Genomic DNA, 48,932 nt, shown 5'->3' on the forward strand with positions numbered 1-48,932 from the left:
CCGACCACCCGCAGGAGAGGACATGCCGCTGACACCCGCGGACGTGCGTAACAAGCAGTTCAATACCACGCGCCTCCGCCCCGGATACGACGAGGAAGAGGTGGACTCTTTCCTCGACGAGGTCGAGGCGGAACTCGATCGACTCATCACGGAGAACGACGAGCTACGCCGTCGCCTCGCTGAAGTTACTGGCGACCAGTCCTACCTGTCGGGTCCGCTCACCCAACAACAAGGTGCAGCGGCTTACCAGCAGGGTCAGCGTCAAGGGGGACAACACAGCCAGGTAGGCAGCAACGGCGCCGGCCCCGGCGTCGAGCACGCCTCGACCAACGGTCAGCCTGGGCACGTCCCCGAGCCGATCCAGCAGGTGCCGCAGCCGCGGGGGGGACCGGACCAGCAGGGACCAGGACCGCAGCACAACCCGCAGCACGGCGGCGCGCCGATGCAGCAGGCGCCGGTCGAGGCGCCTTACCCGGTCGCCGAGGCCGTGCAGCCCGCCCCGGAGGAGGTGCCGGCGGTCGCGAGCAACGACAGCTACTCGGCCGTGGCCGGCACGCACGCTGCTGCTCCCGGCACGAACAGCCTGGCCAGCGGCCTGATGGCGGCCGCCGGCGGCGGCCAGGTGCCGGACTCGGCAGCGCGACTGCTCGCCCTGGCGCAGCAGGTGCACGACGAGCACGTGGCGACCGCACAGCAGAAGACGGACGAGGTGCTGCGCAAGGCGCGGGCGGAGGCCGACAAGATCGTGTCCGACGCACGTCGCCGGGCCGAGGACCTCGACCGCGACTCGCAGGAGAAGCACCGGGCTGCGATGGGCTCGCTCATCACCGAGCGGGAGAAGCTCGAGCAGCGCATCGAGGTGCTTCGTACCTTCGAGCGGGAGTACCGCAGCCGGCTGAAGTCGTACCTGACCGGGGAGCTGGAGAAGCTGGAGAAGACCGCTTCGCACGCTCCGCCGCGGATGGGCGAGTAACCGGAAAGATCGGACGAGCCGACGTCGAGGGGTCTCGTGGTGCGCGTCAGTGCTGCGCAGGACCCTGGACGCGGGATCTCGTCGTGCACTGAGCCAACGGTGGCAGCGGCAGGAGTCGGGGCATGATCGCGATCAGCGGCGTACTCGTGATCGTCGCGATCGGCCTGCTCGTCACCGGGGTGCTGTTGACGTCGGACATCTATCTGTGGTTCATCGTCGCCTCCATCGTGGTGAGCCTGGCCTCGGCCGTCTGTCTGGTGGTCGGTGTGTTCATCGGCCGAGGCCACGGTCCCACCCGGGGGCGTGCGGCGAAGGGCTCGAGCAAGGCGGCGAGCAGCAAGGAGAAACGCAAGGGCAGCGGTAAGTCGGCGGCGAAGCGGCCGGCGGGTGCGAAGAAGGCGGAGGCGCCGGCCGCGGCGGACGAGTCCGGCGAGGTGGTCGTCGTGCCCGGCCGGTTGCGGTACCATCTGGCGTCCTGTCGCCAGGTGGCCGGCCGCGAGACCGAGGCGAGGACCGTAGGGGAGGCCCGCGGCGAGGGCTACGCGGCCTGCACCGCCTGCCGCCCGGACTCGGTGCTCGCCGCCCGCGCCGAAGCCGCCGAGTCGGCATCCGACGACGCGGAAGCGGACGCCGACACCGAACCGGCCGAGGACGACTCGGCCGCCGAACCCGCCGCGGAGGACGACGACGGGGAACCGGTAGCGGTCGCGACCACGCGCGTGCTGGTCGTCGAGGGCCAGCGCCGTTACCACCTGGCCACCTGCCAGGTGATCGAAGACGCCAAGGAAGACGCCGCCGAGACGACCGAGCACACGGTCACCGAAGCCCGCGAAGACGGCCTAACCCCCTGCACCGTCTGCGGCGCACCCACCGAGGACTGACCCACCCGTCTGTCAGAGCTTGCGTAGCCAGGTGGTCAGGCCGAGCGTCTCGTCACGGTTGTGGTGGCCGTCGGGGGCGGAGCCGTCGTGTTCGGTGCTGGTTTCGGCCAGCACCTCCTGCGCTACGGCCGTCGCGGCGTTGCGCAGGGCTTGCTGGAGGTCGGCGTCGTCCGCCTGCCAGACGAGGGCGATCCGGTCCGAGACCTCGAAGCCCGCAGCCTTCCGCGCCTCCTGGATCGCCCGTACCGACTCGCGCACGAGCCCGGCGCGGCGTAGCTGCGGGGTGATCTCCAGGTCGAGCGCGACCGTGCAGCCGTGCTCGCTGGCGACGGCCCAGCCGGCCCGCGGTGCCTCGGTGACGATCAGGTCGTCGACGTCGAGCTGAACCTGCTCGCCGTCGACCGGTACGGTCGCCGCGCCGGAGCGGGACGCCGCCACCAAGCCGGCCGGGTCCGCGGCGCTGATCGCGTAAGCGACCCGCGGGGTCTGCTTGCCGAACCGTCGGCCGAGCGTACGGAAGTTCGGCTTGACGAGGTAATCCACCAGCTCCGCCTGCTGGTCGCCGAGGCTCTGCACCTCGGCGACGTTGAGCTCCGCGGCGACCTCCGCCCGCAGCGGCTCCGGCAGGTCGGCCCATCCCGGCCCGCTGACCAGCGCCCGGCCGAGCGGCTGCCTGGTACGTACCCCGGAGCTGGACCGGGTCGACCGGCCGAGCTCGACCAGCCGCCGGACCAGCGCCATCTGCGCGGACAGCTGCTCGTCGACGAGCTCCTGCCGCGGTGCCGGCCAGCTCGCCAGGTGGACGGAGTCCGCCGCGTCGGTACGGTCTCCGCGCAGCGCCTCCCACACCTGGTCGGTGATGAACGGCACGAACGGCGCGAGCAGCCGGGTGACCGTCTCCACGCACTCGTACAGCGTCGCGAACGCCGAGGCGCACTCCGGGCTGCTGAAGCCCTGCCAGAACCGCCGACGGGAACGGCGCACGTACCAGTTGGAGAGGTCGTCGACGAACTCGGTCAGCCGCCGGCCCGCCCGCACCGAGTCGAACTCGGCCAGCGCGGCCGTCACCTCGTCGACGGTGCGGTACAGCTCGCTGAGCGCCCACCGGTCGAGTAGCGGCCGGTCGGCCGGCGCCGACGCGTCCGCCGCGAGCTCGGGCGTCCAGGCCCGGCCGTCCGGTCCGTCCGCGGCGGCGTTCGCGTACAGCACGAGGAACGAGGCGGTGTTCCAGTACGTGAGCAGCACCCGCCGCACCACGTCGTCGATCAGCTCGTGCCCGACCCGCCGGGTCGACCAGGGGTTGCCGACGCACAGCATTAGCCAGCGCAGCCCGTCCGCGCCGTGCTGCTCCATCAGCGTCATCGGGTCGAGGACGTTGCCGAGGTGCTTGCTCATCTTCCGGCCCTCGGCGTCCACGATGTGCCCGAGGCAGAGCACGGTCTGGTACGACGACTTGTCGAACACCAGCGTGCCGACCGCCATCAGGCTGTAGAACCAGCCGCGGGTCTGGTCGATGGCCTCGCAGATGTAGTTCGCCGGGTACGTGCGGTCGAGGTCGGTGTCGCTGCCCGGCAGGTGCGGGTAGCCCCACTGGGCGAACGCCATCGAGCCGGAGTCGTACCACGCGTCGATCACCTGCGGCACCCGCGTGGCCGTCTCGCCGCACTGCGGGCAGGCGAACGTGACCTCGTCGATGTACGGCCGGTGCGGGTCCAGGTCGGTGAGGTCGCGGCCGACCAGCTCGCCCAGCTCGGCCCTGGACGCGACGCAGGTGAGGTGCTCGCCCCGGCAGGTCCAGATCGGCAGCGGGGTGCCCCAGTACCTGTCCCGCGACAGCGCCCAGTCGACGTTGTTGCGCAGCCACTCGCCGTACCTGCCGTGCTTGATGCTGTCCGGGTGCCAGTCGGTCAGCTCGTTCTCGGCGAGCAGTCGGTCCTTGACGGCCGTGGTGCGGATGTACCAGGCGGGCAGCGCGTAGTAGATCAGCGCCGTGTGGCAGCGCCAGCAGTGCGGGTACGAGTGGTCGTACGGCTCCTCCTTGAACAGCGCGCCGGCCTCGCGCAGCGCCTGCAGCAAGGTGGCGTCGGCCTCCTTGAAGTACATGCCACCGACGAGCGGCACGTGGGGCAGGAACCTGGCGGTCAGGTCGATCGGGTTGACCACGGGGATCCCGTACGCCCGGCAGAGCGCGAAGTCGTCGGCGCCGAACGACGGCGAGCAGTGCACCAGGCCGGTGGTGCCCTCCTCGGCGGTGACGAAGTCACCGACCGCGACGAAGTGCGCGTTCGGCACCTCGAACAGGTCGAGCGGCCTGCGGTACGCGCTGCGCTCCAGCTCCGCGCCGGTGTACGTCTCCACGACCTCCCAGTCCTCGCCGAGCAGGCTGGGCACGAGCGACTCTGCGACCAGCACCGGGCGCTGGCCGGTGTCCGCCTTGGGACGGGCAACCGCGTAGCTCAGCTCCGGGTCCACCGCGACCAGGGCGTTGCTCACCAGCGTCCACGGCGTGGTGGTCCAGATCAGCAGGTCGACGGCGTCCGCGCCGTGCCTGTCGGCGACCGGGCCGGACAGCAGCGGGAACCGCACGGTGATCCCGGGGTCGGTGACCTGCTGGTAGACGCCTGGCTGGCCGAGCTCGTGGTCCGACAGCCCGGTGCCGCAGCGCGGGCAGTACGGCGTGATGCGGAAGTCCTTCTCCAGCAGCCCCCGGTCGAAGATCTGCTTCAGCGACCACCAGACGCTCTCCACGTACGAGACGTCCATCGTGCGGTACGGGTCGGACAGGTCCGTCCAGTACGCCATCCTGGTGGTCAGCTGCTCCCACGAGTCCACGTGCCGCAGCACGGACTCCCGGCACTTCGCGTTGAACTCGGCGATGCCGTACCGCTCGATGTCCGGCTTGCCGGAGAAGCCGAGCTCCCGCTCCACGGCGATCTCGACCGGTAGCCCGTGGCAGTCCCAGCCGGCCTTCCTCGGGACGTGGTAGCCCTGCATGGTCTTGAACCGCGGGTACAGGTCCTTGAACGCGCGCGCTTCCACGTGGTGGACGCCGGGCAGGCCGTTGGCGGTCGGCGGGCCCTCGTTGAACACCCACCGCGTCCCGTCCGCGGTCTGCTCGAGCGACCGCTCGAAGATCCGCCGCTTCTCCCACCGCTCGAGCACCTCGTGCTCGATTGCGGGCAGGTCGACCTGTGTCGGCAGCGGGCGGAAGTGCTGCGTTCCCATCGAGGTGGCCTCCGGGACGTCGTACGTGGGCGGATCAGTACGAAGGGACGACGTGCCCGGTTCGGCCCGGGTGCCGCGGTACCACCCTTCTTGATCCACGACCGGGGCCGGGATCCACCTCAATTCTGGCGCCGGTTCTACTCTGGACCTACCGAAATGTCCGATAGTTTCGTTTCTTCCGGCTGCTCCGGAGTGATGGTCGGCGGTGTGCTCGCCCTCGGGCTCCCACCGTCCCCGAGTCGCTCTGGGCTGCCTGCACCGGACCTTGTCCCCATCGATGCAGGTGACAGGGTAGCGCGCGGAGCAGGCGGCCGGACACCCGGTTTCCGGTCCACCGGGCCGTTGGGCGTGCAGATCCCGTCGATCGGCCGTTCGGCGCGGTACATTGTCGCAACCTTGTCGGCCACTTACCATGCGGCCAGCGCAGGGCGCCTGTGTGTGTGGTACGAGCCAGGGTGGAGGGGACCTGCATGGCGCGGAAGAACACGAAGGCCGCGACGTCAACCAAGTCAGGCGGCCGGACGGCGGCGAGCGCGCGCTCATCGGCCGCCTCGACCGGCGTCTCCGCCAAACCAGCTGCCGCGAAACAGGCAGCCGCGAAGAAGGCCGCTCCACCTGCGAAGAAGGCGGCGGCGAAGAAGGCTGCGCCGCCTGCGAAGAAGGCTGCGGCGAAGAAGCAGGCACCGGCCAAGAAGGCGGCGGCGAAGAAGGCCGCTCCACCTGCGAAGAAGGCGGCGGCGAAGAAGGCGGCGCCGCCTGCGAAGAAGGCTGCGGCGAAGAAGCAGGCACCGGCCAAGAAGATCGCTGCCAAGCAGGCGCCGGCCAAGAGGACTGCTGCCAAGGAGGCGCCGGCGAAGAAGGCGGCTCCGGCCAAGGCGACGGCGAAGAAGGCTGCGCCGCCTGCGAAGAAGGCGGCGGCCAAGAAGGCGCAAGCGAAGAAGGCGCAAGCGAAGAAGGCGGCGGCCAAGAAGGCGCAAGCGAAGAAGAAGGCGCCAGCGAAGAAGCAGGCGCCAGCCAAGAAGACCGCGGCGAAGAAGGCCGCACCCGCCAAGAAGGCGATGGCCGCGGCCAAGGCGGCGCCGGCCGAGCCGGCCGCTGAGAAGGCGGCGCCCGCGAAGAAGGCGCCGGCCAAGAAGGCGGGCCCGGCGCCGGATCGGGTGTCGGGGTTCTCCGCCGCGGAGTTGGCTGAGATCCGGCGGCGGTTGGCGGCGGAGAGCGAGGCGCTGACCGGTGAGGTCAGCAAGGCCGAGTCCGAGCTTGCCGACCGGTTGCGGGATGGTGGCGACAGCGTCGGGGAGGACCAGGCGGACCAGGGCAGCAAGGCGTCCGAGCGGGAGCACGAGATCTCGCTGGCGAACAATGCGCGCGACCTGATCGCGCAGAACGAGCGGGCCATCCAGCGCATCGACGTCGGGGAGTACGGGGTCTGCGAGAGCTGCGGCGGCCCGATCGGCAAGGAGCGGCTGCGGGTGTTCCCGCGCGCCACGTTGTGTGTCGCCTGCAAGCAGCGCGAGGAGCGCCGGTAGCCTGGAGGCCGAGCGTGGGCGGCGACTGTTGCCGGCGACGTCTTGCACGCGCAGACACGACCTGGCCGCGAGCCGCCGCCGCGGCGGAACCTGGGAGCGGGCCACATCGGGCCGCAGCGTGGAGGTCGAGCTGACTGCTGAGGAGACGCCGGGACGTGGAGCCGGCCACAGCAGGCCGCAGCGTGGAGGTCGAGCTGACTGCTGAGGAGACGCCGGGACGTGGAGCCGGCCGGAGCGTGGAGGTCGAGCTGACTGCTGAGGAAGCGCCGGGGGCGCAACGTCCGCGGCGTACCGCCGTACTTGCGATCGTGGCGGTCGTCGCGTACGGGATCGACCTGCTGACCAAGGTGATCGTGGTCGCCGAGCTGGAAGGCGCCCCGAGCATCGAGCTGCTCGGCGGGCTGCTGACGCTGCGCGTGATCAGGAACCCGGGCGCCGCGTTCGGCATCGCCGGTGGCTTCACCATCGTGCTTTCGCTGATCATGGCCGCGGTCATCGTCGTGATCGTGCGCGCCGCGCGGCGGCTGCGCAGCCTCGGCTGGGCGGTGGCGCTCGGGCTGATCCTCGGCGGTGCGCTCGGCAACCTCACCGACCGGCTGCTACGCGCGCCCGGCCCGCTCGCCGGCCACGTGGTCGACTGGATCGAGGTGCCGTACTGGCCGGTCTTCAACCTCGCCGACTCCGCCATCGTGTGCGGTGGCCTGCTGGCCGTCGTCCTCGCGTTCCGCGGCATCGGCCTGGACGGGCACCGGGCGACGAAGCGCACCGACGAGCAACTCGCTGCCGACTCCGGCGAGGGCGGCCGTGAGTGACCGCCGTACCCTTCCGGTGCCCGACGGGCTGACCGGGGAGCGCGTCGACACCGCGCTGGCGCGGATGTTCGGGCTGTCGCGCACCGCGGCGGCCGAGCTGGTCACCGAGGGTCGGGTGTTCGTGGACGGCGCGGACGTCAGCAAGTCGACGAGGGTCAGCGGCGGGCAGTGGCTGGACGTCGAGCTGCCGCCACCACCGACGCCCGTACGTACGGCTCCTGAGCCGGTGCCCGGCATGCGCATCATCCACGACGACGAGGACATCCTCGTGCTCGACAAGCCGATCGGGGTCGCCGTGCACGCGGCGCCCGGCTGGACCGGCCCCACCGTCGTTGGTGGTCTCGCCGCGGCCGGTTACCAGCTGACGCTGGCCGGCGCGGCCGAGCGGCAGGGCATCGTGCACCGGCTGGACGCCGGCACCAGCGGCGTGATGGTCGTCGCGCGGTCGGAACGGGCGTACGTTGCGCTGAAGCGCGCGTTCCGCGACCGCACCGTCGACAAGACGTACCACGCGCTCGTGCAGGGCCATCCCGACCCGCTCCGCGGCACGGTCGACGCACCCCTCGACCGGCACCCGAAGGAGGAGTACAAGTGGGCGGTCGTCGCGGACGGTAAGCCGAGCGTGACGCACTACGAGACGCTCGAGGCGTTCCGTTACGCGACGCTGCTCGAGGTGGTGCTCGAGACCGGCAGGACGCACCAGATCCGCGTGCACATGGCCGCCATCAAGCACCCGTGCGTCGGCGACCTGATGTACGGCGCCGACCCGGTGCTGGGGGAGCGGCTGGGGCTGCGCAGGCAGTGGCTGCACGCCGTCCAGCTGGGGTTCGTCCACCCCGGCTCGGGCAAGCAGGTGGAGTTCGAGAGCACGTACCCCGACGACCTGAAGCACGCGCTCGAGCTGGTGGCCGCCGAGTCCTGAGCACCACCGTCTCGGTCGCTGAGACACGCGCTTCCTCGTTCTGGGACCGGTCCGCTAAGCTGGCGTCGTGGCCAAGGTGTATTTCGCGTTTACCGAGCCGGTTCGACCCGGCGCGGTCACGTGAGCATGCGCTGACCCGCGAACGGCCGAACCGGCAGAAGCCAGAGGGCGCTCCTCTGGCTTTCTTCATGAGATCGGTCGGTTTCGCCATGGTGGGCCACGGAACCGGCCCCGGTAACGAGGAGGGACCGTGACCCACGAGGTTCGTATAGGAGATGTCCGGGTAGGCGCTGGCGCCGTGCCCGTGTTCGCGGGCGCAGGCACCGGGGCGACGGTGACCGTCGTCAGCCTGCGCCGCCACCACGGCACGCGCCCGGCGGCCGAGGAGCTGCGCCGCACCAGGGCGCACGTGACCGGGCCGCTGTTGGTCGAGCCGTTCTCCGCGCGCGACCTGCCGGCCATCGCGGCGCACGCCGACGGTGTGCTCGTCGGCGCCGGGTGGATGCAGGACTTCCAGCTGCTGCGGGCGATCGGCCGGTTGCGGATGCCGGTACTCCTACAGCGCGGCACGTACGCCACCTCGGACGAGTGGCTCGCCGCCGCCGAGTACTGCACGGCCGAGGACGACGACCAGGTCATGCTCTGCGAGGGCGGCAGCCGCAGCAGCACCGTGGACCACCTGGTGGTCGACCTGCGGCTGGTCAGCCAGACCCGGGCGAAGACGTCCAGGCCGGTGGTGGTGGACGTGAGCAGCGACCCGCAGCTCGCCGCGGCCGCCGTCGCCGCCGGCGCGGACGGGCTGTTCCTCGGCGAGAGCGTGGACGCGGCCACCGTGGCGCGGATCACCGAGCAGGCGACCGTGCTCGCGCCGCTGCTCCGCGACGAGGAGCCGACCAACCTGGTTGACGGCCGCGCGGCCATCGACCGCGCGGACGCCGCGATCGCCACCGTGCTCGAGCACCGGGCGAAGGTCGCGGCGGCGATCCAGCGGATCAAGCCGGTCGGCGGCCGCGCCGGGCGCGACATGACGAGGGAGCGCGCGATCGTCGAGGCGATGGCGAGGCGCGCGCCGCGGCTGGGATCTGACCGGCTGGCGCCGGTCGTGCAGGCAATGATCCTCGCCGGTCTGGACGCGGCCGCGGACGAGGAGGAGCACGCCGCCGAGGACGTCGCCCAGCCGTAGGCGCGGAATGCAACCGTCGTACACCCCCTTTTGGTCCGCATCCCGGATAGCCGCCAGGCAACAATCGGGTGGCACCCGCGCACTTCCTCTTGCGAAGCGGGGGAAAGTCCGCGAGGTTAAGTGCGTGTCTCGACGCACCACGTGCGATATCCCATGTGGCGGGACGTCGGGTTCGGCACCTACGACGATGTGGGAGCAGCAATGGTCGGTAAGCGACTGCTCGGCGCATTCGGTGCGCTGGCACTTGGGTTGTCTCTGACGGGCTGCGGTCTGGCCGAAGAAGGTGGTGGGGGCGGCGACAAGGTCGTCCTGCGGCTGTCGCACCAGTGGCCGGCAGTGAACAAGAAGGGCGAGGGCGACTTCCGCTCCGTCATCGCGCAACGCTTCGCCGACGACGTGAAGAAGCGCACCGACGGCGAGGTCGTGGTCAAGATCCACGCGGCGAACTCGCTGATCGAGGACCCGATCCAGCAGTACACGGCCATCAACAAGGGCACCGCCGACATGTCCGTCTACCCGCTCGACTACGCGGCGGGTGACGTGCCGGCGTTCAGCGTCACGCTGATGCCGGCCATGGTCCGCAACCACGAGCAGGCGCGGAAGTGGCAGAACGCGCAGATCGGCAAGGAAGTCGAGAAGCTCACCGAGGACAACGGCATCAAGGTCCTCACCTGGATCTGGAACGCCGGCGCGATCGGCAGCCGGAGCGCGGAGCCGATCGTCGCGCCTGACGACGTGAAGAAGGGCAACGTCACCAGGGCGGCCGGGCCGCGGATCGAGCAGATGCTGAAGAGCGTCGGGTTCGGCCTGTCGAGCATGCCGTCCTCGGAGATCTACAACGGCATGCAGACCGGCGTCCTGGACAGTGCGATCACCTCTACCTCGTCGTTCGGTTCCTACCGGCTGCATGAGCAGGTCAAGTCGTTCACTACGCCGACCGGTGGCAACACGTTCTGGTTCATGTTCGAGCCGCTCATCATCGGTACGGAGCAGTTCGACGAGCTGACCAAGGAACAGCAGCAGGCCGTGGAGAAGGCGGGCGCGAACCTGCAGCAGTACGCGTACGAGGCGTCCGAGAAGGACGACACGCGGGTCGAGCAGCAGTTCAAGAAGGCCGGCGTGAAGGTCGTGCCGATGGACGACGCGTCGTACGAGAAGTGGCGGGAGAAGTCCGAGCCGGTCTGGGACGACTTCGCCAAGGAGGTCGAAGGCGGCCAGCGGCTCATCGACGAGGCGAAGAAGGTCGCCGACGAAGGCTAGGGTGCTGCGCGTTGAGCGAATCCGGGCAGCGACGCCGAGCGTGGCCGCTGCGCGTCGTGGAGCGACTGTCGGAGCTGGCCGGCTACACGAGCGCGGTCTTCATCCTCGCCGCGGTGCTCGTCGTCTGCTACGGCGTGCTGTTGCGCTACTTCATCGGCGCGTCGACCGTCTGGCAGACCGAGCTCTCCATCTACCTGCTGATCTACGCCGCATTCGTCGGTGCGGCTTACGGCCTGAAGCACGGTGACCACGTCGCGATGGAGATCGTCGCGTCGCGGTTCTCCGGGCGCGCCCGCGACGTGATCAGGCTGGTGGTCGGGGTGCTCGGCCTCGGCCTTGCGGTGGTCATCCTCGTGGTGGCGTGGGGGTTCTGGTGGGAGGTCGTGGAGAGCGGCCGGCGGTCGGGCACGGCGTGGAACCCGCCGCTCGCGGTGCCGTACGCGATCCTGCCGCTCGGCATGTTGCTGGTCTCGCTGCAGTACCTGGTGATCCTCACGGACACCGTCGGGCGGCTCGGGAAGGGTAACCGGGCCGACGGGGCGGAGGCCGGCCGGTGAGTGTCGTCCTGATCGCGCTCATCGTCGGCGCCGTGCTGCTCGTGCTGCTGGTGCTCGGGGTGCCGGTCGCGTTCGCCCTCGGGCTCACCGCGGTGATCTCCATCGCGCTCTTCCTCACCGGCGACGAGTTCGGCTACCTGGCCGACCTGACGTTCGAGTCGCTGAACAGCTTCTCGCTGCTCGCCATCCCGCTGTTCGTCCTGATGGGTGCGATCTTCGGGCAGTCGAAGGCGAGCCGCGACCTGCTCGAGGCGGCGCACGCCTGGATCGGCCGGGTGCGCGGCGGTCTCGGCATCAGCTCGGTGCTCTCCTGCGCCGCGTTCGCCGCGCTGACCGGGTCGAGCCCGGCGACGTCCGCGGCGATCGGCCGGATCGCGATCCCCGAGATGGTGCGGCGCGGCTACCCGAACGGGGTGGCGACGGGCGCGATCGTCGCCGGCGGCACCCTCGGCATCCTGATCCCGCCCAGCGTGACCCTGATCCTGTACGGCGTCGCCACCGAGACCTCCGTCGGGCGGCTGTTCCTCGCCGGCGTCGGGCCCGGCCTGCTGGTCACGGCGTTATTCTGCGTCTGGATCGTGGTGGCGCTCGGGCTGTCGCGCGGGCGTACGACGCCCGCCGCCGCCACACCCACCGGCTCGGCGGGGGAGCTGCCCGCAGTGACCGAGGTCGAGGCGTACGCGTGGCGGCGCAGGTTCGGGCTGCTGACCAAGACGCTGCCGTTCATCCTGCTGATCGCTGGCGTGCTGTTCGTGCTCTACGCGGGGGTGGCGACGCCGAGCGAGGCGGCCGCCATGGGGTGCCTGTTCGCCGTCGTGCTGGTTGCCGTGATCTACCGCTCCGTGACCGTGCGCAGCCTGCTCCAGGCGGCCCTGGAGACGACCCGCACGAGCACGATGATCCTGATGATCGTGGCGTTCTCCGCCGTGCTCGGGCAGGTGCTGAGCTTCCTCGGCATCCCGCAGGAGCTGGCCGCCGTGGTCGCAGACCTGGAGGTGAACAAGTGGGTCATCTTCCTGGCGATGAACCTGCTGTTCCTCGTGCTCGGCCTGTTCATCCCACCGGTGGCCATCATCCTCATCACCATGCCGGTGCTGTTCCCGATCATCACCGAGCTGGGCTTCGACCCGGTCTGGTTCGGCGTGGTGATGACGCTGAACATGGAGATGGGGCTGATCACACCGCCGGTTGGCCTGAACCTCTACGTCGTGCAGGGCATCGCACCCGAGATCCCGGCCAGGGACGTGCTGACCGGGGCGCTGCCTTACGTGGCGGTACTTGCGGTGGGCATCGTGCTGCTCGTCGTGTTCCCCGACATCGTCACCTGGTTGCCCAACCAGATCCACGGCGGCTGACCGCCGCCGGCCCGGTCGCGGCGGCGGGTCCTCCCGGCCGGTGTCGGCACCGGCTACTAAGCTCGTCCGTGGCGAGTACGACCCGCTTCGGCAGCGTCGTACGGCACGTCGGGAGGCAGCCCCAACCCGCCCGTCGCGTGCGTCGATGCCTGCCGCCTCCTTCCCCGCGGAGGCTCGCCGCCAGGATGTTCGCCACGAGGTGCCAGGAGGGCAAGTGAGCGGGTCGGCAGGTGGCGACAGCTTCGTCCATCTCCACGTGCACACCGAGTACTCGATGCTCGACGGGGCCGCGCGGCTGCCCGACCTGTTCGCCGAGGCGAAGCGCATGGAGATGCCGGCGCTCGCGATGACCGACCACGGCAACGTGTTCGGTGCCTACGAGTTCTTCCACGGCGCGACCCAGGCCGGCGTCAAACCGATCGTCGGCATCGAGGCGTACGTCGCGCCCGGCAGCAGGTACCAGAAGACCAGGGTGCGCTGGGCCGAGGGCGGCGAGGACGACATCTCCGGCGGCGGCGCGTACACCCACATGACGATGCTGGCCGAGAACCTCGACGGCCTGTACAACCTGTTCCGGCTGGCCTCGCGGGCCAGCCTGGAGGGCTACTACTACAAGCCGCGGATGGACAAGGAGCTGCTCGCCGAGTACGGCAGCGGCATCATCGCCACCACCGGGTGTCCGAGCAGCGAGATCCAGACGCTGCTGCGGCAGGGCAACTACGAGGGCGCGAAGCGGTCCGCCGGCGAGTTCAGGGAGATCTTCGGTGCGGAGAACTTCTACTGCGAGCTGATGGACCACGGGCTGCCGATCGAGCAGCGCGCGCAGAAGGACCTGATCCGGCTGGCCCGCGAGCTCGACCTGCCGTTCGTCGCGACCAACGACCTGCACTACACGCACGCCGACGACGCGAAGACGCACGAGGCGCTGTTGTGTGTCCAGTCGGGCAAGACCCTCGCCGACCCGACCAGGTTCAAGTTCGACGCGCAGGACTTCTACCTGAAGTCGCCGGCGGAGATGCGCAACCTGTGGCGGGAGATCCCCGAGGCGTGCGACAACACGCTGGTCATCGCCGAGCGCTGCGGCGGCTACGAGCCGGCGTTCTCGCACCGCGACCTGATGCCGCGCTCGCCGGTGCCCGAGGGGGAGACCGAGGCGTCCTGGCTGCGGGTCCAGGTCTGGGAGGGGCTGGGCCACCGGTTCCCCGCCGGCATCCCGAGCACGTACGAGGAGCGGGCCGAGTACGAGCTCGGCATCGTGAACCAGATGGGCTTCCCCGGCTACTTCCTCGTGGTGGCCGACCTGGTCAACCACGCGATGGAGAGCGGCATCAGGGTCGGGCCCGGCCGGGGGTCAGCGGCCGGCGCGGTGATCGCCTGGGCACTCGGCATCACCGACCTCGACCCGATCGAGCACGGGCTGCTGTTCGAGCGCTTCCTGAACCCGGAGCGGGTGTCCATGCCGGACATCGACCTGGACTTCGACGAGCGCAGGCGCGGCGACATGATCCGCTACGCCACGGAGAAGTACGGCGAAGACCGGGTCTCGCAGATCGTCACCTACGGCACCATCAAGGCCAAGCAGGCCGTGAAGGACTCGTCCAGGGTGCTCGGCCACCCGTTCTCCATGGGCGACCGCATCACCAAGGCGATGCCGCCCGCGGTGATGGGCAAGGACATCCCGCTGTCCGGCATCTTCGACGCGGAGCACCCGCGGTACGCGGAGGCCCAGGAGTTCCGGCAGCTGTACGAGGCCGAGGCCGAGGTGCGCAGCGTCGTCGACACCGCGCGCGGGCTCGAGGGCCTGAAGCGGCAGTGGGGCGTGCACGCGGCCGGCGTGATCCTGTCCAGCGAGCGGCTGCTCGACGTCATCCCCATCCAGCGCCGCGAGCAGGACGGCGCCATCATCACCCAGTTCGACATGGGCGCCTGCGAGTCGCTCGGCCTGTTGAAGATGGACTTCCTCGGGCTGCGCAACCTCACCGTCCTCGACGACTGCGTCCGGCACATCTCGGGGAACAAGGACACCCAGTTCAGCCTGGACAACGTGCCGCTCGACGACAAGGCGACGTTCGAGCTGCTCGCCAGGAGCGACACGCTCGGTGTGTTCCAGCTGGACGGCGGGCCGATGCGGTCGCTGCTGCGGTCGATGCGGCCGACCAGGTTCGAGGACATCACCGCGGTCGGCGCGCTGTACCGGCCGGGCCCGATGGGCGCCAACGCGCACAACGACTACGCGGACAGGAAGAACGGGCGCAAGCCCGTCGTGCCGCTGCACGCGGAGCTCGAGGAACCGCTCGCCGAGATCCTCGGCGAGACGTACGGCCTGATCGTCTACCAAGAGCAGGTCATGGCCATCGCGCAGAAGGTCGCTGGCTACACGCTGGGCAAAGCGGATCTGCTCCGGCGGGCGATGGGCAAGAAGAAGAAGGAGATCCTCGACAAGGAGTACGTCGGCTTCGAGGCCGGCATGAAGGCCAACGGCTACTCCAAGGACGCCATCGACACGCTCTGGGAGATCCTGCTCCCGTTCGCCGGCTACGCGTTCAACAAGTCGCACGCGGCCGCGTACGCGCTGGTGTCGTACTGGACCGCGTACCTGAAGGCGAACTACCCCGCGGAGTACATGTCCGGGCTGCTCACCAGCGTCCGCGACGACAAGGACAAGTCCGCGGTCTACCTGCACGAGTGCCGCCGGATGGGGGTGAAGGTACTCCCGCCGGACGTGAACGAGTCCGAGGCCGACTTCGCCCCCCGCGGCACGGACATCAGGTTCGGGCTCGCTGCGATCCGCAACGTCGGCAACAACGTGGTGAGCGAGATCATCGCTGCGCGCCAGTCGCAGGGCAGGTTCGAGAGCTTCCAGGACTTCCTCCGCAAGGTGCCGGCCCAGGTCTGCAACAAGCGGGTCATCGAGTCGCTGGTCAAGGCCGGGGCGTTCGACTCGCTCGGGCACACCAGGCGTGGCCTGCACGAGGTGCACGAGCGCGCGGTCGACGCGGTCATCGAGGTCAAGCGCAACGAGGCCATCGGCCAGGACTCGCTGTTCGGCGGCGGCACCGAGGACGCCGTCGACTTCACCCTGCAGCTGAACATCTCGCCGGAGGAGTGGGACAAGCCCGGGCTGCTCGCGTACGAGCGGGAGATGCTCGGCCTGTACGTCTCCGACCACCCGCTGTTCGGGCTGGAGCACGTCCTCGCGTCGGTCGCGGACTGCTCGATGGCCTCGCTCGTCGACGACAGCCACGCCAACGGCGCGATGGTGACTTGCGCCGGCCTGGTGACCGGGCTGACCAGACGGATCACCAAGCAGGGCGCGCCGTGGGCGGTCGCGCAGCTGGAGGACCTGGAAGGCTCCGTCGAGGTGCTGTTCTTCCCGCAGACCTACCAGCAGTACGGCACGCTGCTGGCCGAGGACGCGGTGATCGCGGTCAAGGGGCGGCTGGACAAGCGCGAGGACGCCCCGCGGCTGCGCGCGCAGGACGTGACCGTCCCCGACCTGGGTGAGCCGCAGGCCGGTCCGGTCGTGCTCACCCTGCCGGTCGCGCGCTGCACCCCGCCGGTGGTGGACCGGTTGAAGAACGTGCTCGGCACCCACCCGGGCGTCACCGAGGTGCGGCTGCACCTCTCCGGCGGCCACGGGGAGAAGGTCGTCCGGCTGGACGACAGGTTCCGGGTCACCCCGTCGTCGGCGCTGATGGGCGACCTGAAGCAGCTGCTCGGCGCCGGCGCCGTCAGCTTCGGCTAGCCGCCGCCAGATGCCCGCGCCGGAGGCGGCCGCCGCATCCGCCGGCGCCCGCTCGGACCGTTAGGCTGTGGGTCCGATGACGTCCGCCGAGCCCTCCGCCAGCGTGCAGACCCGCACCCGTGGTTACGTGCTGCGCGGCCGCCTGTGGCCGGGCGGTGACGAGCCCGCGGTCGACGACGCGGTGGTGGTCGTCGACGTCGACGGGGTGGTGGCGGCGTACGGCCCGGCACACCTGGTGGACCTCCCCGAGGGCGCGCCGGTGGTCGAGGGCGGCTGGGTCGGTCCCGGCGTCGTCGACGCGCACGTGCACCTGGCGTTCGGCTCGGTCGAGGGGATGGTCCGCGGCGGGGTCGTCGGGATGCGCGACCTGGGCGCACCGCTGGAGGACGCCACGAGCTGGCGGGTCGGCGGGGCCGTCGGTGGGGTAGCGGTGGCCGGTCCGATCCTGACCGCGCCCGGCGGGTACCCGTCGCGGTCGTGGGGCGCCCGCGGGTTCGCGCGGTTCCTCGGCTCGCCGGCCGAGGCGCGCCGCGCCGTAGAGTCGCTCGCTGCCGCCGGCGTGGACGTGGTGAAGGTCGCGCTCGAACCGGCGGACGGCCTGCCGGTGCCACCGCTCGACGTGGTCAGCGCCGTGGTTGCGGCGGCCCACGACGAGGGTCTGGGCGTCGTCTGCCACGCGCTCACCGCGGAGCTCGTCGCGCGGGCGCTCGACGCGGGGGTGGACGAGCTCGCGCACATGCCGGTGGAGCGGTTGCCCACCCACCTGGTGGCGCAGCTGGCGCTGGCCGGCACACCGGTCGTCGGCACGCTCCACACGCTCACCGCCGCAGGCGGCGACCAGGAGCTCGGCGTGCTCGCGAACGCGCGCGCACTGGTCGGCGCGGGCGTGCCCGTGCTGTACGGCACGGATCTAGGCAACGAGGCCACGAGCACTGGGGTGGACCCGGTCGAGCTGACCCTGCTCGCGGAGGCGGGCCTGGGCGCCGAAGGCGCGCTGCGCGCCGCGGTGGAGGGCGCGGCCACCGTACACGGCCTCCGCGGCCGCTACCCGACGACGATCCGAGTAGGTCAGCCGGCCCAGGCCGTCGTGCTGGGCGCCGACCCGTTGGCACAACCCCAGGCGTGGGCGTCCCCGGTGGCCTGGGTGGTGGGCACCGAGGTGGCGCGCCCGTGACCGAGTATCCCGTCGAAGCCCCGCACCCCGCCGCCGGTCGGGTGCTGGCCGCAGGGCGAGCGCGGGAGGTCCGCACGTGACCGCGTCGCCGTCACCGCGGGCTGGCGCGGAGCGGTCCGTTCTCGCGGACCTGGGTACGGGCGCGGCGGTGGTAGTCGTGCTCGGGGTCCTCGGCGGCGCTGGCGGGTTCGTCTGGCATCTGGTGGCGCCGCGTACCGAGTACGTGGTCACCGACGGTGGGCGGCTGTTCGCCGAGCAGATACCGCAGGCGCCGATCGCTGCGGACGGCTGGTTCGCGATCATCGCGCTGGTGGCCGGTATCGCCACCGGCAGCCTGGTGCAGACCTTCTGCTACCGGCGGATGCTCGGCGCGGTGCTCGGGCTGGGGGTCGGCGCCGTGCTCGCGGCCGTGGTGATGTGGCGGGTCGGGCACTGGTTCGGCGTCGCCGACTACGCCGCCGCTGTGGCGTCCGCGTCCGACGGTACGAAGGTGCTCGCGCCGCTGGACGTGCGGGCCAAGGGCGTGCTGACGCTGTGGCCGCTGGCCGCGACGCTGACCGTCTTCCTCGGCCGGTTCATCGAGGAGGTCCAGCGGCTGCTCAGCCGGCCCAGGCCGCGGGCCGCGCCGGCGCCACCGCAGGAGCTGCCGCCGATCCGGCAGGAGGGCAACCACACGTCCTCGTACCCGTATGCGAACCCCGCCGACTCCGAGTCCTAGCGTGCGTTGCCCGGGAATGGGCGATATGTGCTGGACATTGCTGGTCATCGGTGGTTCACTGCCCAGTCCCTTGGACACCGTAATGTGAGACGAGATGAACAACGACGCTTACCTCGCTGACCTTGCCCTCGTCTCGGCCCAGCTCGGTGCGGACGCGATCCGCTCGGCGCTGCGCAACGGTGACATGGACGTCAGCACGAAGAGCAATCCCAGCGACTTCGTCACGACGGCCGACCACGCCGCCGACGCGGCCATCGTCGGCGCGCTCGCGGCCGCCCGTCCCGACGACGCCGTGCTCTCCGAGGAGTCCGGCGGCCGCGCCGGCACGTCCGGAGTGACCTGGGTGATCGACCCACTCGACGGCACGCTGAACTTCGTGCACCGCAGGGAGGACTACGCGGTGTCGGTCGGCGCGAAGCGCGGCGACGACTACGTCGCAGGCGCGCTGGTACGGCCGACGTCCGGTGCCTGGATCGCTGCCGGCGGCGGGGAGGTCCGCGCACGCGACGGCAAGCCGGCGGTGACCGGCACCACCGAGCTGAGCTCCGTGATGTTCTCGGTCGGCCTGTTCGGCGACGACGAGCTACGGGTACGGATGCTGGACGTGATCGCCGACCTGCTGCCGCACGTGCGGGACTTCCGGCGGTCCGGCTCGTCGGCGTGCGACCTGATGGCCGTCGCCCTCGGCCAGCTCGACGTCTACGTCGGGTTCGGCGTGAACGACTGGGACGTCGCCGCGGGCATCGCCGTCGTGCAGGCGGCCGGTGGGGTCGCGGAGTGGTTCGAGACGGCCAGCGGACTGCCGCTGATCGCCGCCGGCAGCCCCGCCGTGCTCGACCCGATCGCGGAGCGCGCAGCGAAGGTCTGACGCCCGGCGACCGACCCGGCGGCGTTTCGGTCTCGTGCCTCGCCGTGGGTTGGTGCCAAGCTGTTCCCCGATCGCGGTACCGCATGGTCACCGATAAGGGGTGAACAGGGATGAGTCAGGACAACTCGGGGCTGACCCGGGTACTTGGACGCTGGGACGTGGTCGTGGTCGCCTTCGGCGCCATGATCGGTTTCGGCTGGGTCGTTCGTACGGGCGAGTTCTTGGAGGGCGCGGGCACGCTCGGTGCGGTGCTGGCGTTCGTCATCGGCGGTGTGATCATCGCCCTTGTCGGTCTGACGTACGCCGAGCTGGTGGCCGCGATGCCGAAGGTGGGCGGCGAACACAACTACTCGTTACGCGCGATGGGCTCGCGGCCCGCGTTCGTCACGTCGTGGGCGCTGGTGCTCGGCTACGTCACGGTGTGCTCGTTCGAGGCGGTGGCGCTCCCGCAGACGCTGCTCTACCTGTTCCCCGACATGCTTGCCGGCCGGATGTGGAGCGTCGCGGAGTTCGACGTCTACGGCACCTGGGTCGTGGTCGGTGTGGCCGGTGCGATCGTGATGACCGTGCTGAACTACGTCGGGGTGCGCCCGGCCGCCACCTTCCAGGCCATCGCGGTGGTGATCCTCGCGATCGTCGGCCTCGGCCTGGTGACCGGATCGTTCGTCGGTGGCGAGGCCGGGCACATGGAGCCGTGGTTCACCGGGGGAGCGGCGGGTGTGATCGGAGTGCTCGTCGCCACCCCGTTCTTCTTCGTCGGGTTCGACGTGATCCCGCAGTCCGCCGAGGAGATCAACGTGCCGCCGAAGAAGATCGGGCAGCTGTTGATCGTGTCGGTCCTGCTGGCCGTCGCGTGGTACGCGATGATCTGGCTGACGGTGAGCTCGTCGATGTCCGCTGGCGACCTCGCGTCCGCGGACCTGGCGTCCGCGGACGGCATGGCGGCCCTGTGGGACAGCCAGCTGATGGGGCACGTCCTGGTGATCGGCGGCATCGCCGGCATCCTGACGAGCTGGAACGGGTTCCTCATCGGCGCGAGCCGGTTGGTGTTCGCGATGGCGAACTCGGGCATGCTGCCGCGCTGGTTCGCCCGGGTACACCCGAGGTTCCGCACACCGAGCAACGCGATCCTGTTCATCGGTGGCCTGTCGATGATCTCGCCGCTCTTCGGCGAGGCGACGCTTGGCTGGCTGATCAACGCCGGCGGCCTGAACATCGTGGTGGCGTTCTTCATGGTGGCGGTGTCGTTCGTCGTACTGCGGGTGCGCGAACCCGAGATGCCGCGGCCGTTCCGGCTGCGCGGTGGCAAGCCGGTGGGCGTCGTCGCCGCGTTGCTCGCGGTCGGCCTCGGCGTGCTGTACATGCCGGGCATGCCGGCAGCGCTGGTCTGGCCGTACGAGTGGATCATCGTCGGCGTGTGGTGGGTGCTCGGCATCGTGTTCGTGCTCCGCGTGCCGTCCGTGCGCGGTGGTCCGGACGCCGAGGAACGCCTGCTCGCCAGCCGCAGCTGACGCCCCGCGCGTCACGTCACGTGGGACGGAACGCGCGGAGCTGGTCGCCGGCCACGAGGTAGAGCCAGCCGTCCGCAACCACCGGATGCTGGCCGAAACCGGACCGGTCGATCCGGTACGTCCACACCTTCTCGCCGCTTTCGGCACGGTACGCCGACAGCTGCCGGTCGGAGCCGGACGACGCGGTCAGGTACACCAGCCCGCCGGCCACGACCGGGTCGGTCAGGTCGGCGTCCTCTGGCACCGGTGCGCGCCAGCTCACCTCGCCGGTGGACAGGTCGCGTGCGGTCAGCGCGTCGGCGTGCCGCTCGGCCAGGTACGCGTGGCTGTCGTCGGCGGCCATGGCCCGTGCGGTGGCGTAGTGCGACGTGGCGACGTCCCACTCGGTGGCGCCGTCGGTGCTGGACAGCGAGTGCAGGCGATGCGTGACGACGCCCTTGTCCTCCATCGCCACCACGGAGCCGTCCACCGCGGCACGTGGCTGCAGCGCCTTGTCGGCGCGCCAGCGCACCTCGCCGCTGTCGAGCGCGACGGCGAGCGTCGCGTCGGCGGGGCTGGTCTCGTCCCACGGCTGCAGGAAGACCTGGCCGTGCCCGTCGACGAGCGTGGACCGCTCGGTGAGCGTGTGGCCCTCCTTCGTCCAGGCGACGCTGCCGTTGCCGCGGAAGGCGAGCGTGCGCTTCGCCGTGTAGTCCCTGTTGGTCCCGGAGACCGCCACCCGGCCGTCGCCGACCGCGAGGGTGTCGAGCTGGATGTCGTCGACCGTGTGCGTCCAGCGCGCGCGCCCGTCACTGGTCAGCGCGGTGAGCCTGCTCGGCGTCTGCAGGCTGCCGGACGCCACGTAGAGCGCGCCGTCCTGCCACGCCAGCTCGGGCACGGAGTCGACGTGGTGCGTCCAGAGCTTCCTGCCGCCGTCGGCGGAGTACGCGGTGACGCCGTCGTCGTGCGGCAGGTAGATCGTGCCGTCCACGACGAGTGGGTCGCCCAGGGCAGTGGTGCCGGTGGTGACCCGGAACTGTTCCTTCAGGTCTGCGACGGTGTCCGCGGTGATCGCCGTCTCGTGCTCGTTCCAGTACCGGTTGCTCTGGCTGCCGCCGTCGGACGTCCAGTCGCCGGCAGCGGTGGCGGCGGACGCCGGCGCGCCGAGCGCGAGTGTCAGGCCGGTCGCCGCGGCGATGGCTGCGATACGCATCGAAATCGATTCCTCCCCCGGTGTGCGCGGACAGCGTAGCGGTCGTGCGTCGACCGTTGGGGGATGGACGCGGCGAGGAGCCGGTCGGTTGAGCGGCTACCGCGCGCCGTGTTCGCGTCGGGCGGCGACCGGTGCGTACGTCCCTGCGGTGAGGTGGAGCAGGTCGGCGGGGGCGAGCTCGATGTCCAGCCCGCGACGGCCCGCCGAGACGTACACGGTGGCGAACTCCGCGGCGGACTCGTCCACGTAGGTCGGCAGCCGGCGCTTCTGCCCGAGCGGGCTGATGCCGCCGACCACGTAGCCGGTGGCGCGCTCGGCGTCCTTGCTGTCGGCGAGCGTGGCCTTCTTCCCGCCCGCGGCGGCGGCGAGCGCCTTCAGGTCGAGCGCCGTGGACACCGGCACCACGGCGACCGACAGGGTGCCGTCGACGGTCGCGAGGAGGGTCTTGAACACCTGGTCGGCGGGCACGCCGAGCGCAGCGGCCGCCTCCTCCCCGTACGAGACGCCGCTGCGTGGGTCGTGGTCGTACGTGTGCAGTGTGTAGGCCACCTTCGCGCGCTTCGCCGCGACCGTGGCCGGCGTACCTGTGCCACTCATCGTGCTCAGCATAGGGGTGCCTAGACTTGACCTCGTGATCCGACAGCTGGACCTGCGCACCAGGCCGGCCCGCGACGTACGCACCGAGGTGCCGCGGGCCGAGCTGGACGTCGACGCGGCGCTCGACGCCGTGCGGCCGGTGTGCGCCGACGTCCGGCAGCGCGGCCGCGCGGGCGTGCTCGACGCCACCGAGCGGTTCGACGGCGTGCGGCTGGCCGCCGCCCGGGTGCCGGCCGAGGCGCTGGAGAAGGCGCTCGTCGACCTCGACGGCGAGGTGCGCGCGGCGCTCGAGGAGGCGATCCGCCGCTCGCGGATCGTGCACCGGGCCCAGCTGCCGTCCGATGTCACCACCGAGGTGGCGCCAGGCGGCACCGTCACCGAGCGCTGGGTGCCGGTCGGCCGGGTCGGGCTGTACGCGCCTGCCGGGCTCGCCCCACTGCCGTCGAGCGTCCTGATGAACGCGGTGCCGGCCCAGGTCGCCGGCGTCGAGTCGATCGCCGTCGCGTCGCCGCCGCAGCGCGACACCGGGCTGCCCGACCCCACCGTCCTCGCCACCTGCGCACTGCTCGGGATCACGGAGTTCTACGCCGTAGGCGGCGCCCAGGCGATCGCCATGTTCGGCTACGGCACGGACGAGTGCGAACCGGTCGACTTCGTCGCCGGGCCGGGCAACCCCTACGTCACGGCGGCCAAGCGGCACCTGAAGGGCGTGATCGGCACCGACGCCGAGGCCGGCCCGAGCGAGGTGCTGGTACTCGCCGACGACAGCGCCGACCCGCGCTACGTGGCGGTCGACCTGATGGCCCAGGCCGAGCACGCGGAGACGTCCGCGGTCGTGCTCGTCACCGACTCCGCGCAGCTGTGCGACGCGGTACGCGCGGAGCTGGCCGAGCGGGTGCCTGCGACGCCGAAACGCGCGGTGGTGGAGCGCTCGCTCGCCGACCAGTCCGCGTTGGTGCTCGTGCGCGACCTGGAGCAGGGCCTCGCCGTCACCGACGCGTGGGCGGCGGAGCACGTCGAGGTGCTCACCCGCGACGCACGTGCGGTCGCGGCGCGGATCAGCAACGCCGGAGCGATCTTCGTCGGTGCGTACTCACCGGTGCCGCTCGGCGACTACCTGGCCGGCTCGAACCACGTGCTGCCGACCGGCGGCACGGCGAGGCACACCGCCGGGCTGTCCGTGCAGTCGTTCCTGCGCGGCATCCACGTCGTGGAGTACAGCGAGCATGCCCTCGCCGAGGTCGCGGACCATATCGACGCGCTCGGCACCGCGGAGACACTGCATGCTCACGTGGCCGCCGTGCGCGAACGCTCAGCCCGGTGACCCGACGTCCCCCGAGGGGATTGCCTTGACACTCGATGACCTACCCATCCGCGACGACCTGCGCGGCCTCTCGCCGTACGGCGCACCGCAGCTGGACGTGCCCGTCTGCCTGAACACCAACGAGAACCCGCACCCGCCGTCGCGCAGCCTGGTAGCCGAGCTCGCGACGGAGGTGGCGAACGCAGCCGCCGCGCTCAACCGCTACCCGGACCGCGACGCGATGGCGTTGCGTGCCGACCTCGCCGCGTACCTCGGGCACGGTCTGGAAGCGAGCCAGGTGTGGGCGGCGAACGGCTCCAACGAGGTGATCCAGCAGCTGCTGCTCGCGTTCGCCGGGCCAGGCCGCACGGCGCTCGGCTTCGAGCCGTCCTACACCATGCACCGGCTGATCTCGCTGGCGACGAGCACGCAGTGGCACAACGCCTGGCGTGAGGACGACTTCGGCATCGACCCCGACCGTGCGGTGGCGGTGATCGCCGAAGAGCAGCCGGACGTCGTGTTCCTCACCTCGCCGAACAACCCGACGGGTACGGCGTTGCCACTTTCGACCATCGAGCGGGTGCTCGCCGTCGCACCCGGCATGGTGGTCGTCGACGAGGCGTACGAGGAGTTCGCCAGGGCGGGCACGCTGAGCGCGCTCAGCCTGCTGCCCGACCACCCGCGGCTGGTGGTGACGCGCACCATGTCGAAGGCGTTCGCGCTCGCCGGCGCCAGGCTCGGCTACCTCGCCGCGGCGCCCGCCGTGGTCGACGCCCTGCAGCTGGTGCGGCTGCCGTACCACCTGTCCGCCGTGACCCAGGCCGTCGCGCGGGTGGCCGTGAAGCACGCCAGCGAGCTGCTCGGCACCGTCGACGAGGTGCGCGCGCAGCGCGACCGGATGGTCGAGGAGCTGCGTGGCATGGGCTTCGAGGTGGTCGACTCGGACGCCAACTTCGTGCTCGTCGGACGCTTCGCCGACCAGCAGCACACCTGGCAGCAGCTGCTCGACCGCGGCGTGCTGGTCCGCGACGTCGGACTGTCCGGGTGGCTGCGGGTGACCGCAGGCACCGCCGCCGAGGTGGACGCGTTCCTCACCGCGCTCAAGGAGGTCGAGAGATGACGTACGACGCAGCCGACACCGCCCGCACGGCGGTCGTGGAGCGGGCGACCAAGGAGACCCAGGTCCACCTCGAGCTGAGCCTCGACGGCGCGGGCGCCGCCGACGTCGAGACCGGGGTGCCGTTCTACGACCACATGCTCAGCCAGCTCGGCAAGCACGGCGGCTTCGACCTGACCGTACGTACCAAGGGCGACATCGAGATCGACGCGCACCACACGGTGGAGGACACCGCGATCGCGTTCGGGCAGGCGCTGGCGCAGGCGCTCGGCGACCGGTCCGGCATCCGCAGGTTCGGGGACGCGCTCGTGCCGCTCGACGAGGCGCTCGTGCAGACCGCGGTGGACCTGTCCGGCCGGCCGTACCTCGTGCACAAGGAGCTGGAGACCCGCACGCCGGTCATCGGCACGTACGACGTCACGCTGACCCAGCACGTCTGGGAGTCGATCGTCGCGCACGCGCAGATCTGCCTGCACGTGCGCGTGCTCGAGGGGCGCAACGCGCACCACGTGCACGAGGCGCAGTTCAAGTCCGTCGCCCGCGCCCTGCGCGACGCGGCGAGCCGCGACCCGCGCGTGGTCGGCGTGCCGAGCACGAAGGGCGTGCTCGGCGCGTGAGCACGTACGTGAACCTCGCGGTGCGAGCACCGGTCGACGAGGCGCTCGGTGTGCTCGAGGTCGCCGGCGTGCCCGGCGTCGTCGGGCCGCAGGCCGGCGAGTGGTGCGGCGTCTTCGTCGCGGGCGACGGGTACGGGCTGGTCGGCGCCGAGCGCCGGCCGCTGTCCGCGATCGCGCTGCGGCTGTCCGACCGGGTGGACTCGACCGTGCTCATGGTGAGCCTGTTCGAGGGCAAGGTGCTCGGCTACGACGTGTTCGACCGCGGCAAGGCGATCGGCTACTACGTCTCCCGTCCCGGCCACTGGACCGACGAGGACCTGCCGTCCGAGGGTGGCGAGCCGGACGTGCTGGCGACGGCCTGCGGCCTGCCAGGCGTGCAGGACGAGCTGGCGCCGTTGCTGGACCGCGACGCGGAGGACGACGAGGTGCGCAGGCATGCCCGGCTGACCGAGCTGCTCGCGCTGCCGCCGTACCTCGTCGGCACCGGCACCGGTGACGTTCGCAGCGACGGCATCGACTACGTCGCGCTGCAGCCACAGCCGGTGCCGCGCAAGGACATGGGCAGGATGGCGAAGGTCGCCGCGCTCGGGCTGCTCTGCTTCGCGCTGTTCGCCTGGGTGCAGGCGTTCCACGAGGCGTCCTGGGGCAACGCGGTGCTCGCCGGCTTCGTGACGGTCGTGGCACTGGTGACCGGCTGGTTCGCGACCGGCGACCTGCGGGCCCGTACGCGTCGACAGGATCGGGAAGGTGAGACGGCATGACGCGCGTGGTCGTACTCGACTACGGCTCGGGCAACCTGCGGTCGGCAGAACGCGCGCTCACCCGTGCGGGTGCCGACGTCGAGGTCACCGCAGACCGGCAGGCGGCGATGGACGCCGACGGCCTCGTGGTGCCTGGCGTCGGTGCGTTCGCCGCGTGCATGGACGGGCTGCGGTCCGTCTACGGCGACCAGATCGTCGGCCGCCGGCTGGCCGGCGGCCGACCGGTGCTCGGCATCTGCGTCGGCATGCAGATCCTGTTCGAGCGCGGCGTGGAACACGGCGTGGAGACCGAGGGCTGCGCGGAGTGGCCCGGTGTCGTAGAACGCCTGCACGCCCAGGTGCTCCCGCACATGGGCTGGAACCAGGTGCAGGCGCCGGACGACTCGCAGCTGTTCGCCGGCATCGACCCGGCCGAGCGGTTCTACTTCGTGCACTCGTACGCCCTGCGCAAGTTCGACCTCGTCGGCGAGCGGTTCACGTCGCCGGCGGTGACCTGGGCGGAGCACGGCGAGCCGTTCGTCGCCGCGGTGGAGAACGGGCCGCTGTCCGCGGTGCAGTTCCACCCGGAGAAGTCCGGCGACGCGGGGGCGCAGCTGTTGTCGAACTGGCTGCGTCAGCTGAACTGACGACGAGGAAGGGTTTGCAGCGTGGCCATTGATCTGCTGCCTGCGGTGGACGTCGCCGACGGCAATGCAGTGCGGCTCGTCCAGGGCGAGGCCGGCACCGAGACGGCGTACGGCGAACCGTTGCTGGCCGCCCAGACCTGGCAGGAGCAGGGCGCCGAGTGGCTGCACCTGGTCGACCTGGACGCCGCGTTCGGCCGCGGCGACAACCGCGAGCTGCTCGCAGAGGTCGTCGGCCGGATGGACATCGACGTCGAGCTGTCCGGCGGCATCCGCGACGACGACTCGCTACGTGCGGCGCTGGCGACCGGCTGCACCCGGGTGAACCTCGGTACTGCCGCGCTGGAACAGCCGGAGTGGTGCGCGCGGGCGATCGCCGAGCACGGCGACCGCATCGCCATCGGGCTGGACGTGCGCGGCCGCACGCTGGCTGCGCGCGGGTGGACGAAGGAGGGCGGCGACCTCTACGAGGTGCTCGAGCGGCTGGAGAAGGACGGCTGCGCCCGGTACGTCGTGACCGACGTGACCAAGGACGGCACGTTGGGTGGCCCGAACCTGGAGCTGCTGCGTGACGTGTGCCGCGCCACCGGCAAGCCGGTGGTGGCCAGCGGCGGCATCGCCAGCCTCGACGACCTGCGCGCCGTGGCCGCGCTCGCCGGTGACGGCGTCGAGGGCGTCATCGTCGGCAAGGCGCTCTACGCGAACGCGTTCACCCTGCCCGAGGCGCTCGAGGCTGTCAGCGAAGGGGCCTGACGATGCGCAAGTACGTCATCATGGGCGTGCAGGGCAGCGGCAAGGGTACGCAGGCCGGGTTGCTGGTACGCGACTTCGACCTGGTCCACATCAGCGTCGGTGACATCTTCCGCTGGCACGTGCAGAACCACACGAAGCTCGGCGCACAGGTACGGCGGATCATGGCGGCCGGTGAGCTGGTCGACGACGAGCTCGTCGAGCGGGTGGTGCGTGGTCGCCTGGAGGAGCACGACTGGAACTACGGCTTCGTCGTGGACGGCTTCCCCCGCAACCGGCGGCAGGCCGAGTTCTTCCTGGAGAGCTACGACATCGACGCGGTGATCCACCTCGAGCTGCCCGACGACGAGGTGCGCCGCCGGGTGCTCGCCCGCCGGCTGTGCTCGCAGTGCGGCCTGGACTACAACCTGATCGCGCACCGGCCCGGGGTGGAGGACACCTGCGACGTCTGCGGCGGCGAGCTGGTCAGCCGGGAGGACGACACCGAGGAGGCGCTGGCCGCACGCCTGCGCGACTACCACGAGAAGACCAACCCGGTGCTCGAGCTGTTCCAGCGCAAGGAGTACGTCGTCGGCGTCGACGCGCGCGCCCCGATCCCCGACGTACAGCAACAGATCCGCACCGCACTCGGACTGGAGGTTGCGCCGTGACCGTAGCCGTGCGGGTGATCCCGTGCCTGGACGTGGACGCAGGGCGCGTCGTGAAGGGCGTGAAGTTCACCGACCTGCGCGACGCCGGCGACCCGGTGGAGCTGGCCCGCACGTACGACGCGGAGGGCGCCGACGAGCTGGTGTTCTTCGACATCACGGCGAGCGCGCAGGACCGCGGGACGACGTACGACGTGGTGCGGCGTACCGCGGAACAGGTGTTCATCCCGTTGACCGTGGGCGGGGGAGTGCGCGAGGTCGACGACGTCGACCGGCTGCTGCGCGCAGGCGCGGACAAGGTGACCGTCAACACCGGCGCGGTCGCCAGGCCCGAGCTGGTACGCGAGGCAGCGCAACGGTTCGGGTCGCAGTGCATCGTGCTGTCGATGGACGTACGGCGCGCCGAGGGCACACCGTCCGGCTTCGAGGTCACCACACACGGCGGCCGCACCGGCACCGGCATCGACGCGCTGGAGTGGGCGGCGCGCGGCGCCGAGCTCGGCGCCGGCGAGGTGACGCTGAACTCGATGGACGCCGACGGCACCGCCGAGGGCTACGACCTCGAGCTGATCGCCGTCATCCGCCGTACCGTCTCGGTGCCCATCGTCGCCAGCGGCGGCGCCGGCAAGCTCGCCGACTTCGTCCCCGCGGTGGACGCCGGCGCCGACGCGGTACTCGCCGCCACCGTCTTCCACTTCGGCCAACTACGCATCGCGGACGTGAAGCGCACCCTGGACACCGCCGGCCACCCCGTCCGCTGACCGCGCGTCAGTTCCCGTCGGCACCTGCGGCCAGCGGTGCCGGCGGCGTCGGACTTGTCCAGGCCGTTGCCGGCGCGCAGGAGAACGCCACCGTGAGCACCGCCGGCGCGATGTACGTTGTCGCCGCCACCTGGCGCGCCAACCGTCAGCGTGCCCCTACCGGGATCGCCGCGGGTCAGCCTTCGCCGGTGCCGGTGTGGCGGGGGACCGCGGCGTCGACGGCGGCCCAGCTGGCGGCCGGCTCCCGCCGCGGTTCGTAGCGGGTGGTGTGCTCGCTCCCGACGACCAGGCGGCGCAGCTCGCCGAGCCCGCGGCCGCCGACCCCGAGCGCTGCGGCCTGGACGAGCACGTTGCCGAGCGCGGTGGCCTCCACCGGCCCGGCGACGACCGGGCGGTCGCAGGCGTCGGCGGTGAGCTGGCAGAGCAGGGCGTTGCGTGCGCCGCCGCCGACCACGTGGACGACGTCGATGTCGCGACCGGACAGGCGCAGCGCGTCGTGGACCGCCCGCCGGTGGGCGAGGGCCAGGCTGTCGAGGACGCACCGCGTCGTCGCGGCGGGCGTGGCCGGCACCTGCACACCGGTACGGCGGCAGGCGTCGCCGATCCTCGCCGGCATGTCGCCAGGCGGCAGGAACGCGGGGTCGTCGGCGTCGACGACGGCGGCGAACGCAGGTTCGTCGGCCGCGGCCCGCAACAGTGACTCGAGCTCGCTGCCCGGCCAGTGCGCGAGGCACTCCTGCAGCAGCCACAGGCCCATCACGTTGCGCAGGTACCTGGTCGTGCCGTCGACGCCGCGTTCGTTGGTGAAGTTCGCGGCCAGGCTCGCCGCGTTCCTTACCGGCGCCGTGAGCTCGACGCCGACAAGCGACCAGGTGCCGCAGGAGATGTACGCGAACCGCTCGTCGACGGCAGGCACCGCGGCCACCGCGGACGCCGTGTCGTGCGAGCCGACGGCGAGCAGCTCCACCCCGTCGGCCAGGCCGAGGTCCGCGGCAAGCGCGGGACGGATACCGCCGATGCGGCTGCCCGGTTGCCGCAGGGCAGGGAAGACGCGCCGGGGTAGGCCCAGGCGGTCGATCAGCGGCCAGCACCAGTCTCCGGTGTCGGCGTCGAGCAGCGCGGTGGTCGACGCGTTGGTGATCTCGACGCCGCGGTGCCCGGCGAGCCAGTAGCCGACCAGGTCGGGCACGAGCAGCATGGTGTGGGCGTCGCCGAGTCGGTCGCCGGCCCGCTCCGCGGTCAGTTGGTAGACCGTGTTGATCGGCATGAACTGGATGCCCGTACGGCCGTAGTGCTCGTCCGGCGGCACGACCGCGGCCACCTGGTCGATGCGGCCGCCGGTGCGGTCGTCGCGGTAGTGCACCACGTCGCCGAGCAGGTGTCCGTCGGCGTCGAGCAGGCCGTAGTCCACCCCCCACGAGTCGACGCCGACGCCGTCCACGTCACCCCACCGGGCGGTCGTGCGCAGCCCGTCGAGCACTCCCGCGTAGAGGCCGGGCAGGTCCCAGCACAGCGTGCCGTCGCGGCGCACCGGCCGGTTGGGCACCCGCAGCACCTCGTCGAGCCGGACGCGGTCGCGTCCCACCCGGCCGAGCACCACCCGTGCATTGGACGCGCCGAGGTCGACCGCCACGCAGCTGACCTCGCCGGCCGACATGTCGAACGAGCCGCCCTTTCACCGCCATGAATCGTTTCAGGGATCCTCGCAAGAACCCGGCGGCCGGGCAAGAGGCATGGGCGCCCGGTCGGCCCACAGGGGTCACTCGTCGCCTGGCACGCCGTAACTCGGCGCGGCGCGGGGGTCGACTGCCCGCGCCACGTAGTCGTCGGCCTGCGGCCGCCACACCTCGAAGATCCGCGCCAGCTCGGCAACGGGGGAGTCGGACCAGTCCACGCGCAGGTCCGTCACCGGCCACGACACGGCGTCCACGATGACCATGCCGCACGAGCGCACCGGTCCCTCTTCGCCGCCGGCCCGCTCACCCGCAGCGAGTGCGGCGAGCAGCCGCTCGCCGAGATCCGCATCGGACATCGAGGCGAAGGCGGCCACCATGGCGGCGGGCACCTGGTCGCTGGCGAGCAGGTTGCCGGCCGCGACGCAGCCGTCACCCTCGGCCGTGGTGTGCCGGCCGAGGGTGTTCGCCCCGGAGAACGCCGCCGTCCGCCCTGCCGCGTCGACGACGGTGAGCTGCCGGAAGTCGACGTGGTCCGCCTCCGCGACGACGGCAGCGAGCGCGTCCTCGGCCGGGTGGCCGTCCGCGAGCCGGGCGAGCAGCTTCGGGCCGAGGCTCGGGTCGGTGACGTTCTGCGTGCAGGTGGCGCCGACACCGGCCTCGGCCCACGCACAGCGCGCGGCCACCGCGGGACTCGACGAGGTGACGATGGCGCCGAACTTGCCGGTGCGGGCGCACCTGCCGGCGAGCGAGAACGTCATGGCTGCACCGCCGTCACGGTCAGCTCCACGACCCACTCGGGCCGGGCGAGCGCGTCCACGACGAGGCCGGTGGAGACGGGGAACACACCTTTCAGCCGCTCGCCGAGAACGCGGTAGACGGGTTCGCGGTAACGGATGTCGGTGAGGTAGACGTGGCACGACACGATGTGCTCCAAGCCCGCACCGGCCTCGTGGAGAAGCAGCTCGATGTTGTCGACGGCCTTCTCCGTCTGCGCCGCGGCGTCGCCGACGGCGACGCTCTCCCTGGTGTCGAGGTCCTGGGCGACCTGGCCGCGCAGGTAGATGGTGTTGCCGGCGACGACCGCCTGGCACAGGTCGTTGGCGATCTGCTGTTCGGGGTAGGTGTCCGCCGTGTTGAACGGCCGGATCCGCACGTGCCCGCCTACTTCGATGCGATCGCTCATCGGTTGCTCCCTACGGTGTCGTCGATGCGCGCGGACCTCTTGGCTACGTCCGCGGCGTGGGTGAAGTCGTAGTTGTTGTAGACGGCGAGCAGGTGCGAGAACGGTGGTGACTGGGCGAACAGCTGGAACGTTAGGCGGTGACCCGCGTAGTCCGAGTTGAGCAGGTCCCGCGCGAACACCAGCATCTTCCTGCGCTCTTCCGCTTCGATGTCGCCGATACGGAAGTACTTGTCCAGCAGGGCACCGGGCCGCGGGTCGGCGAACGTCGCCGCGCTGGGCGCGAGGCTGATCTGGCAGCCGCAGAGGTCGCGCACCAGGTGCATCATCTGCGGTAGCTGGCTGCACGCTAGCACCCGTCCCGTGTACAGCGACTCCTGGTTGGGCATCAACAGCCCGCCCGGACTCGGCTGCGCCAGCTCGAGGGCGGCGGTGAGATGCGCATTGATGCCTTCGCGGTAGCAGGCGAGCTGTGCGATCTTCTCGCGCACGCCCTGGTGCATCTTCACGCCTGTCTGCTGGGCGTTGAGGTAGGCGAGGCCGAGCAGCAGGTCGGCGAACCGCAGGTGCCGCTGGACGAACGCGTACATGCTGTAGCGGTGCAGCGTCGCGCGGATGAACGCAGCCGCACGCACGTGCCGGTAGAAGAAGACGTTCTCCCACGGGATCAGCACGTCGTCGAACACGATCATGGTGTCGACTTCGTCGAACCGGTTGGTCAGCGGGTAGTCGTCTGTCGGCAGTCGCCCGGCGAAGCCCGATCGGCAGATGTGCGTCATCCCCGGTGCGCCCATGTCGGCGAGGAAGCCGACGGCGTAGTCGGACAGCGTGTCGCTGCCCCAGTCCGCGATCGTCGGTTTGACGAACGCCTGGTTGGCGTACGCGGCCGCCGTCTCGAACTTCGCGCCGCGCACGACGATGCCTTCGTCGGTCTCGCGGACGACGTGCAATAGCACGTCGGGGTCCTGCTCCTGTGGCCGGCTGGCGCGGTCGCCCTTCGGGTCGGTGTTGGCCGAGACGTGGAACGGGTCGAGCAGTGCTGCGAGGCGTACGTGGTTCTGGATGTTCTCCGAGAACGTCGGGTCGATCTCGTTGAGGACGTCCTGACCGTCGTACAGCGACCACATCTCGCCGACGGTCTCGTCGCCCACCCGGGTCACTACGCCGCCGACGTCGTCGAGCACCGTGTCGACGGCGTCGCGCTTCGCGTACCAGTCGTCCTTCGTGACCGGCGGCTTCGCGCCGACGGGACACAGCTCGCCGGTGTCCGGGTCCTTGTAGGTCATCCGCTCGCTGGTCGCCTCGTCGTGCGCGAGGTCGTAGATGCGAGCCCGGACGTCGACGATGGGTTTGAACGCCGGGTGCGTGGTCACGTCGTCGACGCGTTCACCGTCGATCCAGACCTCGCGCCCGTCGCGGAGCGACTCCCTGTACTCGTCACCGGTGCGTATCATCGGTCACCCTCCAACAGGCGGCGCAGCACGCAGTCGAGCTGCGCGACGCCGAGTGCTATCGAACTGATCTCCACGCGCTCGCTCCGCGAATGCATGTCGGCGCCGCGTGCGCACCCCAGTGCGAGTGCGGGTATGCCGCGGGCGAGCGCCGCGTTCGCATCCGTGGAACCGTCCGCGAGCCGGTCGTCGAGGCCGAGCGCGGTGCGCTCCAGCCGGACGGCCGCGAGCAACGGATGGTCGGGGTCGAGTCGCCCGCACGGCCGACGGTCGAGCGGTGTGCGGACTACGTCGAGGCCGGGGGAGGCACGCAACGCTGCCAGGTGGGCGTCGAACTGCGCGAGTGGTTCCTCGCGCACCGAACGCCCTTCGAGCACGGCACCGGCGTGCGTCGCGAGTGCGTTGACGGCGTGGCCGCCCTCGATGTGCCCGACGTTCACCGACAGGTCCGCAGGTGCGCCGTCGAGCAGCTCGTCGAGCGCAGGCCGTGCACGGCACTTGGCCGGTCCTTGTCCCACCAGGAGTGGCCGCCTGGCCCGGTCACCTCGAGCCGGGCCCTTACCGAGCCGACCGCGTCGGTGTACACGGTGTCGAGGCCATGGCCCTCGAGCGCGATGACCTGCCTGGGCCGCAGCGTCTCGCAGGCGTGCTTCGCGCCTCGCAGGGCACCCAGCCCCTCCTCGCCGACGGTGAACACCGTCACCAGCGAACCTCGCATGCCGGCGTTGAGCCGTTCGACCACGGCCACCGTGACGGCGAGCGCGAGCGAGTTGTCGCCGATACCTGGGCCGTGTAGCCAGCCGTCCTGCTCGTACGCGTCGTGGTCGACACTCTCGTCGAACACCGTGTCGAGATGCGTGAGGAGCGCGAGCTCGTACGGTGGTTCGCCGAGGCGCCATACCAGGTTGCCGACGGCGTCCTGGCTGAGTTGGCCGGGAGCGTCGTCCAGCCGGCGCTGCAGCCACGCCGCTCTCGCGGCTTCGCCGCCGGTGGGTGCGGGGATACGGGCGATCGTGATCGTGTCGGCGACGACCGCTTCGGTGGCGATCGCGGTCACTTCGGCCGCGTTTCCGCGCCGGTCGCGAGCTCGGCCTCAGGAGCCGGCGTCGTGTTCCGCGGTACGGACGAACGCTCGCGGCGGGAGCGCCGCGCGGCCGCGAGGTCATGCACTGCCCGTGCGAGCCCGCCAGGGTAGACGACGGTGATCAGGATCAACAGCAGGCCGAACAGGATGTTGTTCATGCCGGGCAGATCCTGGAGTGTGCTCTGCAGCGACTGGGAGAGGATGGCGACGACGATGCCGCCGACCACCGGCCCCCACAGCGAGCCGAGCCCGCCGATCATCACCGCGAGCAGCACCTGCACGGTGATGGTGATGCTCATGACGCTCGGGGTGAGCACGCCGTAGTAGTACGCGTAGAAGGCGCCGAGCCAGCCGGCGAACGCGCACGATATCGCGTAGTTGGCGATGCGGTACCGCGCGGGCCTGATGCCGGACGCCCGCGCTGCTTCGAGGTTCTGCCCGATCGCGCGCGACGCCAGGCCGATCCGCGTACGGGCGAGCGTGGTCAGCACGAGGAACGTGACGGCGAGCATCGCCAGCGCCGTGTAGTAGTACGGCAGGTTAGAGATGCCGGTGAAGAGCGTCGGTGTGCTCAGGCCCATGCTGCCGTTGGTGAGGTCGGTCAGGTTCGACGCGAGGCCCATGATGGCCAGGCTCAGGAACCACGACGTGAGTGCCGCGTAGATGCCGCGGAAGCGCAACGTCACTGCGCCGCAGCCGACGCCGAGCAGTGCGCCCATCGCCATGCCCACGAACATCGCGAGCCAGGGAGACATCCCGGTGCGGATGCTCACAATGGCGGCCGCGTAGCCACCGGAGCCGACGAACGCGGCGTAGCCGAGGTTGGCGACGTTGATGTAGCCGGCGGAGAAGTCGAACGCGACTGCGGCCGCGGCGAACCACACCCCGTAGACCAACCAGGTGACGATGAACGGTTGGTTGAACGGCGGGATCAGCGGGAGCACGCCGAGCACCAGCACGATGGGGATGATCGTCTTCGCCGGCGGGACGCCGCTGCTTCGCTGTTGCAGGAAGGTGAGTTTCACTGTTCCCAGACCCCTCGCACTTGGCGGCCGAAGAGTCCCTGTGGCCGGAAGATGAGGATCACCACGATCAGCGCGAACGTCACGACGGGCTGCCAGGTGGCGCCGAGGAACGAGTCGGAGAGCGTCTGCAGGAGAGCGACCACGAACCCGGCGCCGATCGCGCCGACCACGTTGCCGAGATCGGCGAGGATGACCACCGTGAAGGCGATCGCCAGCGGCTCGTCGCCCACCGTCGGGGTAGAAGGGAAGCGGTACAACAGAGCCGCGCCGGCGAGCGCGGCTACCGCGCACCCGATGCCCAGGGTGACCATGTGGATGCGGCTGATGTCGATGCCGGCCAACTGCGCGCCGCGCTCGTCCTGCGCCACCGCGCGTACTGCCCGGCCGAGCCTGGTCGCCTTCAACCCGATGCCCAACACGGCGATGGCGACGAGCGAGATGAGCACGGTGGCGAGCTGGTCCCAGGTGACCCTCGTGTCGAGGAACGTGATCGGTGGCTGCGACCAGTAATGGCCGATGCCTTTCGTGTTCGGTCCCCAGACGAGCTGGTGCAGGCCGATGAGCACCACGGAGATGCCCATGGTGAGCACGAACGTGTTCATCATCCACCGCTCGTCGGAGCGTCGGCGCAACACGCGGAACAGGGACACGTCCGCCAGTACGCCGAGCAGGAAGCCGACGCACATTGCCGCGAGGATGGCGAGCAACGGGCTGAGCGCGCCGAGTACTGGGACGTCGAGCGACTGGGCGAGCCAGCCGTAGGTGAGGTAGCTGGTGAGCGTGCCGACCATGAAGAACGCGCCCTGCGCGAAGTTGAGCACGTTCATCACGCCGAACACCAGCGACAGGCCGACGGCCATCAACGCCCAGGTGCTGCCGGTGACGAGCGTGCCGACGACGATGAACGTGCCGCGGTAGTACGACGCCACGGCGAGCACCACCAGCACGCCGACCGCGATGGCGAGGTTCGTCGGCGGGACCCGCCGGAGCGCGCTAGACACCAAGGTAGGCCTCCCGGCCGTATGGGTTGTCGCGTAGTTCGTCCGCCGTACCTTCGAGGCGGAGGACGCCGCCCTCGAGGACCCAGGCATGGTCGGCGAGGCCGAGCGACTGCTGTACGTGCTGCTCGACGAGGAGCACGGTGAGACCCCTGCGGTGCAGCTCCCGTAGCGCGGTGAAGACCGTGGTGACGATCGTGGGGGCGAGGCCGCTCGACGGCTCGTCGACGAGGAGCAGCCGCGGATCGCCCATCAGCGCGCGGCCGAGCGCGAGCATCTTGCGCTGCCCACCGCTGAGTGTGCCGGCCGCCTGCGTACCGCGTTCGGCGAGCCAGGGAAAGAGCTCGTGCACGGTGTCGAGCCGGCGGGCGAGGTCGTTACGCGGAGCGTGGAACCCGCCGACGAGCAGGTTCTCCCTGATGCTCATGTTCGGGAACAGGTTGAGCTGCTCGGAGACGAGCCCGATCCCGTGCCGGACACGTGCATGGGCGGGCAGCTCGTGCAGCCGCTCGCCTTCGAACGTCACCGTGCCCGCGGGTACGCGAACCAGGCCGGCCAGCGCCAGCAGGAGCGTCGACTTGCCGGCGCCGTTCGGGCCGAGCACGACGCCGAACCGAGCGGCGTCGACGGAGAGCGAGACGCCGTGCAGCACCTCGATGGATCCGTACGCGGCACGCAGATCCTGCACTTCTAGCGTCATGCGGCAGCCACCTCGGTACCCAGGTACGCCTCGACGACGCGCGGGTTGCGCATCACCTCGTGTGTCGCTCCGTCGTCGAGCACCTCGCCGCGGTCGAGCACCACCAGCCGCGGACACAGTGAGGTGATGGTCTCGATGACGTGCTCGACGATGATCACCGTGAGGCCATCGGCCGCGAGGCCGCGTACGGTCTCGATGAAGCCGCCGAGCTGGCCGGTCACCAGACCTGCGGCGAGCTCGTCGAGCAGCAGGATCCGTGGCTGCGAGCCGAGAGCGCGGGCCAGGTCGACGATCTTCAGGTCCAGCGTGTTGAGCGTGGCGATCGGCGTTTCCGGGTCCTTGTCGAAGCCGGCACGGACGAGCGCGGCGCCGGCGCGTTCTCGCGGTGTAGCCGCCCTGTCGGTCGTACCGCCGAACGTCGTCGCGACCAACACGCTCTCCAGGGCGGTCATCGCGGTGAACGGCTGCGGCACCTGGAACGTACGCGCGACGCCGAGCCGGCAGAGCCGTTCCGGCGGTGCGTTGATGGTGTCCACGCCGTGCACACGCACCCGTCCCGACGTGGGCCGCAGGGCACCGGCGATACAGCTCAGGAACACCGTCTTGCCCGCACCGTTGGGCCCGACCAACCCGACGACCTCACCATCGGCGACCTCGAGCGATACGCCGCCGAGTGCCACGTGTCCGCCGAACCGCTTGGTCAGCTGCTCCACCGCGACCGCGTTCGTCATCTCACCCTCCCTGCGCGAGCCGGATCTCGCTCGTCGCGAGCCGGCGGGGATAGGTGATGGACGGCTTGCCGTCCCAGTACTGGACGACCGGCGCGAGGTAGCCGTCGTCACCGGAGACCGGGACCGGCCAGCTCGCCGAGGTGAAGCGGTACTCCTTCATCATCATGCCGTCGTACGAGATCTTTCCCGTCATCAGCTCGTCGGTGCCGACCTTGGTGAGCGTCTCGGTCGTGATCTCGCCGTGCTTCTCTTGTACGCGGCCTCGAACTTCTTCGCCTCCTCGGTCGCGTACAGCACGTTGAGGTCCATCACGCCGTCGGAGGCGGCACCCGTCGCCTTGTGCCAGTCGCCGGTGTACGAGAGGCCGTCGCAGATGATCAGCCCTTCGAAGCCCAGGCTGCGGGTCTGCTTGAGCAGGCTCGCGATGCCCTGCAGCGCGGTACCCGTGCCCGCGATGACGGAGGCGTCCTGGCGCAGGAACGTGTTGACCATCGCGTTGTGCTCGGTCTCGTCCATGGCGAAGAACTGCTTGCCCTTCACCTGCCAGCCGTCGTCCTTGAACTCCTTGGCGAGCGTCTGCACCACACCGCGCCCGAAGTCGGTGTCCTCACCGAACAGGGCGACCGTCTTGCCGTTCGGCAGCTCCAGCCCGTTGTCGAGCGCTTCGTCGAGCGCAGCGACGTACGCCGCCTGCTGCTCCCCGGGCGGCGGGTACTGCTTGCCGAAGAAGTACTTGGGTTTGGTCTTCTCGACCTTGTCGTCGACCGCCTGGCCGAGCGCGCCGTAGAAGAAGTGCGGCATCTGGTAGCGCTCGGACAGCGGCATCACGCCGAGCGTGACGTCGGTGTTCCAGTTGCCGAACATCGCCTGCACGCCGTCGCGGTTGATCGCGTACGTGTAGGCGCTGACCGCCGCGGCCGGGTCGGCCTTGTCGTCGACGGGGACGAGCTCGATCTGCGTGTCGCCGATCTTGTTGTCCACTTCGGCGAACGCCATCTTCGTCGCGTTGAGGATGGCCTGGCCGCTCTCCGCGTCGGGACCGGTCAACGGGGCCTCGACGCCGAGCTTGAAGGTGCCGGAATCCTCACCGCCGCCCGTCGCACCGCAACCGGTGGCCGCGGCGACACCGGTGAGGACGAGGCTGGCGAGTAGTGCTGCTGTCCTGGAGAATCGGGCAGGCATGCGACACACCTCCACGAGGCCCCCGTACCAATGAACTAGACTGATGGACTACTATAATCGCATGAAGGCGTTTGGCAAGACCCTTGCGGCGAACCTGCGACGAGTGCGGTCGGAACGCGGCTACTCGTTGGCGGCGCTGGCCGACCGATCGGGCGTGGCCAAGGCGACGCTGGCCAACCTGGAGCAGGGGCGGGGAAACCCGACGATCGAGACGGTGTGGTCGCTGGCGATCGCCCTCGGCGTCGCCTTCAGCGACCTGTTCGAGCAGGCGGACCTGGTCGACACCCGGTTGGTGCGCGCGGACGAGGGCTCGCACGTACTGAGCCACACCGATGCGCCGCCGCTCGACCTACGGCTGGTGGACCGCATCGAGTCGCCGTCGGGGTTGACCGAGATCTTCGAGATGACGCTGGCCGCCGGCGGCGAGCAACAGGGGAAGCCGCACGGCGACGGCGTGGTCGAGCGGATGTTCGTGTACTCCGGCCGGGTGCTCGCCGGGCCGGTCGACGACCCGGTCGAGCTGGGGCCGGGAGACTTCCTCAGGTACCCGGGGGATCGGCCACACATCTACAAGGCCGTCGACGGACCGTGCCGGGGCATGTTGATCGTCGGCTATCCGTCGATGCGGCGGTGACCGGTCAGCTCCCTTCGTACGCTGCGCGTAGTTCGTCGATGTCGAGCTTGGACATCTGCAGCATGGCTGCCATGGCCCGGGCCGACTTCGTCTCGTCCGGGTCGCTGAGGTACTCGAGCATGACGCGGGGGACGATCTGCCACGACAGCCCGTACTTGTCCTTCAGCCAGCCGCACGGGCCGTGTTCACCGCCGTCCGCGGCGAGCTTCTCCCACAGCTCGTCGACCTCGGCCTGGGTGTTGCAGTCGACGCACAGCGAGATCGCCTCGGTGAACTTGAACTGCGGGCCGCCGTTGAGCGCGATGAACTCCAGGCCCTCCAGCTGGAAGGTCACGAGCAGCACCGTGCCCTCCTCGCCCGGTCCGGCCTTGCCGGAGTACTTGATGTCGAGGATCTTCGCGTCGTTGAACAGTGAGACGTAGAAGTTGGCCGCCTCCTCGGCCTGGTCGTCGAACCACAGGTAGGTCTTTATCCGCTGCATGGTCGGTCCTTCCGTGACGCATCGATGAGCAGGTAGACCTGGTCGTACGCCGGAACTCATCGGTGGCCCGGCAGGAATCTCGCGGGTTCAGCGCAGGAACGCCGCGGCGACGCCGGAGTCGACGGGCACCAGCAGCCCGGTCGTCTGGCCGAGCTCGTCACCGGCGAGCACGCAGACGGCCGCGGCCACGTGCTCGGGCAGCACCTCGCGCTTCAGCAGCGTGCGGCGTGCGTAGAACTCGCCCAGCTCGTCCTCCGGTACGCCGTACAGCGCCGCGCGCTGTGCGCCCCAGCCGGACGCGAAGATCCCCGAGCCGCGCACCACGGCGTCGGGGTTCACGCCGTTCACCCTGATGCCGTGCGCGCCGAGCTCTGCGGCGAGCAGCCGCACCTGGTGTGCCTGGTCGGCCTTGGCGGCGCCGTACGCGACGTTGTTCGCGCCGGCGAACACGCCGTTCACCCTGATGCCGTGCGCGCCGAGCTCTGCGGCGAGCAGCCGCACCTGGTGTGCCTGGTCGGCCTTGGCGGCGCCGTACGCGACGTTGTTCGCGCCGGCGAACACGCCGTTCTTGCTGACCACGTAGACGATGTCGCCGCCCATGCCCTGCTCGGTGAGGACCCGCGCGGCCGCCCTGCTGACCAGGAACGAGCCGCGCGCCATCACCCGGTGCTGGAGGTCCCAGTCGTCGACGCTGGTCTCGGTCAGCGGTGCGGACCTGGAGAGACCGGCGTTGTTGACCACCAGGTCGAGGCCGCCGAACGCCAGCGTCGCGTCGCGTACGGCGGTGTCCACGGCCTGCTCGTCGCCGACGTCGACCTGCACTGCGACGGCGCGGTCGGTGTCGCCGATGCTACGCGCGGTCTCCTCGGCCGCGGCGAGGTCCAGGTCGGCGACGGCGACGCACGCGCCCTCGGCGGCGAGCCGTCGTGCCGTCGCCCGGCCGATGCCGGAGCCGCCGCCGGTGACGAGCGCGATCCGGGTAGCCAGCGGCTTGGGCGGTGGTTGCCTGCGCAGCTTCGCCTCCTCCAGCTCCCAGTACTCGATGCGGAACTTCTCCGCCTCGCTGATCGGCTCGTACGTGGAGATGATCTCCGCGCCGCGCATCACGTTGATCGCGTTCAGGTAGAACTCCGCGGCGACCCGTGCGGTCTGCTTGTCCTTGCCGAACGAGAACATGCCCACGCCCGGCACGAGCACGACGGCCGGGTCGGCGCCGCGCATCGCCGGGCTGCCGGGCGAGGCATGGCGCCGGTAGCACGCGGTGTACTCGGTGCGGTACTCGGTATGCAGCTCGCGCAGCCGCGCGACGGCGTCGGGGAGCGCGGCGTCACCGGGCAGGTCGAGGAGCAGTGGGCGCACCTTCGTGCGCAGGAAGTGGTCCGGGCACGACGTGCCCAGCTGCACCAGGCGCGGGTGCTCGGCGCCGGCCAGGAAGGTGAGCACGGCTTCGTCGTCGGTGAAGTGCCCGACCTGTCGCTGGTCCGTGGACGCCAGCCCGCGCAGCACGGGCGCCAGCGCCGCCGCCCGTGCCCGCCGCTGCGTTGCCGGCAGCGGTCGACGGTCCGCCAGGGCTGGCCCGAACGGCTCGCGCCCGCTCGCCTCCGCGCGCGTCGATGTAGCGCTGCGCGGTGTGGATGATCTCCAGCGAGTTGTCGCGACACTCCTCGGACGTGGCCCCCCACGCGGTGATGCCGTGCCCGCCGAGGATGCAGCCGATCGCGTCCGGGTGCGCGGCGTGGATCGCCGCGATGTCCAGGCCGAGCTGGAAACCCGGCCGTCGCCAGGGCACCCAGACCACCGGTCCCCGAAACAGTCGGCGGTCAGCGGCTCGCCGTCGGCAGCGGCGGCGAACGCGATGCCGGCGTCCGGGTGCAGGTGGTCGACGTGTGCGCTCGGCAGCAGGCCGTGCATGGCGGTGTCGATGGACGGCGCGGCGCCGCCCCTGCCGTGCAGGCAGTAGTCGAACAGCCCGACCATCTCGTCCTCGCGGTCGACGCCCGGGTAGCCGTCGACGAGCGCGCGGAGCCGGTCCAGCCGGAGCACGGCCAACCCCTGCTCCCTGAGGGTGCCGAGGTCGCCGCCCGAGCCCTTGACCCACAGCAGCTCCGTCGGCTGCCCGGTGACCGGGTCGGCCACCTCGGCCTTGGCGGACGCGTTGCCGCCGGCGTAGTTGGTGTTGCGTGGGTCCGCGCCCAGCTCGTGCGACCGGTCGAGCAGCTGGCGTACAACGTCGTGCATCACGCACCCCAGCCGGCCCGGGCGCCGCCGACCCGTTCAGCAGCGATGCGTTCAGCGTAACCGGATCCCGCGTACGCCGCCATCGGGTCCTGCGCGAGCCCCCACTCCTTGCGCAGCTCGGCGAGCAACGGGCGTACGTCGGTGTTGTAGGCGTCCATCAGCACGGCGTTCGCGCCGAGCACGTCACCGCTTCGCTGGGCCCGGTCGAGCGCGGCCTGGTCGACGAGCAGCGCCTTGGCGGTGGCCTCCTGGACGTTGAGCACCGACCGGATCTGGCCGGGTATCTTCGGCTCGATGTTGTGGCACTCGTCGAGCATGAACGCGATCTCCGTGTCCGCGCCGAAGCCGCCGCCGCGCACCACCTCGTACATGATGCGGAACAGCTGGAACGGGTCGGCCGCGCCGGCCATCAGGTCGTCGTCGGCGTAGAACCTGGAGTTGAAGTCGAAGCCGCCGAGGCGGCGCTCGCGCAGCAGCATGGCGACGATGAACTCGATGTTCGTGCTCGGCGCGTGGTGCCCGGTGTCGACGACGACCTGCGCGCGCTCGCCGAGCCGGAGGCAGTGCAGCAGCGCGGTGCCCCAGTCAGGCACGTCGGTGGCGTAGAACGCCGGCTCGAACAGCTTGTACTCCAACAGCATCCGCTGGTCGCCGGCGAGCCGTTCGTAGGTGCGGGTGAGCGAGTCGGCGAGCCGTGCCTGGCGGTCGCGGAGGTCGTCCTGGCCCGGGTAGTTGGTGCCGTCGGCGAACCAGAGCTTCAGGTCGCGTGAACCGGTCGCGTCCATCACGTCCACGCATTCGAGCAGCCGGTCGACGGCTTTGTGCCTGATTGCGTCGTCCGGGTTCGTCACGCTGCCGAGCCGGAAGTCGTCGTCCTGGAAGACGTTGGCGTTGATGGTGCCGATGCGCAGTCCCTGGTCCGCCGCGTACCTGGCGAGGTCGGCGTAGTCGTCGACGGTGTCCCACGGGATGTGCAGCGCCACGCTCGGCGCGATCCCCGTGAAGCGGTGCACAGTGGCGGCGTCGTCGACCTTCTTGTACGGCGTGCGCGGCACGCCCGGCTGGGCGAAGACCTTGAACCGGGTACCCGAGTTGCCGTAGCCCCACGACGGCGTCTCGATCCGTTGTGTTCGCAGCAGTTCCTTGACGTTTCCGATGCCGGTCATCGGCGGCTCACCTCTCCCAGGCCGTGCGGCAGGCCGCGTGAATCGTTTCAAATGACCGCTTGTGAGGATAGGATCGGCACACCTGACTGTCAAGTGCGGACGAGAGGACCAAGTGGCGCCCACGACCAGCATCCGTGAGGTCGCCGCGCACGCGGGTGTGTCGGTGGGCACGGTGTCGAACGTGCTGAACCGTCCCGAGTTGGTGACGCCGGCGACCAGGCAGCGCGTGCACCAGGCGATCGAGGCGCTGGGCTTCGTGCGCAACGAGTCGGCGCGACAGCTGCGCGCCGGTCATAGCCGCACGATCGGGCTGATGGTCCTCGACGTCGCCAACCCGTTCTTCACCGACCTTGCGCGGGGCGTCGAGGACGCCGCGAACGACGCGGGGCTCGCCGTCATCCTTTGCAACTCCGACGAGTCGGCGGCGAAGGAGACCGCCTACTTCGACGTGCTCGAGGAGCAGCGCGTGCGCGGCGTCCTGGTGAGCCCGGTGCGCGGCGTGCGCAACCAGGTGGTGAAGATGCGGGCGCGCGGCATCCCCATCGTCCTCGTCGACCGGAAGGCGACCCGCCGCGACCAGTGCTCGGTCTCCGTGGACGACGTGGCCGGCGGCGATCTCGCGGCCAGCCACCTGCTCGACCGCGGCCACGATCGCATCGGCTACGTCTCCGGGCCGCTGACCATCCGGCAGTGCAGGGACCGCCGGGTGGGCGCGCTGCACGCCCTGGAGCGCACGGGTCGGAAGGCCGACGAGCTGCTGGTGTTCGAGGCCGCGGCGCTGAACGTGGCGTCCGGTCGGGCGCAGACCAGGCTGCTGCTCGAACAGCCTGAACCACCAAGTGCGGTGTTCTGTGCCAACGACCTGCTCGCCCTCGGCGCGCTGCAGGAGGCCGTACGGGCGGAGAAGCGGGTGCCGGACGACCTCGCGATCGTCGGGTACGACGACATCGAGTTCGCGTCCGCCGCGGCTGTGCCGCTGACGTCGGTGCGCCAGCCCCGCTACGAGCTCGGCGTCGCCGCGGCGCGGCTGCTGATCGAGGAAGCGGACGAGCCGGAGACGCACCTGCACCAGCGGCTGGTGTTCGAGCCAGAGCTCGTCGTCCGGGAGTCCACCTGACGCCGTCGCGGCCGTCGTAACGGGATGTAGGTTCACCGGCTACGGACGGTAGCGCGCTCGGTTCGTGGGGCGGTCCCGGCGCGGGAGCATCCGGGCATACCCGGACGACCGGCGTGCAGCGCTGGCACGGGCGGAAATCGGCGCAGTTGACGGCACCCGCCGCCGTCACGTACCCCCTACGCTTGCGTTGCTGTCGGGCGTCGGGAAAACCATCTCGACCGCCAAGGAACTATCGCAGCGTCGTCGACATCGAAGAACGCAACCGTGCGCAGAGCACGACTGTCACGAGCATGACCCAACCTGCAAGAGGGGAGCCCATGTCCCAGGTAATCGTGCCGGCTGGCCTGATGTTGGGGGAGTTCCACGCCGCGGACGCTTCCGATGAACAGCCCGAGTACTGGCACCTCAACGTCGGCGGTTACGCCGAGCAGCTCACGGCACTCGAAACGACCGTGTGGGCCGCGGCCATGGCCGACCCGGAGAAGCAGTCGAAGCTGAAGGGCACCAGGGAGGCGTTGCGCCTGGCGTTGCGTACCCGGTCCGAGGCGCCGATCTCCGACCCGGAGCCGGTCATCGACGACTTGCTGAGCCGGCGTGCGCTCGCGCAGTTCGACCCGACCGCCGACAACCTCGAGTCGTTCGGCTCGAGCCACCGGTTGCTGCCGCTGGGGATCGGCCTCGGCAACACCCACGACGACCCGGAGAACTACCGCATCGCCGTCGCCGGCGAGGCCCGGGTGTCGGTGAACGGCGACATCTACGCGCTCTGGTCCAACAGCCAGCACTACCCGAACCTGTGGGAGTCGTGCGCCGCGTTCGCGAAAGAAGCGTTCGGCGACGGCCCGCAGCCCGACACCAACAGCGTCCTGCAGGCGCTCGCGGTGAACATCCCGCTCCTGGTGGCCACCGAGGTCGCCATCCTCGCCCCGATCCTCGACTGACCCGCTGACCTACGCGTGATTCGGAGATAGAGAACATGGCAGAAGCCGGATACAGAGCGCGCCGCGCCCAGGCGGTACGTGACAGCGTCACGAACAACTGGCGGGAGACAGCTGGGCTCGGTTCGGGTGGCGCGGCGACGCTTGCGGCAACCGCTGGTGCGGGCGCTCCGGCGGGCGTGGTCGGGACGGTTGCCGCCCTCGCTGCCGTAACCACCGTTGGCAAGATGGCGAGGGATGCGGTGCGGGCCGTACGCCAGCAGCCGAGGGAGTCGGTAAGCACGCTGGAGACCAGCATCCGTACCGCTGGTGAGAACCCCTCGCGGGAGAACATCCAGGGTCTCGGGCGGCTCGCCGGAGACATCAAGCGGCTGGGTAACGCGCACGGCGCGGTGGATGCAGCGACCCAGAACTACGACGCCAAGGTCACCACCGCAGGTGAAAAGCGCGACACGAAGGTCAACAAGGCGCAGCGGAAGTTCGGGCGCAAGACCGAGAAGGCTGCGTCTGCTCGCGACAATGAGACCAGGGGAGTGCGGGGTTACCTCGGTCAGGACCGTGCCGGAGGGAGTTCCGGCGGCCGTGACCAGGGCGGTCGATGAGCCACAGCGCAGTCAGGTGAGTTTGCCGAACGCGTAGAGCGCTGCTTTCAAGCCCACGTAGCCGGGCACGCTCGCCGCGTAGAAGACCAGCGCCGCCGGTACGGCCCAGAGCATGAGGACGAGCAGGCCGGCGTTGGTCACGGCGATGGCGAGGGAGAGCAGCGGTTGCCGCCAGGCGGCAACCGCTGCCACCCGCCAGCTCGCGGTCGCCCCGAGGTCGAAGTGCACGAGGGCGGCCGGCAGGAGCGTGCCGAGGTAGCCGGCGAGGACGATCGCGAGCCCGCCGGCAACCGGCCGCAGGCCAGGCTGTTGGTATGCGGCCGCCAGGTAGAACGCGTGCACGAACACGGTGGCCAGCGGTAACCCGAGCCGCAGCTGCGACCGGCCGAGCTCGGCGCGCCACTGCATCCAGAAGCCCCGCACCGCCTGCGGTTGCCGGCCGCGGTCGTACTCCCGGAGCAACCAGAACATCGCCACCGTCGCCGGTGCGACGCCGAACACGCCGAGGCCGGCGATCGTGCCTGCCGCCCACAGCCGGTTGGCCAGAGCCAGTCGCGCCGGCCAGCGCAGCAGCCGGTAAAGCGGCGCGAGCCGGCCGGACAGTTCGACGTCCGCCCGCTCCGCCGGTTTGCCGGCTGTCACGGGATGGCCCCCATCTCGCGTTCCCTGATCTCCCACAGTTCGGTGAGGCCGAGCAGCTCGACCATACTGGCGGTGGGGACGAACGGGTCGCCCGTCCGGTGCAGGTGCTCCTCGATGCGCGCAGCCAGGTCAGAACGGACGTCCGCGTGGCCGGGGTCGGCCACCAGGTTCCGCTCCTGCAGCGGGTCGGCGTCGTTGTCGAACAACAGCCACGGCAGGCGGCCGACGGCCTCGGCGTACGTCCAACGCGTGGTGCGTATCCCGCGCCACTCCGGCTTGCCGGCAGCCACCGACTCGTCGAACCTGGTGAGTCCCTCGAGGTACACCTCCTCGGCGCCGGGCGCGCCGTCGCGCAGCAGGTCCGCGCGGCCGGTGCCGTCGGTGGCGAAGCCGGCCGGCACACCGGTGAGGTCGAGGAGCGTCGCCGCGACGTCGACGGTGGAGAGCAGCCCGTCGCGTCGCTCGCCGGCAGGCAGACCGCTCGGCCAGGACACCACGAACGGCACGTGTACCGCCTCCTCGCACGGCAGCTGCTTCTTCGTCCAGCCGCCGGCGCCGAGCATGTCGCCGTGGTCGGAGGTGACGACGATGATGGTGTCGTCGAGCCGGCCGAGCTCGTCCAGGGCGGCCGTCAGCCGGCCCATCTCGGTGTCGAGTGCCGTGATCGCGGCGAGGTAGTCCGCGTAGATGTCCTCGATGTCGGGGATGGTCGTGTCGGTGTTGGCCGGCAGCGTCGGTCGGTGCTCGCGGTAGTGCGCGCGGAACTCCTCCGGCACCTGGTCGTACGGGTCGTGCGGCGGTCCCCACGTCAGCACGAGGCAGAACGGGTCGTCTGCCGGCAGTGTGTTCAGGAAGTCGACGGCCAGGTCGGTCTGCACGACGGGTTCGTAGCCCTCGGCGGTGACGAGCTCGTCGGTGTCGCGGTAGTAGCGCGGGTTGAAGTAGTCGTGGTGGCAGTTGTACGCGGCCCAGAAGTCGAACCCGTGGCGTCGCGGGCCCGGTGGCGTGAACTTCGACCGCGGCATGCCGTCCAGGTGCCACTTGCCGATGTAGCCGGTGTGGTAGCCGGCGTCGCGCAGCGGCTGCGCGAAGAACGGCACGTCGTCGGGGATCGGGAGGTCGTTGTCGATCACCCGGTGCTGCATCGAGTAGCGGCCGGAGAAGATCGTCGCCCGGCTCGGGCAGCACACCGGTGCGTTCGCGTAGCAGCGCTCGGCGACGACGCCGCGGGCCGCGAGGGCGTCGATATGTGGCGTTGCCACCGATTCGTTGCCCGTGCAGTGCAGATCCCGACCACGCAGCTGGTCGGCGATCAACAACAGGACGCTGGGTCGGCGGGATGTGTTGGTCATGCCCGATGCACCTCACGGTCCGGGGAGTTGCGAACGGATGCCTTGACAACCTGTCGCGGGCACACGACGGTCGGATGATTGAAACGTTACAAGCCATCCTCGTGGCCACGCAAGGACGCGCGAGGGGCTGGACCCGCGCCTCGGAGGCGCGGCCCCCGGTGACGCCCAGGAGGTTGCGGTGAGCAAGTCCAAGGTGATCAGTCGGCGATCGATGCTGGGGTACATGGGGACGGCGGGTAGCCTCGCCGCGCTCACCCCGCTCGGCATGTGCGGTACGAGCGGCAGCCAGAGTTCGGACAAGCTCGTCCTGGCTACCGTCACCGAGGCAGGACAGGTCGACTCGGACGCGTACCAAGAACGACGGATGAAGAAGTTCACCGAGCAGACCGGGATCGAGGTGGAGCTACGCACGTACCCGATCGACCAGTACGCCAACTCGATCCAGCTGTTGTTCTCGCAGAACAACCCGCCGGACGTCTTCAGGTCCGCGGGTACCGAGATCGCACATCCGGTGCCGTACGTGCGTGGCTGGGAGGCGTCGCTGCAGGAGTACGTGACCGACGACTTCATGAGCAGGTGGCCGAAGAACTCGTTCGAGCCGGGGATCAGTGGGCTGCACGTCGGCGACGAGCTCTACGCCACTCCGTTCGGCTCGAA

Annotated in this window: 46 protein-coding genes and 1 pseudogene; 27 read left to right on the forward strand and 20 right to left on the reverse strand. The window is 70.5% G+C overall.

Features of this window, described 5'->3' with window-relative positions:
* The first annotated feature begins 22 nt into the window (after positions 1 to 22).
* Both GEV07_18765 and GEV07_18770 read left to right on the forward strand, forming a co-directional pair.
* The gene (locus GEV07_18765; GenBank protein ID MQA04666.1) at positions 23 to 973 is read left to right on the forward strand and encodes a DivIVA domain-containing protein; all 951 of its coding nucleotides are present in this window, start codon (positions 23 to 25) and stop codon (positions 971 to 973) included.
* A gap of 122 nt (positions 974 to 1,095) precedes the next feature.
* Positions 1,096 to 1,854: a hypothetical protein gene (locus GEV07_18770; GenBank protein ID MQA04667.1), complete on the forward strand. Its 759-nt coding sequence runs from the start codon at positions 1,096 to 1,098 to the stop codon at positions 1,852 to 1,854.
* 12 nt (positions 1,855 to 1,866) lie between these two features.
* On the opposite strand, the gene GEV07_18775 is transcribed toward GEV07_18770, so the two are convergent.
* Positions 1,867 to 5,079 (reverse strand): isoleucine--tRNA ligase, encoded by a 3,213-nt coding sequence (locus GEV07_18775; GenBank protein ID MQA04668.1) that lies wholly within the window; start codon positions 5,077 to 5,079, stop codon positions 1,867 to 1,869.
* Positions 5,080 to 5,549: 470 nt separating this feature from the next.
* Here GEV07_18775 and GEV07_18780 point away from each other — a divergent pair, with 470 nt between their 5' ends.
* From GEV07_18780 to GEV07_18835, 12 genes are all read left to right on the forward strand, one after another.
* Positions 5,550 to 6,605: a hypothetical protein gene (locus tag GEV07_18780; GenBank protein MQA04669.1), complete on the forward strand. Its 1,056-nt coding sequence runs from the start codon at positions 5,550 to 5,552 to the stop codon at positions 6,603 to 6,605.
* Positions 6,606 to 6,739: 134 nt separating this feature from the next.
* Positions 6,740 to 7,417, forward strand: coding sequence for a signal peptidase II (locus GEV07_18785; GenBank protein ID MQA04670.1), 678 nt, complete (start codon positions 6,740 to 6,742; stop codon positions 7,415 to 7,417).
* Positions 7,410 to 8,339, forward strand: coding sequence for an RluA family pseudouridine synthase (locus tag GEV07_18790; GenBank protein ID MQA04671.1), 930 nt, complete (start codon positions 7,410 to 7,412; stop codon positions 8,337 to 8,339). Before GEV07_18785 ends, GEV07_18790 begins: the two co-directional genes overlap by 8 nt.
* Before the next feature lie 334 nt (positions 8,340 to 8,673).
* On the forward strand, positions 8,674 to 9,522 hold the full coding sequence (locus GEV07_18795; protein MQA04672.1) for a 3-deoxy-D-arabinoheptulosonate-7-phosphate synthase: 849 nt from the start codon (positions 8,674 to 8,676) through the stop codon (positions 9,520 to 9,522).
* 153 nt (positions 9,523 to 9,675) lie between these two features.
* Entirely contained in the window at positions 9,676 to 10,782 is a 1,107-nt protein-coding gene (locus GEV07_18800; GenBank protein ID MQA04673.1) for a C4-dicarboxylate ABC transporter substrate-binding protein, read from the forward strand.
* Complete coding sequence (locus GEV07_18805; GenBank protein ID MQA04674.1) at positions 10,680 to 11,339, forward strand: TRAP transporter small permease subunit; 660 nt, start codon at positions 10,680 to 10,682, stop codon at positions 11,337 to 11,339. The genes GEV07_18800 and GEV07_18805 overlap by 103 nt, the downstream gene beginning before the upstream one ends.
* Complete coding sequence (locus GEV07_18810) at positions 11,336 to 12,694, forward strand: TRAP transporter large permease subunit (protein ID MQA04675.1); 1,359 nt, start codon at positions 11,336 to 11,338, stop codon at positions 12,692 to 12,694. Before GEV07_18805 ends, GEV07_18810 begins: the two co-directional genes overlap by 4 nt.
* A 145-nt stretch (positions 12,695 to 12,839) precedes the next feature.
* Positions 12,840 to 16,439: a DNA polymerase III subunit alpha gene (gene dnaE, locus GEV07_18815; GenBank protein ID MQA04676.1), complete on the forward strand. Its 3,600-nt coding sequence runs from the start codon at positions 12,840 to 12,842 to the stop codon at positions 16,437 to 16,439.
* A gap of 76 nt (positions 16,440 to 16,515) precedes the next feature.
* Positions 16,516 to 17,613 carry an amidohydrolase family protein gene (locus tag GEV07_18820; protein MQA04677.1) on the forward strand — a complete coding sequence of 366 codons (1,098 nt, stop codon included), beginning with the start codon at positions 16,516 to 16,518 and terminating at the stop codon, positions 17,611 to 17,613.
* Positions 17,614 to 17,689: 76 nt separating this feature from the next.
* Positions 17,690 to 18,331, forward strand: a complete 642-nt coding sequence (locus GEV07_18825; GenBank protein ID MQA04678.1) for a hypothetical protein — start codon at positions 17,690 to 17,692, stop codon at positions 18,329 to 18,331.
* Positions 18,332 to 18,425: 94 nt separating this feature from the next.
* Positions 18,426 to 19,199 carry an inositol monophosphatase family protein gene (locus GEV07_18830; protein MQA04679.1) on the forward strand — a complete coding sequence of 258 codons (774 nt, stop codon included), beginning with the start codon at positions 18,426 to 18,428 and terminating at the stop codon, positions 19,197 to 19,199.
* Between the two features lie 110 nt (positions 19,200 to 19,309).
* Positions 19,310 to 20,710: an amino acid permease gene (locus tag GEV07_18835; GenBank protein ID MQA04680.1), complete on the forward strand. Its 1,401-nt coding sequence runs from the start codon at positions 19,310 to 19,312 to the stop codon at positions 20,708 to 20,710.
* 16 nt (positions 20,711 to 20,726) lie between these two features.
* On the opposite strand, the gene GEV07_18840 is transcribed toward GEV07_18835, so the two are convergent.
* Positions 20,727 to 21,902, reverse strand: a complete 1,176-nt coding sequence (locus GEV07_18840; GenBank protein ID MQA04681.1) for a PQQ-binding-like beta-propeller repeat protein — start codon at positions 21,900 to 21,902, stop codon at positions 20,727 to 20,729.
* A 96-nt stretch (positions 21,903 to 21,998) separates the two neighbouring features.
* On the reverse strand, positions 21,999 to 22,499 hold the full coding sequence (gene ybaK / locus GEV07_18845; protein ID MQA04682.1) for a Cys-tRNA(Pro) deacylase: 501 nt from the start codon (positions 22,497 to 22,499) through the stop codon (positions 21,999 to 22,001).
* Between the two features lie 34 nt (positions 22,500 to 22,533).
* Between ybaK and hisD the strand changes: the two genes are divergently transcribed.
* Genes hisD through hisF form a run of 8 tightly spaced genes read left to right on the forward strand, consistent with a single transcriptional unit; the run spans position 22,534 to position 29,078 of the window.
* Positions 22,534 to 23,823: a histidinol dehydrogenase gene (hisD, locus tag GEV07_18850; protein MQA04683.1), complete on the forward strand. Its 1,290-nt coding sequence runs from the start codon at positions 22,534 to 22,536 to the stop codon at positions 23,821 to 23,823.
* 19 nt (positions 23,824 to 23,842) lie between these two features.
* Positions 23,843 to 24,922, forward strand: a complete 1,080-nt coding sequence (locus GEV07_18855; protein ID MQA04684.1) for a histidinol-phosphate transaminase — start codon at positions 23,843 to 23,845, stop codon at positions 24,920 to 24,922.
* Entirely contained in the window at positions 24,919 to 25,536 is a 618-nt protein-coding gene (gene hisB / locus GEV07_18860; GenBank protein MQA04685.1) for an imidazoleglycerol-phosphate dehydratase HisB, read from the forward strand. The genes GEV07_18855 and hisB overlap by 4 nt, the downstream gene beginning before the upstream one ends.
* The gene (locus GEV07_18865) at positions 25,533 to 26,297 is read left to right on the forward strand and encodes a hypothetical protein (protein MQA04686.1); all 765 of its coding nucleotides are present in this window, start codon (positions 25,533 to 25,535) and stop codon (positions 26,295 to 26,297) included. The genes hisB and GEV07_18865 overlap by 4 nt, the downstream gene beginning before the upstream one ends.
* 5 nt (positions 26,298 to 26,302) lie before the next feature.
* Positions 26,303 to 26,923, forward strand: a complete 621-nt coding sequence (gene hisH / locus GEV07_18870) for an imidazole glycerol phosphate synthase subunit HisH (GenBank protein MQA04687.1) — start codon at positions 26,303 to 26,305, stop codon at positions 26,921 to 26,923.
* Between the two features lie 21 nt (positions 26,924 to 26,944).
* A complete protein-coding gene (gene priA, locus GEV07_18875; protein ID MQA04688.1) occupies positions 26,945 to 27,673 on the forward strand; it encodes a bifunctional 1-(5-phosphoribosyl)-5-((5-phosphoribosylamino)methylideneamino)imidazole-4-carboxamide isomerase/phosphoribosylanthranilate isomerase PriA in 729 nt (242 codons plus the stop codon).
* Positions 27,674 to 27,675: 2 nt separating this feature from the next.
* Positions 27,676 to 28,320, forward strand: coding sequence for an adenylate kinase (locus tag GEV07_18880; protein MQA04689.1), 645 nt, complete (start codon positions 27,676 to 27,678; stop codon positions 28,318 to 28,320).
* Entirely contained in the window at positions 28,317 to 29,078 is a 762-nt protein-coding gene (hisF, locus tag GEV07_18885; protein MQA04690.1) for an imidazole glycerol phosphate synthase subunit HisF, read from the forward strand. The genes GEV07_18880 and hisF overlap by 4 nt, the downstream gene beginning before the upstream one ends.
* 175 nt (positions 29,079 to 29,253) lie before the next feature.
* Here hisF and GEV07_18890 read toward each other — a convergent pair whose 3' ends face one another.
* From GEV07_18890 to GEV07_18945, 12 genes are all read right to left on the reverse strand, one after another.
* A complete protein-coding gene (locus tag GEV07_18890; GenBank protein ID MQA04691.1) occupies positions 29,254 to 30,735 on the reverse strand; it encodes a rhamnulokinase in 1,482 nt (493 codons plus the stop codon).
* A 102-nt stretch (positions 30,736 to 30,837) separates the two neighbouring features.
* A complete protein-coding gene (locus tag GEV07_18895) occupies positions 30,838 to 31,512 on the reverse strand; it encodes a DUF1028 domain-containing protein (GenBank protein ID MQA04692.1) in 675 nt (224 codons plus the stop codon).
* Positions 31,509 to 31,937: a RidA family protein gene (locus GEV07_18900; GenBank protein MQA04693.1), complete on the reverse strand. Its 429-nt coding sequence runs from the start codon at positions 31,935 to 31,937 to the stop codon at positions 31,509 to 31,511. Before GEV07_18900 ends, GEV07_18895 begins: the two co-directional genes overlap by 4 nt.
* Positions 31,934 to 33,388 carry a 4-hydroxyphenylacetate 3-hydroxylase gene (locus tag GEV07_18905; protein ID MQA04694.1) on the reverse strand — a complete coding sequence of 485 codons (1,455 nt, stop codon included), beginning with the start codon at positions 33,386 to 33,388 and terminating at the stop codon, positions 31,934 to 31,936. Before GEV07_18905 ends, GEV07_18900 begins: the two co-directional genes overlap by 4 nt.
* Positions 33,385 to 33,903, reverse strand: a complete 519-nt coding sequence (locus GEV07_18910) for a hypothetical protein (protein ID MQA04695.1) — start codon at positions 33,901 to 33,903, stop codon at positions 33,385 to 33,387. The genes GEV07_18905 and GEV07_18910 overlap by 4 nt, the downstream gene beginning before the upstream one ends.
* Complete coding sequence (locus tag GEV07_18915; GenBank protein ID MQA04696.1) at positions 33,822 to 34,442, reverse strand: M20/M25/M40 family metallo-hydrolase; 621 nt, start codon at positions 34,440 to 34,442, stop codon at positions 33,822 to 33,824. Before GEV07_18915 ends, GEV07_18910 begins: the two co-directional genes overlap by 82 nt.
* Entirely contained in the window at positions 34,439 to 35,785 is a 1,347-nt protein-coding gene (locus GEV07_18920; GenBank protein MQA04697.1) for a hypothetical protein, read from the reverse strand. Before GEV07_18920 ends, GEV07_18915 begins: the two co-directional genes overlap by 4 nt.
* A complete protein-coding gene (locus GEV07_18925; GenBank protein ID MQA04698.1) occupies positions 35,491 to 36,585 on the reverse strand; it encodes a hypothetical protein in 1,095 nt (364 codons plus the stop codon). Before GEV07_18925 ends, GEV07_18920 begins: the two co-directional genes overlap by 295 nt.
* Positions 36,488 to 37,192 carry an ATP-binding cassette domain-containing protein gene (locus tag GEV07_18930; protein MQA04699.1) on the reverse strand — a complete coding sequence of 235 codons (705 nt, stop codon included), beginning with the start codon at positions 37,190 to 37,192 and terminating at the stop codon, positions 36,488 to 36,490. The genes GEV07_18925 and GEV07_18930 overlap by 98 nt, the downstream gene beginning before the upstream one ends.
* Complete coding sequence (locus GEV07_18935; protein ID MQA04700.1) at positions 37,189 to 37,923, reverse strand: ATP-binding cassette domain-containing protein; 735 nt, start codon at positions 37,921 to 37,923, stop codon at positions 37,189 to 37,191. Before GEV07_18935 ends, GEV07_18930 begins: the two co-directional genes overlap by 4 nt.
* A gap of 1 nt (position 37,924) precedes the next feature.
* On the reverse strand, positions 37,925 to 38,116 hold the full coding sequence (locus GEV07_18940) for a hypothetical protein (GenBank protein ID MQA04701.1): 192 nt from the start codon (positions 38,114 to 38,116) through the stop codon (positions 37,925 to 37,927).
* Complete coding sequence (locus GEV07_18945; protein MQA04702.1) at positions 38,116 to 39,105, reverse strand: ABC transporter substrate-binding protein; 990 nt, start codon at positions 39,103 to 39,105, stop codon at positions 38,116 to 38,118. Before GEV07_18945 ends, GEV07_18940 begins: the two co-directional genes overlap by 1 nt.
* Before the next feature lie 43 nt (positions 39,106 to 39,148).
* Here GEV07_18945 and GEV07_18950 point away from each other — a divergent pair, with 43 nt between their 5' ends.
* Positions 39,149 to 39,739 (forward strand): helix-turn-helix domain-containing protein, encoded by a 591-nt coding sequence (locus GEV07_18950; protein MQA04703.1) that lies wholly within the window; start codon positions 39,149 to 39,151, stop codon positions 39,737 to 39,739.
* Positions 39,740 to 39,743: 4 nt separating this feature from the next.
* Here GEV07_18950 and GEV07_18955 read toward each other — a convergent pair whose 3' ends face one another.
* The 3 genes and pseudogenes from GEV07_18955 to rhaI all read right to left on the reverse strand — a co-directional run bounded on the left by GEV07_18955 (position 39,744) and on the right by rhaI (position 43,624).
* The gene (locus tag GEV07_18955; GenBank protein MQA04704.1) at positions 39,744 to 40,220 is read right to left on the reverse strand and encodes a VOC family protein; all 477 of its coding nucleotides are present in this window, start codon (positions 40,218 to 40,220) and stop codon (positions 39,744 to 39,746) included.
* 87 nt (positions 40,221 to 40,307) lie between these two features.
* Positions 40,308 to 42,458, reverse strand: a pseudogene (gene rhaD, locus GEV07_18960) (bifunctional rhamnulose-1-phosphate aldolase/short-chain dehydrogenase).
* Positions 42,458 to 43,624, reverse strand: a complete 1,167-nt coding sequence (gene rhaI, locus GEV07_18965; protein MQA04705.1) for an L-rhamnose isomerase — start codon at positions 43,622 to 43,624, stop codon at positions 42,458 to 42,460. Before rhaI ends, rhaD begins: the two are co-directional and overlap by 1 nt.
* Before the next feature lie 112 nt (positions 43,625 to 43,736).
* Here rhaI and GEV07_18970 point away from each other — a divergent pair, with 112 nt between their 5' ends.
* The 3 genes from GEV07_18970 to GEV07_18980 all read left to right on the forward strand — a co-directional run bounded on the left by GEV07_18970 (position 43,737) and on the right by GEV07_18980 (position 46,281).
* Positions 43,737 to 44,741 (forward strand): substrate-binding domain-containing protein, encoded by a 1,005-nt coding sequence (locus GEV07_18970; GenBank protein ID MQA04706.1) that lies wholly within the window; start codon positions 43,737 to 43,739, stop codon positions 44,739 to 44,741.
* A gap of 317 nt (positions 44,742 to 45,058) precedes the next feature.
* The gene (locus GEV07_18975; protein MQA04707.1) at positions 45,059 to 45,682 is read left to right on the forward strand and encodes a hypothetical protein; all 624 of its coding nucleotides are present in this window, start codon (positions 45,059 to 45,061) and stop codon (positions 45,680 to 45,682) included.
* A gap of 224 nt (positions 45,683 to 45,906) precedes the next feature.
* Positions 45,907 to 46,281 (forward strand): hypothetical protein, encoded by a 375-nt coding sequence (locus tag GEV07_18980; GenBank protein ID MQA04708.1) that lies wholly within the window; start codon positions 45,907 to 45,909, stop codon positions 46,279 to 46,281.
* 12 nt (positions 46,282 to 46,293) lie between these two features.
* On the opposite strand, the gene GEV07_18985 is transcribed toward GEV07_18980, so the two are convergent.
* Positions 46,294 to 46,959, reverse strand: a complete 666-nt coding sequence (locus tag GEV07_18985) for a DUF624 domain-containing protein (protein ID MQA04709.1) — start codon at positions 46,957 to 46,959, stop codon at positions 46,294 to 46,296.
* Positions 46,920 to 48,275: a sulfatase-like hydrolase/transferase gene (locus GEV07_18990; GenBank protein ID MQA04710.1), complete on the reverse strand. Its 1,356-nt coding sequence runs from the start codon at positions 48,273 to 48,275 to the stop codon at positions 46,920 to 46,922. The genes GEV07_18985 and GEV07_18990 overlap by 40 nt, the downstream gene beginning before the upstream one ends.
* A 178-nt stretch (positions 48,276 to 48,453) precedes the next feature.
* Between GEV07_18990 and GEV07_18995 the strand changes: the two genes are divergently transcribed.
* Positions 48,454 to 48,932, forward strand: a 479-nt coding sequence (locus tag GEV07_18995; protein ID MQA04711.1) for an extracellular solute-binding protein, incomplete at its 3' end; no start/stop codon positions are given.

It is taken from the genome of Streptosporangiales bacterium (assembly GCA_009379825.1).
Lineage (GTDB): Bacteria > Actinomycetota > Actinomycetes > Streptosporangiales > WHST01 > WHST01.

Bases quoted from the DNA above. Each gene is read 5' to 3' on its own strand.
- GEV07_18765 (MQA04666.1), top strand. From the start codon at position 23: ATGCCGCTGACACCCGCGGACGTGCGTAACAAGCAGTTCAATACCACG.
- GEV07_18770 (MQA04667.1), top strand. From the start codon at position 1,096: ATGATCGCGATCAGCGGCGTACTCGTGATCGTCGCGATCGGCCTGCTC.
- GEV07_18775 (MQA04668.1), bottom strand. From the start codon at position 5,079: ATGGGAACGCAGCACTTCCGCCCGCTGCCGACACAGGTCGACCTGCCC.
- GEV07_18780 (MQA04669.1), top strand. From the start codon at position 5,550: ATGGCGCGGAAGAACACGAAGGCCGCGACGTCAACCAAGTCAGGCGGC.
- GEV07_18800 (MQA04673.1), top strand. From the start codon at position 9,676: ATGTGGCGGGACGTCGGGTTCGGCACCTACGACGATGTGGGAGCAGCA.
- dnaE (MQA04676.1), top strand. From the start codon at position 12,840: ATGCCTGCCGCCTCCTTCCCCGCGGAGGCTCGCCGCCAGGATGTTCGC.
- GEV07_18820 (MQA04677.1), top strand. From the start codon at position 16,516: ATGACGTCCGCCGAGCCCTCCGCCAGCGTGCAGACCCGCACCCGTGGT.
- GEV07_18830 (MQA04679.1), top strand. From the start codon at position 18,426: ATGAACAACGACGCTTACCTCGCTGACCTTGCCCTCGTCTCGGCCCAG.
- GEV07_18835 (MQA04680.1), top strand. From the start codon at position 19,310: ATGAGTCAGGACAACTCGGGGCTGACCCGGGTACTTGGACGCTGGGAC.
- GEV07_18840 (MQA04681.1), bottom strand. From the start codon at position 21,902: ATGCGTATCGCAGCCATCGCCGCGGCGACCGGCCTGACACTCGCGCTC.
- ybaK (MQA04682.1), bottom strand. From the start codon at position 22,499: ATGAGTGGCACAGGTACGCCGGCCACGGTCGCGGCGAAGCGCGCGAAG.
- hisB (MQA04685.1), top strand. From the start codon at position 24,919: ATGACGTACGACGCAGCCGACACCGCCCGCACGGCGGTCGTGGAGCGG.
- GEV07_18880 (MQA04689.1), top strand. From the start codon at position 27,676: ATGCGCAAGTACGTCATCATGGGCGTGCAGGGCAGCGGCAAGGGTACG.
- GEV07_18890 (MQA04691.1), bottom strand. From the start codon at position 30,735: ATGTCGGCCGGCGAGGTCAGCTGCGTGGCGGTCGACCTCGGCGCGTCC.
- GEV07_18895 (MQA04692.1), bottom strand. From the start codon at position 31,512: ATGACGTTCTCGCTCGCCGGCAGGTGCGCCCGCACCGGCAAGTTCGGC.
- GEV07_18900 (MQA04693.1), bottom strand. From the start codon at position 31,937: ATGAGCGATCGCATCGAAGTAGGCGGGCACGTGCGGATCCGGCCGTTC.
- GEV07_18905 (MQA04694.1), bottom strand. From the start codon at position 33,388: ATGATACGCACCGGTGACGAGTACAGGGAGTCGCTCCGCGACGGGCGC.
- GEV07_18925 (MQA04698.1), bottom strand. From the start codon at position 36,585: ATGCCTGGGTCCTCGAGGGCGGCGTCCTCCGCCTCGAAGGTACGGCGG.
- GEV07_18930 (MQA04699.1), bottom strand. From the start codon at position 37,192: ATGACGCTAGAAGTGCAGGATCTGCGTGCCGCGTACGGATCCATCGAG.
- GEV07_18935 (MQA04700.1), bottom strand. From the start codon at position 37,923: ATGACGAACGCGGTCGCGGTGGAGCAGCTGACCAAGCGGTTCGGCGGA.
- GEV07_18940 (MQA04701.1), bottom strand. From the start codon at position 38,116: ATGACGGGAAAGATCTCGTACGACGGCATGATGATGAAGGAGTACCGC.
- GEV07_18945 (MQA04702.1), bottom strand. From the start codon at position 39,105: ATGCCTGCCCGATTCTCCAGGACAGCAGCACTACTCGCCAGCCTCGTC.
- GEV07_18950 (MQA04703.1), top strand. From the start codon at position 39,149: ATGGACTACTATAATCGCATGAAGGCGTTTGGCAAGACCCTTGCGGCG.
- GEV07_18955 (MQA04704.1), bottom strand. From the start codon at position 40,220: ATGCAGCGGATAAAGACCTACCTGTGGTTCGACGACCAGGCCGAGGAG.
- rhaI (MQA04705.1), bottom strand. From the start codon at position 43,624: ATGACCGGCATCGGAAACGTCAAGGAACTGCTGCGAACACAACGGATC.
- GEV07_18975 (MQA04707.1), top strand. From the start codon at position 45,059: ATGTCCCAGGTAATCGTGCCGGCTGGCCTGATGTTGGGGGAGTTCCAC.
- GEV07_18980 (MQA04708.1), top strand. From the start codon at position 45,907: ATGGCGAGGGATGCGGTGCGGGCCGTACGCCAGCAGCCGAGGGAGTCG.
- GEV07_18990 (MQA04710.1), bottom strand. From the start codon at position 48,275: ATGACCAACACATCCCGCCGACCCAGCGTCCTGTTGTTGATCGCCGAC.